Source organism: Alteromonas lipotrueiana, assembly GCF_019249245.1.
Taxonomy (GTDB): Bacteria; Pseudomonadota; Gammaproteobacteria; order Enterobacterales; family Alteromonadaceae; genus Alteromonas; species Alteromonas lipotrueiana.
Genome location: NZ_JAESDK010000016.1, coordinates 57,672 through 108,148 on the forward strand (window position 1 = coordinate 57,672; position 50,477 = coordinate 108,148).

The window sequence follows — 50,477 nt, forward strand, 5'->3', positions numbered from 1 at the left end:
GTATACCCGCTACCTGCGCCGCGGAAAGCGGCTGGCTAAGAAGCCGCTCCAGACCCGCTTTGCCACCTTTGCGTTCACAGGCGCGCCGGTAAATTACCTCAAAAGACTCTACGCTCATGCCGCTTTAATGCCACTGTGACGTAATAGCGCTTCGACATTCGGCTCGCGTCCACGAAACGCCACAAACAAGTCCATTGGTTCGCGACTGCCGCCCATCTCCAGAATATTATGTAAAAAGGCCTTGCCGGTATCGCGGTTAAAAATACCGTCCTCTTCAAATTTACTAAAAGCATCTGCCGAGAGCACTTCAGCCCATTTGTAGCTGTAATACCCTGCTGCATAGCCACCCGCAAAGATATGCCCAAAGCTATTTTGAAAACGATTAAACTCAGGCGGCACAATAACTGCGACTTTCTGGCGTACTTTGTCCAGTTCAGCCTGCACATCAACCTGCTCACCTTCTTGCTGATGTAAATTGAAGTCAAACAAACTGAACTCTAGCTGACGAACCATCTGCATTGCCGACTGAAAGTCTCTGGCAGCAAGCATCCGATCCAGTAATTCTTCAGGCAGCGGATCGCCGGTTTCATAATGCCCGGAAATGAAATTAAGCGCTTCTTCTTCCCAACACCAGTTTTCTAAAAATTGACTCGGCAGCTCTACCGCGTCCCACGGCACGCCATTAACTCCTGACACCCCGGCCACGGTCATTTTGGTGAGCATATGATGCAGCCCGTGTCCGAACTCATGAAATAAAGTGACGACTTCGTCATGAGTAAACAGCGCAGGGGTATCGCCAACCGGTCCGTTGAAGTTACAGGTCAGATAAGCCACCGGCAACTGCATCTCACCGTCTTTTTGTTCGCGACGCACCCGGCATTCGTCCATCCAGGCACCGCCTCGTTTATTAGCCCGGGCGTACAGATCAAGATAGAAACTGCCGCGCAATGCATCGGCGTTATCGGTGATCGTAAAATAGCGCACATCATCGTGCCAGGTATCAATACCCGGCTGCTCGATAATTTTCAAACCATACAACCGCTGAACCGTTTCAAACAAGCCGTGCAATACTCGTTCTTCAGGAAAATACGGACGCAGCATTTCATCTGAAATCGTGTATTTCTCCTGCTTTAGCTTTTCGCTGTAATACGGTACATCCCAGGCTTCTAGTGCCTCGACCTGGTGCTGCTGCGCAGCATATTGTTTTACTTCGTCTAAATCGGCCTGAGCCTGAGGCAAAGAACGCGTCGCCAAATCCTCTAAAAAGCCTGTGACCTGTTCGGTAGAGCTGGCCATTTTGGTGGCTAATGAGCTTTCAGCATAATTATTAAAGCCCAACATTTTGGCAGACTCGGTGCGCAGGGCTAAAATTTCTTGAATAATAGCGGTGTTGTCCCACTTGCCTGCATTAGGCCCCTGATCTGAAGCCCGGGTTGCAAACGCCCGGTACATTTGTTCGCGTAGCGCGCGGTTATCGGCATACAACATTACCGGCAAATACGAAGGGATATCCAGGGTAAACAACCAGCCATCCAATTCTTTTTGCTTCGCGGCTTGCGCTGCCGCTGCCAGTGCTGATTCAGGCATACCCGCCAGCTCATCCTGGTCGGTAACATGTTTGGTCCACCCCATTGTGGCGTCCATAACATTGTTGCTGAACGTAGAGGATAACTCTGACAACCGGGCACTTATCTGCGCATAGCGTTTTTTTTGTTCCGCTGGCAACGCTACCCCTGACAACGTAAAGTCGCGAATGGTGTTATCAATGTATTTTTGACGTTGTTCATCCAGATTTTCAAATTCATCGCTTTTGCGCAAACGGGTATAGGCATCAAACAAGCCTTCGTGCTGGCCAACCCAGGTGCCGTACTCAGAAAGCAGCGGCAAGCAGCTATCGTGAGCTTCACGCAGTTCATCGCTGCTGACCACTGAATTCATATGTGACACTGGGGACCACATTTTGCTTAACCGATCATCCGCCTCTTCTACACGCAATACCACGTTTGCATAACTGTCGTCTTTAGAGCTGACAACCTCATCAATCGTTTTTTTACAATTGGCAATAGCCTGTTCAATTGCGGGTTTTATCTGTTCAGGGGTTATTTGAGAAAAAACAGGTAATCCGTCAACTTTTTCAATGGCTGGTTGTGTCATTAGACTCTCACTTTTTGTTCGTAGATATGACAAGAATGTAGGGCTGCCCAGTCACAAAAACAAGGCGTAACTTGCAAACCGGGTAGAATGAGTGTCTGGCTAAGCTTGTCTGCATCTTCAAAGACCCAATATCAAAGCTGCTGCGTAACCACCCGATAATGTGTATTAATTATTGTTCGTACAGATATTTTGAGTACTGTATCTAATCGTGCCAGACTATTTGTTTGACCCACCCTGAGTAAAACAGGAATCTCATGAAAGAATTTGATTATATTTGTATTGGCGGCGGTAGCGGAGGGATTGCGTCGGCAAACCGCGCTGCAAAACATGGCCAAAAAGTAGCCATGATTGAAGGCAACCTGGTTGGTGGCACTTGTGTGAATGTAGGGTGCGTCCCTAAAAAAGCCATGTGGTTTGGGGCTAATGTTGCCGAAGCTATTAATCGATATTCGGAAGATTACGGTTTTGACGTTACGTTAAACAAATTTAACTGGCCGGTGATGGTCGCTAACCGCCGTGCATACATTCAACGTATTCATGCTTCGTACGACAAAGTACTGGCTGCTAACGATATTACCTTAGTTCAGGGTTATGCGAAGTTTGTTGATGACAATACTATTGAGGTAAACGGTGAGCAGTACCGGGCACCACACATCACCGTAGCCGTAGGCGGTCATCCTCGGTTACCAGATATCCCTGGCGCTGAACATGGTATTGATTCAGATGGTTTCTTTGACCTGGAGCAACAACCCGAACGCGCTGTAGTCGTTGGCGCTGGTTATATTGCGGTAGAACTTGCCGGGGTTTTACACAGCCTTGGTACAAAAACCGACTTGGTCATACGTCACGATGCGCCTTTGCGTCACTTCGATCCTATTATCCATGAAACATTGGTAGAGGTCATTGAAAACGAAGGTCCAAAACTGCATAAACAATCCGGAGTTCAAAAAGTTGAAAAGCTGGATAATGGCGAGCTGGAAATTAAACTCATCAGCGGTGAAACGATTGTTACCGATTGCCTGATATGGGCTATCGGACGTGTACCCAGCACCGACAAACTGGCGTTGGAGAATACTTCAGTAGCGCTGGATGACCGTGGCTATATTGATGTAGATAAATATCAGAATACCCGTGCTGAAGGCATTTATGCCATTGGTGATATTACCGGCCAGGTTGAATTGACTCCGGTGGCAATTAAAGCTGGGCGATTACTAAGCGAACGCTTATTTAACGGTCAAAAAGACGCGCATTTGGATTATAACCTCATTCCTACGGTGGTCTTTTCGCACCCTGCTATTGGGACTATCGGACTGACCGAAGCCGAGGCGCGCGAGCAGTACCAGGAAGATGTAAAGGTCTATACCACGGCTTTTTCGGCCATGTTCACCGCTGTTACCCGTCACCGTCAGCCCACTAAAATGAAGCTGGTCTGTGTGGGTGAAGAAGAAAAGGTGGTTGGTCTGCATGGTATTGGGCATGGCATGGACGAAATTCTTCAGGGCTTCGCCGTGGCGATGAAAATGGGCGCCACAAAAGCCGACTTTGATGCTTGTGTGGCCATTCACCCCACCAGCGCTGAAGAGTTTGTCACCATGACGTAAGTGGGTATGCCTGTCGCTATTCATCAAGGGGTGGCGACAGGTTGGTATCTCAGCTTTACACTCCCCCCTGGCTTTGTCTTTTGCATTACGCACAGATAGCAGATAAGTTATTAGTTTTGACAATAATAACATACAGGGTTAACACACATGACCATGCCTTTTCGCCGCACTCTGCTGGCTTCTGCTTTAGGCTTATTAATAAGTGGAGCCGCTCAGGCGGCTTCTGATTCTGACCAACCTGCCTGGGACGTAACCGATCCTCCCTTCGATTTAAACGAAGTCACTATTTCTACCAATCAGACCACCTGGTCGAGCCTTTCGGTATCTCCCGATGGCAAGTACATGGTGTTTGATATGTTAGGCGATATATATCAGGTGCCTTTAGCTGGCGGCAAAGCCAAAGCTCTGACCGCAGATTTTGCCTGGAATATTGAACCGGCTATCTCACCTGATGGCAGCAAAATTGCGTTTATCTCTGATCGCGGTGGTATATCAAATGTTTGGGTGATGGATGCCAATGGCGGCAATTTGCGTCAGGTTTCTCAGGAAAAAAGCAATTTGGTGCACTCGCCCAAGTGGAGCCCGGACGGTCAGTATCTGGTCGCAACCAAGGGCATTATGTCTAGCCGCAGTATTCCTGCTGGTGAGATCTGGATGTATCACGTAGACGGCGGTGACGGTCTGCAGATAAAAGCGCGGGTTAACGGCGATGCTGACCAGCAAAATATTGCCGACCCGGTATTTTCTCACGACGGCAACTATCTCTATTACACCGAAAACACCGTGCCAGGCGCACAATTTGAATACAACCGCGATCCGTTGAAAGGTATTTTTGCCATCACTCGTTTTGACCGCGAAACTGGTGAAGAGACGCGGTTTATCAGTGGTACCGGGGGCGCAGTGGTTCCCACACCCTCGCCTGACGGCAAATACATTGCGTTTATTCGTCGGGTAAAAAGCAATACAGGTTTGTTTTTAAAAGACCTGACTACCGGCGAAGAAAAACCACTGACATTAGATTTAGAACGCGATATGCAAGAAGGGTTTGGCTCTGAAGGGTACTACGCTTACTTTGACTGGCTGCCTGACTCAAGTGCGTTAGTCTACTGGACCGGCGGTACCTTTCACAAAATTGATGTGGCCAGTCAGAAAATCCAGGATATTGAAATTACCGTCAATGCGACTAAGAAATATGCCGATGCGCTTCGTTATAAGGTAGAGGTAGCGCCCGACCAATTTGATGTAAAAATGATTCGTTGGTCGCAACAGTCACCCGATGGTAAAACCATGCTGTTTCAGGCATTAGGTAAACTGTATATCAAAGACAAAAAAACCGGCAAGGCGACGCGTTTAACCAGCCAAAACGAGCATGATGAGTATTATCCGCGTTATTCTAACGACGGCAAAAAAATTGTTTATACCACCTGGGATGATCAGAACCTGGGCGAGGTTCGCATTGTTGATGCCGATGGCAGCAATAGTAAGGTAATTACAAAGACGCCGGGGCATTTCATAGAGCCTGCCTTTTCTGGTGATGACAAACTGGTGGTTTACCGTAAATTCTCGGGCGGCTACTTGTTAGATCCTAAGTATTCGCTTGAACCTGGGCTGTATATTGCCGATCTTGAGTCTGACACGCATACCAAAATTACTGCCTCAGGCCATAATGCGCATTTCGCCGGTGATAATAACCGTGTGTACTTTACTGAATCGGTTGGCGGAACCCCCTACCCTGAAACCCAGTTAAGCAGTGTTAATTTATCAGGCAATGACAAGCGCGTTCATTTATACGGGGCTGATAAAATCAGTGAATACCGGCTCTCCCCTGATAAAAAATGGGTAGCCTTTGTACATCAGTTCAAAACCTATATCGCGCCATACATTGATAACGGCAAAAAGGTAACATTAGGTCCTGATATGACCTCGTTACCGGTGACTCAGTTGTCGAACCGGGCGGGCGAATATTTTACCTGGCAGCCAGACAGCAGTGCGATAGGCTGGTTTCATGGGCCGTATTACTATGAACAAAACATTAATCAGGCTTTACAAGCTAAAGAAGACAAAGCTGCAGAGTTAGCCGAAAACTCAGTCACCAATTTATCGTTTAAAGCCGAAACAGACAAACCTTCAGGGCTCAAAGCGTTGGTGGGCGGTAAAGTGGTGACTATGCGTAACGCTGATAACGGTGAAGAAGTCATTGAAGACGGTGTGATTATTATCAAAGATAACCGCATTGTTGAGGTGGGTAAGCGCGACCAGGTGAGCATTCCAGATGATGCAATGCGGGTCGATACTACCGGCAAAACAATTGTTCCGGGGTTTGTTGATGCGCACGCCCATGGTTCACAGGGACGAAATGAAATTATCCCGCAACAAAACTGGAGTCAGTATTCAAATGTTGCCTTTGGGGTAACCACCATTCACGATCCGTCTAACGACACCACCGAAGTATTCGCTGCAGCCGAACTACAGCGTAGTGGCGATATCGTCGCCCCCCGTATTTACTCTACCGGGGCCATATTATACGGCGCCGAAGCTCTGGGTTATAAAGCTATTATCAATAACTATGATGATGCTTACTTTCATGTACAAAGGTTAAAAGAAGCCGGTGCAATTTCGGTCAAGAGCTACAACCAGCCAGCCCGAAGTCAGCGTCAGCAAGTGTTGTGGGCCGCCAGTAAGCAGGAAATGATGGTTGTACCTGAAGGCGGAGGTAAGCTACAGCAAAACCTGTCAATGTTGGTAGATGGTCATACCGGGCTAGAGCATAGTTTACCCATTGAGCGCGGGTACAGTGATGTAACCCAGCTATGGAAAGCCACCGAGTTTGGCTACACACCTACCTTTGTGGTGTCTTATGGCGGCATGATGGGTGAAGAGTATATGTACGATCGTACCGAGGTGTGGAAGAATCCACGTTTGCTACGTTATACTCCCTCGTTTTTACTCGACTCACGGGCCATTCGTCGGCCAACGGCCCCTGACAGCGAATACAACCATCAGGCCGTGGCCCAGTACGCGAAAACCCTGCGTGATAATGGGGTAAGTGTGCATATTGGTGCCCATGGCCAGCGTGAAGGTCTGGCGGCACATTGGGAGATGTGGTTGATGGAGCAAGGCGGTTTTACGCCCTTTGAGGCACTGCGTGCCGCCACCATTGATGGTGCCCGTCATTTGGGGATGGCTGGCGACATCGGTAGCATTGAAAAGGGCAAACTGGCTGATATGGTAGTAATTGACGGCGATGTACTAAGTGACCTCAAGCGTAGTGAGTATGTCGAATATACCGTGCTGAACGGGCGCATTTTTGAAGCTGCAACGATGAACGAGCTGGGTAAAAATACCACTCGCCAACCGTTTTTCTTTGAAAATGACAATAAAACCTTTATGCCTGAATCAACCAGCCAGGCGCTTGAACAAAAAACACATAAATATCACTGGCAACATAAGTAAAACCTTCGCGGCAGTTAACCCTTAACTGCCGCTTTCTTTATTCAAGTCATAACATCATCAATATTTTTATCATTGCCTTTCTCATTTGGCTCAGGCTGTGGTTCTCTGGTTCACATTTTTGATACCGGGCGCCCCTGGCTCTTCGTACACCCTCTTTAACCCTAACCATTAATTTTCGGCCATTCTTATCATTATTCGGACATCGTCAAGCTTTATGCGGGCTTTAGAGCAGTTAGTCCTGCCTATAAAAGCAGCTCCCTACCGCTTTGAGTAATCTTTTTATCGTCAGTTAACACCAATGACACAGTCAGGGAACGCTACTTTTCACGTCACGGATTGATTCGCTGTATGAAAAGGTAGCCGGTTTGCAAATAGCACAGTTGGGCAGGCAGGTATCACGGAGAATAAGATGCCATGGAGACCAAACTGTCATAGGGAATATGACGCTGTGCTGTTTGACAAATCTGCCTGAGGCAACATTTGGCTTTCACGGATTTTGAGAATAATAATGAGAAACGGATTGTTCAGACCCCAGGCTTTGGCTGCACAGGGCCCAAGATTACATGGCAGTGTATTCATACAACCCTCAATTAAACTCGGCCTTATTGCTACAGCAATAGTGGTGTGGAGCGCCACGGCGGTTATCTACCTGAGTAATGCGCAGTACAGCCGACAAGCTACCGTAAGAGGTTGGCTAGAGCCCCCGACCGGCATTATCAAAGTTTATCCTGACCAATCTGGCAGCACCATTAAAGCGGTACTGGTAAAAGAAGGCCAGCAAGTTAGTCGCGGCGATGTACTGGTAGCAATGTCTCTGCATCATAGTTTATCCGATGGCCGGGTCGCCCAGCAGTCACTAGAGTTTGAATATCAACAGCAATTGCGTGAACTCACTCAGCAAATAGCGCAGACAAAAGCTCTCTTCGAGCGTAATAAAAAGAGTATTCAACAAAATATTACCGCGTTAACGGCTGATGAACAGCGCATGCTACAGCTATGTAGATTAGCCCAAACGCAACTTAGTTTAGCCGAGGCTCAGTACTTAAGACTCGAGCCACTAAAAGGTACTCATATTGCCGCGCGCGAAGTTGATACCGCCTATGCCCGGCAGCTTTCCGCGCAACAGGCCCAGGGCGACAAACAACAAGCTTTGGCAGCCATCACCTATTCGATAACGCAACAGCAACAGGCCTTGCAAACTCTACCTTTAGAGCAAAAAAACGCGCTATCGGCACTAAACCAGCGCCGCAGCGAAATTCGCCAACAGCTGGTCACCTTACAGTCACAATCACAGCGGGTGCTGCGCGCCAGTCGCTCCGGTGTGGTTAGCAACGTCATGGCAACGGTTGGACACTCACCGTCTCCAGACAAACCTTTATTAACCCTGGAACCGCTTGACCAGCATGTTCGGGCGCGATTTGCGATTCCGGTTAGTGCTGCCGGGTTTGTGCAGCAAGGTCAGCAATTGGCCATACGTTACGATGCTTATCCGTATCAAAAGTTTGGCTTACACCAAGCGGTAATAACGACGCTATCAAGCGCCGCTATGTTGCCCGGCGATATTGAAGCGGGAGCAGCGCCCCTTCAGGAGCCGGTTTATATGGCCGAAGCCACCCTGGATGAACAGCAGCTCAACGCCTACGGAAGCTCGGTCGCGCTAAAGTCGGGAATGACTTTCACTGCCGATATATCCCTGGGCGAACGCAGTTTGCTTGAATGGCTATTAGAACCTTTGTTGTCTTTATCCGGCAGGGTCACAGCATGAACGCTTTATTAACCCTGCCCTTACAAGCTCGTTGGTCGGCCAAGTGCAAAGTACCGCAAATTTTTCAGGCAGAGATGGCCGAATGCGGACTAGCCTGTTTGTGCATGGTGAGCCAGCACTTTGGCAATACCATAGATCTGGCGGTGCTACGTCAGCGCTTTGGAGCATCGGGCCGCGGGTTAACGTTAAAAGATTTAATGGCCGTCGCTGCGCAGATCAATTTAAGTGCGCGAGCTTTAAAAATTGAGCCCGAGCAGCTCAAAGAGCTAAGTTTACCGGCCATATTACACTGGGATATGCAGCATTTTGTAGTTTTGACCCAGGTAACCCGACTCGGCATTTACATTAACGACCCAGCAACCGGACAGCGTTTTTTAACGTACGCACAAGCCGACTCGCATCTTACCGGAGTAGCTTTAGAGCTGAATTACGCTGGAACTTATCAGGCTCCTGAGACGGCCCCACGCTTGACCTTGAGCCATTTTTGGCAACGTGCCAGTGGGCTTAAGCGTAGCCTCTCTATTTTGTTTACCTTATCAGTACTGTTACAGCTGTTCGCTTTAGCAAGCCCTTACTACATGCAAACAGTGGTGGACGATGTTCTTTTGCGCCACTCCGATCATTTGCTAACCATACTGGCGTTGGGTTTCGGTTTGTTACTGCTAATTGAAAGCGCCACCACCGGTGTACGGAAGTGGCTGATATTGTCGCTGTCCAGTCGCTTGCAAGGCCAGATGTCGGCCAATCTTTTTCACCACTTACTGCACCTGCCTGCCGACTTTTTTAGCCGTCGTCATCTGGGCGATGTTGTATCGCGCTTTGGTTGTCTGGCCCATGTGCGTGAACAACTTACCACCGGCCTGGTTACTGCGCTGCTGGATGGATTAATGACCCTGGTGATGCTGATAGTTATGTGGCTTTACTCGCCCACTTTAACGGTGGTTGTCGTAATTAGTGTGGGTTTGTATATCGTGCTGCGCTGGTTAACGTTTGGACGAATCAAAAATATCAGTGCCGAGCGCTTGCATCATAGTGCGACCGAACAAGGTCACTTTTTAGAAACGATTCGTTCAATACAGGCGGTTAAACAATTCAACTATCAGGCCCTTCGTCACAATCAGTGGCAAAATCTTTTGGTTAAGGTGATCAATACAGATATTCGACTGGGCAAAACCGACATTATACTTTCTGGTGCTAATCAGGTGATTTTCGGGATGCAAAACCTCCTCGTTATCTACCTTGGCGCTCAGGCGGTCATGGGCAATGTTTTTACAGTAGGAATGCTTTACGCTTTTATTAGCTACAAAACCCAATTTACCAGTGCCTGCGATAATTTAATTACTCAGCTCATTCAGCTAAAACTACTTCGCGTACATCTGGACCGTCTTTCAGATCTGGTTTTCAGCCAGCCCGAAACACTTAATTACGACAACACCAGCTCGCCACATACCCCCGCGGCCCTGTGTGTGACCCAATTGACCTATCGCTTTAGCGCCTTAAGTGCGCCGTTGTTCCAAAATATTAATATGACCATTGCTGCCGGGCAAACCATTGCCATTATTGGCCCTAGCGGAGCCGGCAAAAGCACCTTTCTAAAGTGTCTTATGGGCTTGGTAAAGCCCGATGAAGGCACTGTTCATTACGCAGGACAAGCGGTGCATAGCAGCGTGAGCTTTCGAAAAGTGAGCGCCGCGGTGTTACAAGACGATACCTGCTTAAATGGAACACTTCTGGACAACATTACCGGTTTTGATGATAGCCCAGATATGGCCCGTCTTCGCCAGGCTGCGCATATGGCCTGCCTGGATCAAGAAATTGAACGCATGCCGATGCAATATCAAACCCTGGTGGGCGATATGGGCAGCGCGCTTAGTGGTGGCCAGTTACAAAGGTTGTTTTTGGCCCGTGCCCTGTATCGCCAGCCCGCAATATTATTTCTGGATGAAGCAAGCAGCCATCTGGATTTAGCCAATGAAGCCCGTATTAATCAACATCTCAAAGCCATGTCTATAACCCGAATTATCGTTGCTCACCGGCCGCAAACTATTGCTCTGGCTGATGCAATTTTTATCCTGGAAAACGGTAGCCTGACCCAAGTGGCCAATACTGAGCAGGATGTATTTGTGCCCTTAACCCCGTCTCAAGGAGAGACACATGACTAGCATCACCAACACCTGTAGTTACCACATTCGTTTATCAAGCCTGTCAAAACGCGAACACCAGGTCGCATTAAAAATACTTGAAGGATTATCTAATAAAAGTATTGCGGCGCATTTGTTTATTAGCGAACGAACAGTGAAATTTCACTGCGCTAATATTTACCGAAAATTGGAAATTCGTAATCGGTCAGCCTTAATGGCCAGTTATTTCCGTTATTTGTATCAGCCTAAAGAAACCACGGTAGCGAATGGCTGATACATATCCCTATGGCTGTGAATACCGCAGCCAACCTCTAAAAATCAAGGAAAGATCATGAATAAAAACCATCAAAATTGTTCCAACACTACATCAAACAATCAGCTTGCGCCTGCTTTACTGGTTCAGGTAGCCGGCGCCGGTACCCAGGCTTTAGGTGATGAAGGGACGCCTTTTGTTACTGTGAAGCCCCGGCCCGAGTTTACTCAGGCTTTGGGTGAAGATGGAGGCAACCTGCCCGACCCTGTGTTTTGGTAATATCAGGATAAACGGCGTTGCAAGACGTCGTTTTTTATCAACTTCCGGACGCAATAATTTATGCTTCATACTGTATTAATTTTAGGCGCAATAAAAACCTCTGAAGTTCAGCATTTGATGTCACACCTGAGCCAGCATACCCATCGCATACTGTTATTAGATACCCGGTGCTTTGGCAGCGATAATTTTATCAGCTGGGACCCGGTAACAGCACAAGGGTATCTGCACATTCATAATGAAGATATTGCATTTAGTCAGATTCACAGCGTATTTTGGGATCACCTTTATCCGTTCACAAGCAATAATGGTGACACTACGGCTTCATCACAAAAGCACAATGATAAATACAGCTTGTTAGAAGTGCTGTTGCTACAGCCTCATATTCGATGGTTCAACAGTGTAGCAGTTATACGCTCACACAAATGTAAGCCTTGGCAGTTAGCGGCTGCAGCGCAATGTGAGTTATTGATCCCAGAAACCTGTATTGGTAATCATCCAGACCAACTACGCCTGTTTTTGCACAAACACACTCAGGTAGCAGTTAAGCCGGTACATGGCGGCCGATTTACTTATCGTCTGAACCACAACGATCAACATGCTATAGATGCGCTTTGTGACGGCTATGATGAACCCAAAACTCTTCAGCAATATATAGGCGGCACTAATATACGTAGCTATTTTATTGATAACTACTGCTTTAGCGGCGAGTTACAGTCAGCTTATGTCGATTTTCGCGAAGACTTATACACCCGCTATCTACCTCACATGCTTCCTGACCAACAGGCGCAGCGAGCACGTAATCTTATGCAAAAGCTTGGTATGCGCTGGGGCGCCATCGACTGGCGACTTGATGAGTACGGCCGCTATTATTTTTTAGAAATAAACCCGGCGCCGCGATTTGAGTACTTTGAGGCAATGAGCCAGTTGCCTATTGCCGCCACTCTTTCCAGACGACTATGTTCAATGGCATAAAAAAGCCGCTGTAGGTTCAGCGGCTTCAGGTCATATCAGCTTAGTCTTTATTATAAAATAAAACGACTAAGATCTTCGTTGTCTACCAGGGTATCCAGGTGCTCATTGACGTAGTCGGCATCAATGGTGTACGACTCGCCGCTTTTTTCTGACGCCTCGTAAGAGATATCTTCCATTAAACGCTCCAATACCGTGTGCAGACGGCGGGCGCCGATGTTTTCTATGCGCTCATTAACCTGCCAGGCTGCTTCGGCAATTCGCTGAATTCCTGACTCGACAAAGTTGATGGTAACGCCTTCAGTTTTCATCAATGCGCAGTATTGTTCACACAACGATGCATTGGGTTCGGTTAAAATACGTTTAAAGTCTTCAACCTTCAGTGCAGACAATTCAACACGTATCGGTAGACGCCCCTGCAACTCAGGGATAAGGTCAGAGGGCTTGCTCATTTGAAACGCACCCGAGGCGATAAACAACATGTGGTCAGTGCGCACCATACCGTGCTTAGTGGATACCGTAGAACCTTCTACCAATGGCAGCAGGTCTCGTTGTACCCCTTCACGCGACACATCGCCTGAATTATTACCTTCGCGCTTACAAATTTTGTCAATTTCATCAACAAATACAATACCGTGCTGTTCGACTGACTCAATTGCTTTTTCTTTTAAGTCTTCCTGATTTACCAGCCGGGCCGCTTCTTCCTCAATTAAGGCTTTAAACGCATCCTTAATTTTCATTTTTTTCTTTTTGGTAGTTTGCGACCCCGACAAATTCTGGAACATACCCTGCAGCTGGTTGGTCATCTCTTCCATGCCAGGGGGCGCCATAATTTCAACACCCATTTGCGACTGCGCTAAATCAATCTCAATTTCTTTATCGTCAAGCTCGCCCTGACGCAGTTTTTTACGAAAGTTCTGACGTGTACCGCGGTCTTCAACATCTTCCTTTTTGCCCCACTTGTCTTCTGGTGGTGGCAGTAATACATCTAAAATACGATCTTCAGCGGCTTCTTCAGCGCGGTACCGTACTTTGGTCATTTCCTGCTCTTTGGTCATCTTCACCGCAATGTCGACCAGATCGCGAATAATAGTTTCGACTTCTTTGCCTACATAACCCACCTCAGTGAACTTAGTGGCTTCAACCTTAATAAACGGCGCATTGGCCAGTTTTGCAAGCCGACGGGCAATTTCAGTTTTACCCACACCGGTAGGTCCAATCATCAGAATATTTTTGGGGGTTACTTCCTGACGTAGTTCATCAGGTAATTGCATACGGCGCCAGCGGTTACGCAAAGCAATAGAGACTGCACGCTTCGCATCTTTTTGGCCAATAATATGGTTGTCCAGCTCGTGGACAATTTCTCTGGGAGTCATCTCAGACATGAATAAACCTTTTTTAAAAAGCCGGTCTGTTTACACAAACCAGCATTGAATATGTGTAAGTAGCGAACCTAGTAATCGAGAACTTCAACAGCCTGATTGTGGTTGGTGAAAACGCATATATCACCGGCTATCGTCAGGCTTTTTTCAGCAATTTCTTTCGCGCTAAGCTCACTGTTTCCTAGCAGCGCGGTAGCCGCCGACTGGGCGTAGGGGCCGCCTGAACCTATGGCAATCAGATCTTGTTCTGGTTGCACCACATCCCCATTGCCGGTAATGATAAGCGAGGCGGTTTCATCTGCTACCGCAAGCAGCGCTTCAAGGCGACGCAAGGCACGGTCGGTGCGCCAGTCTTTAGCAAGCTCGACCGCAGCTCGGGTAAGATGCCCCTGATGCGTTTCTAATTTAGATTCAAACCGTTCGAACAAGGTAAACGCATCGGCAGTACCACCAGCAAAACCAGCCAGTACTTTGTCGTTGTAAAGCCGACGAACTTTTCGAGCATTTCCTTTCATCACCGTATTGCCCAAAGAAACCTGACCATCACCAGCCATTACTACCTGATTATTTCGTCTTACTGATACGATTGTTGTCACTGTTATCCCCGTTGGTTGGGCGAGTTTGCCGTGTTTCAGGCAACGCAATTTAACTAGATGATAACTAAGTGGGGGATGGCCTATAAATTTCAAGGCTTAGGTAAGGCATTGCCTGCTTAATAGGCGGTCAGATGACTATTGAACAGGCAATGTTAAGCGAATCTATACCGACCAGGTCAATATGATGCACGTGGTAATATTGATTTTGCGGAGCGTGTGCTTAGCACGTTCCGCATCGCGTTTGGTTTGCAGTGGCCCTAAGATAACCCGAAACCAGTTACCATTACTGCCGCTGCTGTCGCGTATTTGGGCTTCAAGTCCCTGAAACGCAATTTTGGCTTTCATTTCTTCTGCCTGGGGGCGAGTTCTGAAAGAGCCGCACTGGAGCAGGTATAATTTGTCTGACTTTTCTTGCCGGGCTACTTCTACCTCGACCTCGTAGCCCGGAAGCGATTTAATATACTCCCACTCTTCTTCAGGCATCTCCGGTAATTCGTCTTCTTGTTTTACCGCAGAGGGGGCAGAAACCGGCCCGTCCACTTGCTCTTCGGCACTGTCTTTAATCGACCATAAAAACCAGATAAAACCCAGCACCAGAAAAAACACAACTCCGGCGGCCAGCCGGCCGGCCCGTGGTGTTTTTGGCCCTTTCGTTTGCGGGCGACGACTGGGTTTCTTATTATTTTTTTTATTGGGGCCCTGGGAACCACGACCGCGAGAAACATAATCACGTTGAGCCATAAACCGGCACTCATATCCCTTGGTTAATGCAACAACGGGTTGCTGCGCACGAAAACATAAGTGTAACCCAAAACCGCAACTAATTGCTGCCTGTAAATTAGACGTTTGGCTAAACTCTACAAATAAAGCGGCTTAACGTTAACTAAAATCGGTGGGATCGACATCGCACGACCAGCGGACTTTAGATGCGTCGGGCAGCGCACTTAAGTGCGGTAACGCCAGCCTCAGGTGTTCGTGCAATTGCTGACGCCGGGCAGATTGCAGCACTAGCATAAACCGAAACCGGCCCTGGCGCTTTTCGATAAGCCCGGGCATAGGTCCGATCAATTCCAGCGTGTCGGTGGCTAGAGCAGATTGAGCCTGACTTAAAAAACGCCAGGCCAGCGCTGCGTCGATGGCCTCAGCCCGAATGACCACTTGTGCGCTGTAGGGTGGAAGCTGGGCCATTTTACGTTCAAGTAAGGCATGGCGAGCAAAGTGCGCATAGCCGTTGTTCACCAAATCCTGAAGCAGTGGATGGCCCGGGTTATGAGTTTGCAGCCACATCTCCCCAGGCTTGCTGGCCCGCCCGGCACGTCCAGCCAGTTGGGTAACCAATTGTGCTAATTTTTCCGGCGCTCTGAAATCAGCGCTAAATAAGGCGCCATCACAATCAAGTACCACCACCAGCGTAACATGGGGAAAGTGATGTCCTTTGGATAAAATTTGGGTGCCAATAAGCAGCTGATACTGCTGATGATTGATTTTATTCAATATGGTTTGCAGTTTATCTTTTCCACGTACCGAATCGCTGTCTATGCGAACCTGAGCAGCATCAGGAAATAGCTGGCTAAGCCCCTGTTCAAGTTGTTCGGTACCTACACCGGCGGTTACCAGGTCTTTCGCACCACAGCTTTGACACGTATGAGGCATGGGCCGGGTGCTGGCGCAATGGTGGCACTGTAAGCGCTGATGTAATCGGTGCACGGTGTAGGGCCGCTCACAGCGCTGACACGTCTCGGTATAACCACAATGGTGACATAGTAGTGCTGGCGCATAACCACGCCGGTTAACAAACACCAGCACCTGATTGCCTTTACTTAGATGTTGACGCATCAGGGCCAGCGTGCCTTCGGCCAGTCCAAAACGCATAGGCTGGTCCCGAACATCAAGTAAATGCTGCATTGTCGCGGCTGCACCGGCAGCGCGCTGGGTCAGCTGCAGGTGCTGATAACGTTTGCCAAGCGCATTGTTCAGTGTTTCGAGCGAGGGCGTGGCGCTGCCCAATACCAGCGGTATATTTTCTTTGCGGGCGCGCATTACGGCTAAATCACGCGCATGATATCGCAACCCATCCTGCTGTTTAAATGACTCATCATGTTCTTCATCTACAATCAACATGCCCGGATATTTCAGCGGGGTGAAGATGGCAGAACGAGTGCCAATAATAATACCCAGCTCGCCTTCACGAGCCTGCTGCCAGATAGCCACTCTTGTGGTATCGGTAATTTGCGAATGCAGCACCGCCACTTCAATACCAAAGCGTTGTTCAAAGCGGCTTACTGTTTGCGGCGTCAGACCAATTTCGGGCACCAAAATTAAGACCTGACGTCCTGCGCTCAATGTGGTTTCAATGGCTTGCAGATAAACTTCGGTCTTTCCGCTGCCGGTCACCCCTTCCAGCAAAAATGGGGCAAATTGCCCCGCCCGTTGATTTATAGCGGCAATAGCCACCGCCTGTTCGGCATCAGGGCGAGGCTTTTCGCTTATTTGCATCGAATTGAGCCAGGCCTGGGGGTTTGACGATTGAATTTGAGTGAAAGGTTCAATCAGGCCTCGCTCTTCCAGCGCCTTTAAAATAGCCGCCGAAAACCTGCTCTTCAGGTGGCTGGCAGTTTCAGGTGCATTTTGCAATTGTTCTAAACATAACTTTTGTCGCGGTGCCCGGGCTAATTCGTCAGTGCTAAACTGCGCCCCTTTTGCGCTCACCTGATACCACGCTTGTGTACTTCGCTGCGCCGACTCGCCCTTACGCAGCTTTACCGGTAAGGCAGTGTGCAGTACTTCGCCCGGTGCATGGTGATAGTATTGCCACAGCCAGCGACACAGACTAAGCGAGACCTCGTTTAAAACCGGTTCAGAGTCTAAAACTTTGCTAATGGCTTTCAGACGCGCCGTGTCTGTCACCGTACTATGTTGGCCAACGACCACTCCCACCAAGTGGCGTTTACCAAATGGCACACTTACACGCACGCCAGCCGGCAGGCTCGTGTCGAAAGTGTAGGTAAATATCTGGCGCAACGGCACCGGTACAGCAACATCAATATAAACGGTGGTCATAAAATCCGCGACGCCTGCAGAAAACTTCGGAGGTGATTTTTTAAACGCCTTTTTACAGGCAGCTACTTGATTAGTACTGCGTCATACATTAATATGCGCGGCTCTTTACAGCAAGGCCCAACCATGGCTTTGTTATTATTTAAGTAACGTATGGTGTTTAACTTCGGGTTAAATAGCGATACGGCCTTATTTTTGAGGTAACCCATGAAACAAGATATCCATCCAAAATACGCTGAAATTACTGCAAACTGTTCTTGTGGTAATGAAATCAAAGTTCGTTCTACCGTAGGTAAGGATCTGAACCTGGACGTTTGTTCAAATTGTCACCCTTTCTATACTGGTAAGCAACGTAACGTTGACACCGGTGGTCGTGTTGACCGCTTCAAGAAACGTTTTGGTGCATTGGGCAAAAAGTAAGCCCTGTTCACAAATTCTAAAAAAGCGCCTTTTGGCGCTTTTTTTATGTTCTTTTTTCCCCACTACCTTGCTCTCCCCGGGCTTTATAAGAGTTTGATTGGCTGAATCAGGTTCGCAATTTACCTTCGCTTGTTTAGGGTTCGCATTGCCCCTACATACAAGCAGCATAAATGATAAAAATAGTAATTATGCTGGCATGGTAATAGCTTTATCCTTCGCTATCTTTTAGATTAAAAACAGGTGTGACATCAGATATGTTCGGTCTGTGCGGCTGTGCTACAGTAGCAAAAACAACAAATAACGTCTTATAACCGCGCCACGATGGTCTTTGTTAGACTGTCGGCGGTAGAACCCTACAGCAGAGACAAAAAAGGACATTGACCTATGTCAGATTTCAGACAAAGAGCGCTTGATTACCATGCTAAACCCACCCCGGGAAAAATACGGGTTGAACTGTCAAAACCCGCTGAAACGGTGGACGACCTGGCTTTAGCATACAGTCCGGGTGTGGCTGAACCCGTACGTGAAATTGCAAATGATCCTGAAGAGGCTTACCGATATACGGGTAAAGGCAATATGGTGGCGGTTATCAGTAACGGTACTGCTATTTTGGGTCTTGGTAATCTGGGACCTTTGGCCTCTAAACCGGTTATGGAAGGTAAAGCGTTACTGTTTAAACGATTCGCCGGGCTCGATGCAATTGATATTGAGGTTAAGCACCGCACTACCGAAGAGTTTATCAATACTGTGGCGAATATTGCTGATACCTTCGGAGGCATCAACTTAGAAGACATTAAAGCGCCAGAGTGTTTTGAAATTGAACAAGAGCTACAAAAGCGCTGTAAAATACCGGTTTTTCATGATGACCAGCATGGCACCGCTATTGTAACCGCCGCGGGCATGCTTAACGCGTTAGAAATTCAGAACAAGAATATTGAAGAGGCCAAAATTGTATGTCTGGGGGCTGGCGCTGCAGCCGTCGCGTGTATGGAGCTTCTGATAAAATGTGGTGCCCAGCGCGAACGCATTTATATGCTTGACCGCAAAGGTGTTATTCATACTCGACGGGACGATTTAACCGAGCATAAACAGTTATTTGCTAATAATACCGACAAACGAACCCTTGAAGATGTGATGGAAGGTGCCGATATTTTTGTGGGCGTCTCTGGTCCCGACTTATTACCGCCTGAAGCGCTAAAACTAATGGCACCCAATCCAGTCGTATTTGCCTGTTCTAACCCTGATCCCGAAATAAAACCAGAACTGGCGCGCGAGGTACGTGATGACCTTATTATGGCCACCGGTCGTTCTGACTACCCTAATCAGGTAAACAATGTGTTGTGCTTCCCGTTTATTTTCAGAGGTGCCCTGGATGTTCGTGCCAGTGCAATTAATGATGAAATGAAGGTCGCTGCGGTCGAAGCTATTCGCAGCATTACTAAAGAAGACGTACCGCCAGAAGTACTCAAAGCCAGTAACTCTGAATCATTAACCTTTGGTAAAGACTATATTATTCCTAAACCAATGGACCCGCGCTTATGTTCCAGAATCGCTACTGCAGTAGCTAAAGCCGCCATTGAATCTGGTGTAGCAAGGCTTGACTCGCTGCCGTCTCATTACAACGATGACTGATGTTTCTAAAAGGTTGTAATTAATAAAAACTGGGCCCAGTGGGCCCAGAGCCATAATTTATCAGGCGTCGTTTTCTATTGACGGATCGATACCCATTGCTTCCATAATGCCCCTTGCTTCGGCCGGTACCCGATTCGGGTTGTCCTTTCGAAGATCATCATCATTAGGCAAAGGCTGGCCGGTAAAGGCATGTAAAAACGCCTCACATAACAGTTCTGAATTAGTGGCGTGCCGAAGATTATTAATTTGTCGCCGGGTACGCTCGTCGGTCAACTCTTTAAGCACATTGATTGGTATTGAAACCGTAACCTTTTTTACCTGTTCGCTCTTTTTACCGTGTTCTGCGTAGGGGTGAATATACTTTCCGTTCCATTTTGCCATTAGAAGCTCTCAGACTACTCGTTATTATAATTTCAGGGTAAATTCTAAACATTGTACAGAAAAGGTCAATTGAGCAGTGTAAACCGCTTGACGTCTAGACATATATTAATTATTTTAGACGTCTAAACGTCCGAAAAGAGTGTTTCATGGTTTCTTATGCACAAGGGATAGACGCCCTTAATCAGTCTTTGTCAGAATTGCGCGATATTAATGTTTCGTTCGAATTTTTTCCGCCAAAGTCACAAAAGATGGAACAAACCCTATGGCAATCGGTAGAACGTTTAGCACCACTAAAGCCGTCCTATATGTCGGTAACCTATGGGGCCAACAGTGGTGAGCGCGATCGCACTCACGAGGTAGTCAAGCGTATTCACCAACAAACCGGCATCGAAGCAGCCCCGCATTTGACCTGTGTGGATGCCAGTCGTGATGAGTTAAAACAAATTGCCCGCGATTATTGGGATTCGGGTATTCGCCGTATTGTGGCCTTGCGCGGTGATTTACCGCCAGGCACCAACAAAACCGAAATGTATGCTTCGCAACTTGTGACTTTATTGAAAGAAGTCGCCGACTTTGAAGTATCGGTAGCAGCGTACCCTGAAAAGCATCCGGAAGCCGCTAACCCGCAATCAGATTTGCTTAACCTTAAGCGCAAGGCAGAAGCAGGCGCAAGTGAAGCAATTACCCAGTTTTTCTTTGATACCAGCACCTTTTTGCGCTTTCGCGACCGCGCCGCGGCCACCGGTATCGACCTTGATATTGTGCCGGGGATCTTGCCGGTTACAAACTATCAGACCTTATTAAAGTTTGCCGACTTTACCAATGTGCATGTGCCCGGATGGATGCATAAAATGTTTGACGGACTGGCAGAAGACGACCAGACCACCCGTAATCTGCTGGGTGCCAATATTGCGATGGAACAGGTTAAAGTGCTTGCTAAGGAAGGGGTGAAACATTTTCACTTCTACACACTAAACCGTAGTGAGCTGAGCTACGCTATTTGCCATATGCTGGGGCTACGGTAAACCCGGGCTTTTCTGTTTTGGGGCGTATAAAAACTGTAAGCCTGCCACAACTCACGCTACACTGAGGCCAGATTAACGGCATCAGGAGCAATAAGTGGGCAGGTATTCTTCCAGCGAACTACGGCGTATAGCTTTCGGACACGGTAAAGATTTTGCCAAAATTTTTATAGCCCGTTGCAAAGCCGACAGCATCACCATATCGGCCGGCCACTTAACGTATGTCACCTTACTGTCGCTGGTGCCTTTTATCATGGTAACGTTCACCGTGATGAGTGCTTTTCCGGCCTTTAAGTCGGTACGCAGTAAGCTTGAACAGTTTGTATTTTCTAATTTTGTACCTACCGCCAGCGATGTGGTGTATCAGTACATGAGCGATTTTGTGAACAATGCATCTGAGATGGGTGCAGTGGGCATATTGTCGCTATTAGTAGTGGCGCTGTTGCTTATCTCTAACGTCGATAAAACCCTCAACCGAATTTGGAAAACCCCCAGCGATCGCCCCATTATATATACGTTTGCTATTTACTGGATGGTAATTACATTAGGACCCATGCTCATTGGCACCAGTGTAGTGGTCAGCTCGTATTTAACCGGTATCGCCGCATTTGCCGAAGAATACACTCCCGGGCTGGGTACCTTTATGCTCAAACTGGTACCAAGTATTGCGACCCTTCTGACATTTGTTATTTTGTATATGCTGGTGCCTAACCGCCAGGTGAAAGCGCGCTATGCGGTGCCTGGTGCTATTGTGGCGACATTGTGTTTTGAAATTACCAAAAAGGGATTTGCTTTTTATGTCACAAATTTCGCAGCGTATCAGGTAATTTACGGAGCTTTAGCAGTGTTGCCAATATTGTTTTTGTGGGTGTATGTATCGTGGGTGGTGGTCTTACTTGGCGCTGAGTTTACCTGCAGCCTTACTGATACCCTAGAATCGAAAAAAGCCGCACAGGAACCACGCGATTTGCCCCTGGACTAACAGGGGCAATGGTCGTAACAATTATTTCATCGATTTGATAAAAGCATCAGACTCAGCAATAGCTGAATTCATGTCTGCGATTAACGAACTAATGTCACCTTTCATTTGTGAAATTTCGCCTTGTAGGGCGCCAATCGCACTGGCATTCAGGTTATGCTTTAAATACAGAACATTGTCTTCCAAAGCCTGCAGTACCGGGTCCATTTTAGACTCGGCGCGACGCATGGCTTTTAACATACTGTCATAACGACGACGGGTTTCACGCAATTTATTTTCGCTTTCACGACGCAATGATGCACTTTGATACTGATCAAGTTCATCTTCCCATTCGTCAAACAAGTCGTCTGCAACACTTTGTACTTTGCTGATACGTGAAGACACTTCCTCGGCCGCAGAGCGGCTAGACTGGTATTCATCATTAAGATCGTTGTAAACATCTTCAAGTTCACCACCATCAAAATTAATAAGCGCGGTAAACTCTTCTAATGCAGAACTAAACTGCTCCTGAGCGTCTTCCTGCGACTCTTTGGCATTCTCTACCCTGTCTACCATAATATCGCGCTTTTCAACGCCTAGCTTTTCCCAGGCCGAATAATACGCTGACTGACAACCTGACAATACCAGCGTTGAAGATATCGCAGCACCAAGCAGTAATGATTTAAATGTCATGAGGTTAATTTCCTCCTTTGTAAGTAGCCGCATCAATAATGGACCACAGATGAAAAATAGCGCCTACCAGCCACATAAAGAATAATATAACCGTGGCTGCCATGGCATAACTGGCACTAACGACCAGAAAAAATATAATGGCTTTAAATACCCTGCCCTGAACCAAATGGCCCAACCCGGGGATAAAAAAATTGCACAGGGCAGCGATAACATTTCCGCCTGAACCTTGTCCGGACATAGTGACTTCCTCGAATATTTTGTGAAAATGTGTTTTAGTAGTTTCAAAGTACTATAAAACTGTGCCATCCCGATTCACTGGGTGTGACAAAACAGAATAACAATAAGCTAAACCAAAAATCACGGTTAAACAACGCGCTGAAATAAAATGAAACGACTTTATCCTGACATAGGATGTTACGCGAGCGGTTATCTTCACACTCAAGATGACATCAAACTGTATTATGAGCTAAGCGGCAACCCCGAAGGTATTCCGGTGTTGTATTTACACGGCGGTCCGGGGGCTGGATTGTCGCCCAATTACCGGCGTTTTTTTGATGCCAACCGGTATCGGATTATTGGCTTTGAACAACGTGGCTGCGGACGCTCTGTCCCCTTTGGTTGTACCAAGCAAAATACGACAGCCGATACACTCAGCGATATAAACGCTTTACGCCAACATCTCAAGGTTGATAAGTGGGTTCTGTTTGGTGGCTCCTGGGGCGCTACGTTAGCTTTGCTGGCTGCTATTGACGCACCAGAAACGGTCTCCGGTCTGATTCTGCGAGGCGTTTTTTTAGCTCGTCAGGAAGATCGCGACTGGTTTTTAGGTCCTGAAGGCGGCGGCGCGCAGTTGTTTCCTGAACATTATGAAATTTTTGTGGATGGTATTGCCCCTCCACTAACGCCCGCACGTATTTGCCAATGGTATCAACGCAGCTTTGAGTGTAGCGACGAAACCCTTCGTCTTGAAGCGCTTAAACGATGGTATATATGGGAAGAGCGGTTATCCAGAATGTCTTTACCGCCGGGTACGGGTGATGTGACCACACATTACCCGCTCTCTCTGGTCACCTGTTTAGCAAAGCTGGAATGTCATTACTTGCTAAATAACTGTTTTCTACCTGAAAACTACATTCTTGATAACCTTCACAAAATAGGCGACTTACCTGGCACCATCATTCATGGCCGCTATGATGTTATTTGCCGGACCCGCGGTGCATGGGAATTACACAAATCTTGGAAAAACAGCGATTTGCATGTTGTCGCTGACGCCGGTCACACCACCAGCGAAGCGGGTGTTGCATTACGTTTGTGTCAGGCAACCAGGGATATGTCCCGCTATCTTGGAGCAATAGGATGATTGCATTAATACAACGTGTAACCAAAGCCAGTGTTGAGGCCAACGCCCAAACCGTGGGAAGCATAGACGCAGGTATGCTGGTATTACTCGGGGTTGAAAAAAACGACGGCGCTGCGCAGGTTGATAAACTGGTTAAAAAATTAGGCAACTACCGTATGTTCAATGACGAACACGGTAAAATGAATCTAAATGTGCAACAGGTCAATGGGCAGATTTTGTTGGTTTCTCAGTTTACGTTGGTGGCTGATACTCAAAAAGGCAATCGTCCGGGCTTTTCACGCGGGGCCAGCCCCGAGCATGGAAAAGCAATTTACCAGCAAATCATCGATGCCCTTACCCACAGTAATCTTCGCTTTGCCACTGGCGAGTTTGGCGCCGACATGCAGGTTTCGTTAGTCAACGATGGTCCGGTCACTTTTCAGTTTACTCTTTAAAGCCCATTCATTAAAACGCTTGTAGACATGAAACCCTTAGGGTTAAATGGGGCTGAATAATAAAAATAACCGGGGTTGATGTGTTTAAAGTCGTGACACCAAAATCAGAAGAGCAATTAGAGGCGTACTTTACTTTTCGCTGGACCTACCTGCGACAGCCCTGGAATTTCCCCCCTGGTTCAGAAAAAGACGAATACGAGCAGGTCGCCGCTCACCGAATGCTGGTGAATAGTGCCGGTGACATTGTTGCCTGCGGTCGTATTCATATGAATACCGCAGAAGAAGCACAAATTCGTCATATTGCGGTGCATGGCGACTACCACCGGCGTGGTTTAGGCCAAATGATTCTGGGTGCACTGGAAAATGTAGCGCGTGACTTAGGAGCTATTCGCGCGGTAACCAATAGCCGCGAAACCTCTATTGAGTTTTTTTCTGCCTGTGGATTTGTGGTAGAACGAGAAGCCCCCAACGAGCTGGGGATGTTAAGACGCCAGCAAATGGTGAAAAAACTTACCGATTTTAACTCATTGGTGCTTCACCCTGAATGGTGCAAAGAATTACAAAGTACCTGGACAGACACTATTCCTATTACCGAACATATGGGCATTAAATTACGCCAGTACACCGGTAAAACTCTTGAAACCAAAGCATCACTGAATAAGAATATCAATGTTCATGGCACCATGTTCGCCGGCAGCATTTTTTCTCTTGCGACATTAACCGGCTGGGGCCTTATTTTTTTGCAGCTCAAAGAGCGAAAACTGCAAGGTGACATTGTTCTTGGTGACGGCAACATTCATTACCACAAGCCCGTGACGATGAAACCCAGAGCCATTTGCAATATTGAATCGTTACAAGGAAAGTTCAGTTTGGTAGAAAGCGATAAAAAGAGCCGTTTTACTCTGCAGGTGAATATTTTAGACGACCAAACACCGGTAGCCGAATTCAAGGGTGTGTATTGGGTCTTGCCTATTCGAGATTCGTCTTCAAAAGGTAATGGCTGACCCATAAGAATAAAGCCTGCGTTTTAATGCAGGCCCAATAGCTACACGGCCACGCTTTTGAGATTAAGTTGATGGGGCGTGGTTGCAGAGGCGAATCGCGGTATCAGCCATTAAGAGCCGGGCTAATAGCCAGAAAAACTTAGCTACAAAAAAAGCGCCTACAGGCGCTTTTTGAAAGATGCTTGCTGTACCAGGGTTAGACTACCATGGCATTTTGAAGCTTCTTCATTGCATTCTTTTCAATCTGACGAACCCGCTCAGCGGACACTTGATATTTGTCTGCTAAGTCTTGCAGAGTTATCTTATTGTCGGCAAGCCAGCGAGTTTCGATGATATCCTGACTGCGCTCGTCCAGAGTTTTAATCGCTGAATGTAAACGCCGATTCGCATTAGAATCCCAGTCCTGATTAATCACATCGGTTTCCACATCCGTGGTTTTGTCTTCCAAAAACTGTACCGGTGCAAAACTGCCGTTTTCATCATCATCCGCGCTTAAATCAAACGCCTGATCCTGACTACTCATACGTGCTTCCATTTGCAGTACCTCTTTGGTGCTGACACCCAGCTCCTCTGCAACTTTCTGCACTTCTGCATGCGTAAACCAACCTAAACGCTTTTTAGCTTTACGTAAATTGAAGAACAACTTGCGCTGAGCTTTGGTTGTAGCCACTTTAACAATACGCCAGTTTTTCAGAACGAACTCGTGTATTTCAGCTTTAATCCAGTGGACTGCAAACGAAACCAACCGAACGCCGACCGAGGGGTCGAAGCGCTTAACCGCTTTCATCAAGCCAATATTACCCTCTTGGATAAGATCAGCCTGTGGTAAACCATAACCCGAGTAGGATTTAGCGATATGCACAACAAAGCGTAGATGAGACATAACCAGCTTACGCGCTGACTCTAAATCTTCATCTTCACGAAGTTTCAACGCCAAAGAACGTTCCTCTTCTGCTGTCAGCATATCTATTGAACTGACCGCCTGAACGTAGCCTTCGATGCTACCATTGTGAGGAACAGAAAGTGCCATTGATTGCATTGTCTTGCTCATAATCACCTCAGTTAGTTAAGCACACCATTGTACCAACTCCAATGCCAATTTGCGAACCTGACATTCGCCGTATTGCAATGTAGGGGCTTCTTTTCAAATTAACAAGAAACAAGACCCAAAAATTATTAAAAAAGTTCCTAAAAATGATAATAATCTTCTTTGTTAGTGCAATAACGTGTAGATCGAAACGATAATAGTGGCAATGGTTGCCCGATACTTTTCAACTTCATTTATCTCAGGCCAGATACAGATCTACGATCTTACGTGCTACCTGAATAACACGCAAACCCTGTGCCATGACTTGAAAACACCCAGGGTCACTCTGCTTAAGAGTAGATATATTCCTATTTCACCATTGAAACTGTAAACCTAAGCACCTATTTATATTACTTAAAATCCGATTATACGGCGTGTATTAACCCGAGTGCTGTACTGCGACGTTATAAATTACCTTACCGTGCAAAACCATTCTTTAGCTATTTATTCACGTGTAATGTGTACATTTAATAAGCCATTATCGTCATAGTGGTAAAAAACGGCCCCATCCATTCAACCAATGTCAGGTATTGGTATCGGCTATCAGTTGGGTTAGCGTTACTTTATAAATTCTGATTAACCGAAATTTTTATCAAAAATTGAATATTACCCAACCCCAGGCATGTTTGTAGCATTGAGTACTCACAGACATACCTTTTATCCTTATAAAATAAAAACCTGCATTAACAAACATCGTGATTTTTACCGCTAACCTACACGCTACACCTAAGTTTGATTAAATTTACTAATAAGGTCTGTCGGTTAGTTATTACGCTGGATTGCTAGGGGACGGTAAGGTACAGTGCCTCATTGTTGTAACAATATATGTTCGCTGCATTTTTAATCGCGAATTAGCGTAGGATGAAAATTGGAATGTTTGCCTTTATAGCCCGCCAGCCTATTCTGGACTGCCAAAAGGATGTGTTTGCCTACGAACTATTGTTTCGTGATGGTAAGGGTGGGTGCTTTCCAGATACGCCTTCTCCTAACGCTGTCACCATCGCTCAACGATTCAACCCTTTGGGTCTTGATGATATCAGTGCCCAAAAGAAATCGTTTATTAACTTTAGTTCTGAAACGCTGATTAGCCGCTTCCCGACCAGCCTGGACCCCAGTACTGTAGTTGTAGAGTTATCAGAAAGCCCTGGCCGGGGGTCGGGACTTATTGAAGCGTGTGCGCATATAAAGCAACTGGGGTACCAGATTGCCCTGGACGATCCCATGATGTTGAGCAGCCAAAGTGATATTTTGCCCCTGCTTGATATTGTAAAAGTGGATGTCGGTAAAATCAGAGCCGAACATATCACTCAGCGATTGCCTCGTTTCACTGATGCCAATGTCAAACTTATTGCCGAAAATGTAGAAACTCACGATGCCTTTACGCAATGTCTTGAGCTAGGTTTTGATTTATTTCAGGGTTACTTCTTTGCGCAACCCGAAGCCAGAATTTCCCGGCAACTGCCTGCTTCTAAAATGAACCTGATTGACCTGATGGGTGAAAGCTCAGCAGAAGATTTTAACATAAATCGTATCAATCAAATTATTGAGCGGGACCCGGCTTTAAGTTACCTGTTACTGCGCTTTATCAACAATCCTATCATCAACAAGCGTCACGAAATCTCTTCACTTAGACATGCGTTAAATTATATGGGTGAAGTAGAGATTAAGAAGTTTATTGCGTTGTTGTCGTTAACCCATTTGGGTGACGAGAAGCCGCTAGAGATTATTCACATGTCTCTGGTAAGAGCTAAGTTTTTTGATTTGCTGGCACAGCAGCGTAGGCAAAAAACCAACCCGCCAGTAGGGTTTTTGATTGGGTTGTTTTCGTTGTTGGACGCGCTGCTGGATCAGGACATGCCCGGTATTTTAAAACAGTTGCCTCTGGTAGATGAGGTAAACGATGCTTTATTAGGAAAATCGACCGAGTTTAATCACTACCTGATGCTGGTTCGGGCTTTTGAAAGTGCCTTGTGGCTAAATGTAATAAAGCAGTCGAAGGCATTGGATATTGACCAGAAACAACTGCATAGTCTTTACAATCAGGCCATTGTCTGGGGCAACAGTGTCAGAAGCACACTGTCCTCGTACTTCCCCGCTTCACGCGCTAAATAGCCGGCTCAAGCGTAAGCTCGCAGATACTCCACAGGGCCGGTAGCCTACAGCATTAATCTTCAACCGCACCGAAAAGTAAGCTTCAGCTGCCCTCGATATAAACCCTAGCGCGGCTCAATTTCACGCACATGGCGTTGTACTGAAATCAATGACCCTACCAGTCCCAATAGTATTGAAACCCCGAGCATGGTTAACAATGCTGTGCCGGTTAACCCAGTTATATTGAACTGCTTTTGATACAGGCTGGCAAAAGCCTGAATACTGCTGTCCATCCACCACAAAATAATGATCACCGCAAACCATGCGATTAGCCCGCCCAACAGACCATACCAAAAGCCGGTGTACAAAAAGGGCCGGTGGATAAACGCATCGGTCGCTCCCACCAGTTTCATTACCAGTATTTCGTCGCGTTTGCTTAAAATATTGAGCCTGATGGTATTGCCAATAATCAATACCACCGAGATAAACAACAACCCGCCGATAAGGGTGACCAGTTCCCGCGCTATATTAAGCACCGCATACAAGCGCTCTAGCCACTCTACATCAAGTTTGCCAACATCTACCTCGCGCTGAGATGTGAGTTTATCTAGCAGCGCTCTGGCAGCCTGCGGTGAAACATGCTTTTCGCCTGGGGTGACTAATACAACGTCGGGTAAAGGGTTGGCTTTCAGATACGCCATTGCGTCACCTAGCCCAGACAGTTGCTGAAATTCTTTTAACGCGTCATCTGCAGGAATAAACGTGACCTTATCAACTTCAGGCCAGGTTTTCACTCTGGTAATAAGCTGCTGCGCGCTTCCCGCATTGGTTTGCTGTTTCAAAAATAATGATATTTCTGACGCTTGTTCCCACCCGGCGCTGATTTTTTCGGTGTTTTTAACCAAAATATACAATGTGCTGGGCAGCGTGATACTTAAGCCTAATACTCCAATGGTCATCAATGATGCTGCTGGCTGACGCCACAATTCGCCTAAGCTTCCCAGGGCCTGGCGAATATGAGAAATCACCAGCATTGACAACATTTGCCAAAGCCCGACCCGCGTATCACTCGCCCCTTGCGGACGCCCCTTAAACAGCAAGCTCATCGTGCGTTCTCCTGCAAGTCATCTGACAACCCATCGGTGATCATACGGCCATCTTTTAGTGTCAGCGTGCGGTACTTCATACGAGCGATAAGACCCAAATCGTGCGTTGCAATCAGCACCGAGACCCCTGCTTGATTAAAATCTTCAAACAATCGGACAATTTCCATCGAAAGTTTAGGGTCAAGGTTACCGGTAGGCTCATCAGCAAGCAGCAGAGGAGGTTTGTTAACCACCGCCCGGGCTATGCCTACGCGTTGTTGCTCTCCGCCTGAAAGCATAATAGGAATGTCACGGGCTTTATCACGCAAACCCACCATGTCTAATGCAGCATGAACCCGGCGCGAGGTCTCTTTGTGGGTATAACCTTCGATTATCAGGGGAAGGGCTACATTATCAAATACCGTTTTGCCCATTAACAATTGGTGACTTTGGAAAATCATGCCGATATCGCGGCGAATATAGGCTATTTGGCGACGCTTGATAACATTCAGGTCATGGCCGTTTATCATCACCCGGCCTACCGTAGGGCGTTCCATAATACTAATGAGCTTAAGAAGCGTGCTTTTTCCTGCCCCGGAATGCCCGGTTAAAAACGCCATCTCGCCCGGCGCTATATGAAAATTAACTTTGCTGAGTGCCCGCTGCCCGCCAGGGTAGGTTTTACTGACCTGTTCGAATTTAATCATAATACTACCTGGTTACCCTTGCCCCTGGCTGACAGCCGGTTACTTACCGCGCCCTTCTGTTTCACTGAATAAGGCGTCAATAAATTCGTCACCATCAAAAGTGCGTAAGTCATCAATACTTTCACCCACCCCAATATAACGAATGGGAATGTTAAACTGGTCGGCGACTGAAAAAATAACCCCGCCTTTTGCAGTACCATCAAGTTTGGTTAACGCAATGCCCGATAAATTGACCGCCTGATTAAAAAGCTTAGCCTGACTGATAGCGTTTTGGCCGGTGCCGGCGTCGATGGTCAGCATGACCTCATGGGGGGCATCGGGATTGATTTTTTTCATTACCCGCACCACTTTTTTCAACTCTTCCATCAGATTGTCTTTATTTTGCAAACGTCCGGCCGTATCAGCAATAAGCACGTCCATTTTTCTTGATTTTGCAGACTCTAAAGCATCGTAAAGAACGGATGCGCTGTCAGAACCGGTAGGCTGAGAGATGACCGGAATACTGTTACGTTCTCCCCATACCTGAAGTTGCTCTACCGCAGCGGCCCGAAAGGTATCCCCTGCCGCCAGCATAACTTTTTTACCGTCTTGCTGAAATTGCTTGGCCATTTTACCAATAGTAGTGGTTTTACCCACACCGTTAACCCCTACCATCAATATAACAAAGGGACCGTTAGCCGAGTCATGTTGGTTCATTACATCAGACAATGGCTGCTCGACACCTTTTAGCATGCCGCGCATTTGCTCCTTTAATATATCAAGTAGCGCTTCTGCATCTTTAAGTTGCTTGCGTTTGGCCCGCGCGGTCAGGTTATTGATGATAGTAGAGGTGGTGTTCATGCCTACATCGGCCACCAGCAATTGGGTTTCTAAATCTTCGTAAAGCTCATCATCAATGGCTTTACCTTTAAACAGGCTTACGAATCCTGTTCCAAGATTTGTACGGGTGCGCGTCAGGCTTTCTTTAAGCCGGCCAAACAACGAGCGCTTTTGCGGCTTTTCGGCCGTCGGTGCCGGAACTGGCTCTGGCTCTGGCTCTGGCTCTGGCTCTGGCTCTGGCTCTGGCTCTGGCTCTGGCTCTGGCTCTGGCTCTGGCTTATCAGTATGAGAAGCACTTTCACTGGATGCAACCGTGGCGTCAGTTTTTTCTTCTGATTTTTCAATCACCTGCTCTAACGTTTCACTCACTTCTTCATGCGAACTGTCTAACTGATCGGCGACCACCTCTGAGGTGATTTCGTCAACCTGTGTAGTTTGTTCTGTGTCCTGTGCTGGTGAAGCGGTGTTTTGTTCAACAGGCTCTGGCTGTTTTTCTTCAGCTTTCTTGTTCTTACGGAACCACCCAAAAAGTTTCGACATTGTGCGGACAAACCCTTATTAATTCAGTATAAATTCGGCTAAACTGACCAGCTATTACCAGTCGTTATAATATCATTGTTAACCATTATGAAGCGAGCTTCTAAAGCCCCCTCTTCGGCCCGTAGTGGTCAGGTACGGGTCATAGCCGGCCAGTGGCGCGGCAGAAAACTCCCGGTCACTGACTTACAAGGCTTGCGCCCCACCACTGACCGTAATAAAGAAACCCTGTTTAACTGGCTGATGCCTTATGTCCAAACCGCCCGGTGTCTTGATGTTTTTGCAGGCTCTGGTGCATTAGGTATTGAGGCATTATCGCGCTATGCATCTAGCTGTGACTTTTTCGAAAAAGATCAGACTGCAGCGCGGCAACTCGCCAGCAATCTGCAATCTTTAAACGCCACCGGACAGGTTTTTAAAGGCGATGCTTTTAACTTTCTGAGCGCATGTACATCGACCTACGATATTATTTTTGTCGACCCACCGTTTCACCATAACCTGGTGCAACCCGCTCTAGATAGTATCGCACAGCACCATCTGTTAAAACCTAACGGACTAATCTATATTGAGCAAGAAGCAAATATGTCCTTTCCGGGGTTGCCCGAAGGTTTTCAGGTACTTAAACAAAAAACGTCGTCGCAGCTTACTTTCGCCCTTATAAAAGCCCAGGTAACTGACTAAATTTCTAAACCAATGTTTGAAATTCCAGCTTCAAGTGCCAGTGCTTTATAAGCATTCAGCGCTTCTGGTTTTCTCACCAAAGTTTGCAGCTCATTCAGCAATTCGTGTTGAGTGTCTACTTCAAACTGCATAAGTGGGTGCTGCTTTACGGTGTCATCATTGGCCTCTTCGGTAAGTAATAAAAAAGCTTCTACCGACCCCTGTGACAGTTTGCTTACCACTACCGCACCCTGTTCATCTTGCTTTAAAACCAGATTAACTAAAGCGCCTAAAGCGATGGCCGCGTCTATCGCCGGGTAAACGCCATAAAAATCATGATCCTGAATATCCGGTGTGGCTTCTTCAACGCGCTCTAAGTGCACTCCAAAGTTAATTTTACTGCGAGGTGTGCGCAGCCATTCCCAGATTAAATCCAGACATTTTCGATTTACTCCTTCGTCGTCAAAACCGCTGGTTTCACAAAATAACTGATAATTAGGCAGCATTCGTTCAACTAACGCCGCGCCAAAGGCAATGGCTTTCCAGTCGCTCAGTTCGCGAACACGAGCAAATGTATTGAGTTTTGATTGCATTATTCAAAAATTTCCGAAGTGTGAGAAAAATAAAGTGCTATGCCATCTAAAAACATCTGAATCGCAATCATGACCAGGATCATTCCCATAAGGCGTTCCATTGCAATCAGCCCGCGCTCGCCTAACAAGCGATGAAAGCTACTTGAGAATAGCAAAATAAGGGCGGTAATAAACCAGGAGACGCCCAGCGCCATTGACCAGTCTACCATTCGGTCTGGATTTTGATTAGACAGTAATATTAACGCAGCTAACGTAGAGGGGCCGGCAATTAAAGGAATAGCCAGCGGCACCAAAAAAGGCTCTTCGCCAACGGCCAGTCCTAACGGATTTCCCGACTGCGGAAAAATCATTTTTACCGCAATTAAGAATAGTATGATTCCACCGGCAATACTGACGCTTTCCTGGCGAACATTTAAAAAATCGAGTACTGCTTGTCCGCTAAACAAAAATACAAACAAAATAACCAGGGCTAACAGCAATTCACGGATCAGGATAATACGTCGACGTTTAGGCTCAATAGACTTAAGTACAGACATAAAAATGGGCAGGTTACCTAACGGATCCATGATAAGAAAAAGCATAACGGCTGCCGACCAGGTATCCATAAACGCATGTCCTCTGTCTTAGGTAAAATATACCGGTGATTAATCTGGCACCTGTAATACGGCACCTTTGTTATTTTTTTGCTGAAAATCAAACAGGTAAATTGTCGCATTTACCTGGTGTTTTTACTATCACCAAAACAGCGATGGTCGAACATTGTAAAGCTGGATGCGCAATTAAGCGCCGTATTGTAAAGCGAAGCAAAGTGCGTACTAAAATATAAAACAGCCATACGATACTAGGGTTCATACTACCCATTTGATGACAATAGCAATTAAGCTCCGATAACCAAAGAGCATCAGTTTTACCCGCGACTGGGCGCGTGGGTTTACAAACAAAAAGACCCCCGATTACTGGAGGTCTTTAATGTTAAATTTATCGGGTCTCTCGCGTTACCCGTTATTGTTTATCAATATCCGTCTTTCATTATCAATAACTGTGCAGCATGTATCAATAATTGTGCAGCATGCGCGCAATAGAGCGGATACCTTTAGCGGTCGCACCCACCGGCAGCTCGGCACTGCCACGTCCCTGATAAGCCGCCGCTAAGTCAAGATGCACCCAACCTTTACCCTCAGGATTTACAAAACGTGCTAAAAAGCCGGCTGCATTTGAAGCACCACCGCCCCCGCCGCCTTTTTGGGCGACACTGTTCGCGGTGTCTGCAAAAGCACTTGGGCAGCGATTTTTGTGAAAGGGTTCAAGTGGCAGAGGCCAGAATTTTTCGTTTTCCTGAACAGCAGCATCCAGCATTTTCTGGCGTGCCTCATCATCCATTGTAAATACAGCATGATAATCTTTACCTAATGCGACCATCGCTGCGCCGGTCAAAGTAGCCGCATCAATAATTAACGGGGCTTCAAGCTCTTCAGCACGCAGTAAACCATCAGCCAGAACCAGACGGCCTTCTGCATCGGTATTTACTACCTCTACTGATACCCCATTTTTATAAGTGATAACATCGCCCAGCTTATAAGCATGGCCACTAATGAGGTTTTCTGCACAGCAAAGTAATAACGTGACACGTTTTTTAAGACCCGATGTTATGGCCAGCCCAAGAGCGCCCGTTACCGTGGCGGCGCCGCCCATATCGCATTTCATATCAAGCATTCCTTCACTTGACTTAATTGAGTAACCGCCGCTATCAAAGGTGATGCCCTTGCCTACCAATACCGCATCAACCGGTGCCTGGGGATCGCCTGTCGGGTTATAGTCTACTTCTAATAATACCGGTGGCCGTTCGCTCCCACGACCCACATTGTAAATACCTACCCAGCCCGCATCTTTAAGCGCTTCACCGGTGGTCATTGACACAGATACTTTGTCGCCACCGAGCTCTTTTAACCAGTCTGCGGCGCGTGATGCCAGATTTTCGGGGCTTAAATCTTCAGGGGTATCATTCACTAATTTGCGGGTAAAGCACATCGCCGCATAATGATTTTCAAGGTTTGATTTATCTTCAGACTCGGCCCAGTCTATTCGGCCCGGATTACGTGCCCGGGTGTAGCTCATAGCAAAGGTCCATTGCTGGTCAAACGACCAGTCGCCCTGAAGACGTACCTGTTTAATATTCAGGTTGTCCAGAGTTCTGGCTGCTACTGCGATAGAGCGCTGCTCGTCTGTTGAATCAGACAAATGAATGGTGGCGCCATTGTCGTTCATACTTAATGGTGCGTTCTCGCCCCACTGCTTAGCAGCAGGTTCATGTGATAAAGAGACATTAAAATCTGTCATAACAATTCCTTTTTTGGTTGTTACACTAGTCAAAATTTATTGCAACGTAATCTGATGGAATTTACTACGTCACTGCTTCGCGGAAAGCTTATTCGCCGTTATAAAAGGTTTCTTGCCGACATAGAACTGCCTGATGGCGAAACCGTTATTGCGCACTGTCCGAATACCGGCGCCATGACGGGGTGTGCCGAGCCCGGGTTTACCGTCTACTTAAGTGAGTCTGACAACCCTAAACGAAAATTACGCTACACCTGGGAGCTTGCCCAGGACTTCGACGGCAACTTTATTGGTATCAATACCCATATGGCTAATAAGTTGGTAGCAGAAGCACTAAATAACAAGACCCTGACCCAATTTAATCAGGTTGAGGCTGTAAAGCGGGAGGTTACGCCCCCCGGCAGTAAAAGTCGCTTTGACTTTCAGTTGTCTATGGCAAATGAGCTACACTATATGGAAGTTAAGTCGGTAACGCTTGCCCGCAACCGTATCGGATATTTTCCCGATGCAGTGACGGCGCGGGGCACCCGCCATTGCAAAGAACTGAGCGAACTTGTTCAGCAAGGTATTCCTGCTACCCTGGCATTTTGTGTTCAGCATACTGGCATTCATGAGGTAAGAATTGCACAGGATATTGATCCTCTCTATGCTCTCGCCGTAAAGGAAGCGCGACAACACGGGGTAAAGGTAGTGGCATTTGGCTGTTTGATAAATCAACAAAAACTGGAGATAAATCAAACCCTCCCAGTAAATTTGTAAAATATAGGTTGATTTTTTTGGGTATGTCGCCATATTTGCGCCTTGCTTTTACCTTTGCAACGTATTTGAAGGGTTGCAAACGTGGTGTTTTGGAACTGTGCCAAGGCATCAGTAGAAAAGGTTACTTTGATACTTCGATTGCCCAACGCCGGGATATTTGTTATAGATAATCGGTTTTTTGGTACATCGTGGGTGTCGTTGTGTAGGAGATGTGGCACATGCCAACAGGAAAAGAAACAAAATCGCTAGGACTTTTAGCATTAGCCGGGCTGCAGCCGTACCAGCCTAAGCCTGATGAAGAGTACATGAATGAACCGCAGACTGAACATTTTCGTCTGCTACTGAAAGCCTGGCGCGACCAGCTTCGTCAAGAAGTTGACCGCACGGTTACGCACATGAAGGACGAAGCTGCCAACTTTCCCGACCCGGTAGACAGAGCCGCTCAGGAAGAAGAATTCAGTTTAGAATTGCGCACACGCGACCGTGAGCGCAAGCTGATCAAAAAAATTGAAAAAACGCTAAAGCGTATCGAAGAAGATGATTTTGGTTTTTGTGATCAGTGCGGTATCGAAATTGGTATTCGCCGATTAGAAGCCCGACCTACTGCCGACTTATGTATCGATTGCAAAACGATGGCCGAAATCAAAGAAAAACAACTGCAAGGCTAACCTCCCCTGTAGTTCATGACGGCCATGGTGAATTTCACCGTGGCCGCCCTTTGTCAGGGGCACCCTGATGGATGTTATGCAAACAGTACCCGCTTCAACTTATACAGGCCGTTTCGCCCCTTCCCCTACTGGTCCGCTTCACTTTGGCTCTCTGGTTGCTGCTTTAGCCAGTTATTTAGATGCCCGTGTCCATTCAGGCCATTGGTTTGTCCGTATTGAAGATGTTGATCGTCAGCGCAGCATAAAAAATGCAGATAAGGCAATTTTAGACTGCTTACACGCTCATGGTTTGCAGTGGGACGAACCCGTACGTTATCAATCTGCGTGTGATGATTATTATCAGACGTTAATTAACACATTTTTTTCGCGCCAGCTTGCTTACTACTGTACCTGCACCCGCAAAATGATTCGTCAGCAAGGCGGGGGGTCTGCTTGTAACTGCCGGAATGCGAAACATGGGCCGGCCGGTGCTGCTGTGAGAATAAAACTTGATACGCCGGTTCTGTCTTTCAATGACCGTATACAAGGGCCACAACAGGCGGGCAGTGATTGTGCAACAGAAGATATGGTACTGCGCCGGCGGGACGGGCATTATGCCTATAATCTGGCGGTAGTGGCAGATGATATAAAACAGGGCGTCACGCACATTGTTCGTGGTAGCGATTTGTTACCCACCACTCTGGCGCATCTTAGCTTATATCAATTGTTAAATGCGCCCCCACCTACGTATGCACATATTCCGGTGGCTGCCACCGAGCCGGGCTACAAATTAAGCAAACAGAACAAAGCGACCGCAATTGACCCACATAATGCTAAACAAAACTTAGTTCAGGCACTAAAATTTTTACATCTTTACGTTCCTGATACGCTTCATGGTGCCAGTTGTGATAAAATACTAAATTGGGCAACCAAACACTTTAAATGTGAAACCCTGCCTAAAGTCAGCGAGATTATTGTTGATAAACAGCAGTCAGCCTTTTATAAAGATTAGTTAACTTCGGAGATATTATTATTATTACGCGCATGTTTGATACCGTTAAGCGGGTTTTTAGCAAATCAGACAGTAGTGAAGCCACAGTCGAGGGACATGTCATTCCCAGAGCTGAGCATGGCATTTCGCGAGAAAATATCTCTGATAATGCTTTAAAGGTACTTTACCGACTCAACAATGCGGGCTTTGAGGCCTACCTGGTTGGGGGGTGTGTACGCGATCTGATGCTGGGGTTGTTGCCTAAAGATTTTGACGTAGTTACCAATGCCACGCCTGAACAAATCAAAGGTTTGTTCAAAAATTGCAGACTTATCGGGCGCCGTTTTCGATTAGCGCATATTGTGTTTGGACGCGAAATTATTGAAGTTGCGACGTTTCGAGGGCATCACGATCCAGCCGCCGACAACGCAAACTCTTTAGGAAAGGCCAGTGAGCACGGCCAGCTACTGCGAGACAATGTCTTTGGTTCGATAGCAGAAGATGCCGAGAGACGCGACTTTACGTTTAATGCGATGTACTACAGCGTAGCCGACTTTAGCGTTACCGACTTTGCTAATGGCCGGCAGGCCATTGAGCAAAGACAGGTAGAGCTTATTGGCAACCCTGAGGTACGTTACCGCGAAGACCCGGTTCGAATGTTGCGCGCCGTTCGATTTGCGGTCAAGCTGAATATGAAGATTGCTCCGGGTACCGCTGATCCGCTTAAGCCTCTGGCTCATTTATTAGCAAATATCCCGCCGGCACGCTTGTTTGAAGAAACGCTTAAGCTGTTTTTATCTGGTCAGGGCAAAGACACCTTTGTTGCGCTGCATGACTACGGACTATTAGAGCCATTGTTTCCGCAACTTACCCCGCTACTGGCCGACCCGGTCAGTAAAGAAATGCAATTCGTACTCACCGTTCTGGCTAATACCGATGATAGGGTAAACAGTGGCATGCGGGTCACCCCGGCGTTTTTGTACGCTGCCTTTTTGTGGTATCCCCTTGAAGAACATGCTCAAAAGCTTCAGGCTGAAGCAGGACTGAGCCCGCACGATGCGTTTAATATTGCCGCGGGCGATATTTTGCATCGGCAAACCCAGCGCATTATGATTCCTAAGCGTTTTTCGACCGTAATACGCGATATCTGGATGCTTCAGCATCGCTTACCACGCCGGTTTGGACGCCGCGCTTATCAGATGCTCAGTCATCCTAAGTTTCGCGCCGCCTATGACTTTTTACAGGTCAGAGGTGAAACCGAAGGTGGAAAATTACTGGAGCTTACCGACTGGTGGACTCAGTTTCAGCACGGCGAGCCAGGCTTGCAAAAGAAAATGCTAACGTCTTTGCGACAAAAAGAAGGCAGTAGCAGTAAACCTAAACGCCGCCGGCGCCGAGCCGACCCGGCTAAAGGGTCCAGCGATGCACAATGAGCACGTCTATGTAGGTTTAGGCAGTAATCAGGGAGACTCCGCACAAACGCTTCATTGTGCGCTAACTGCTATGAACGCGTTGCCTGATACGCGGTTGCTTAAACAATCAAGCTTATATGCCAGCTCGCCGATGGGGCCTAAAGATCAGCCCGACTTTGTTAATGCGGTGGCCCTGCTTGAAACCACTATGCCGGCGTTGTCGTTTTTGCACCAGCTGCAAACCATTGAGTTAAATCACGGCCGCCAGCGCAAAGCCGAACGTTGGGGTCCGCGTACGCTGGATTTAGACATTTTGCTGTTTGGCAATCAACAGTTTGATAGCGCCGAGCTTACAGTGCCTCATAGCGGGTTATCTGAACGCGAATTTGTGCTGGTTCCTTTATTTGAAATCGCGCCGACAATGATCATGCCCGATGGCAAACCGCTGGCCGCCTGGGTGGCAAAATGCTCCCTTGAAGGTTTACGCCGTTTGCGCCCTTCCAATCAGCGCTAAAATCCGTATAGTTCGCCCTTTAACGCATTTATCAGGTGTGGTGAGTTATGAAAAAAATCACTATTTCAACATTACTGGCAAAAAAACAAAGAGGTGAAAAGATTACCTCTTTAACAGCCTACGATGCCAGCTTTGCCAAGGTGTTTGACGAAGCAGGTGTAGATGCCATGCTTGTGGGTGATTCTTTGGGCATGGTGCTACAAGGTCAGGACGATACCCTGAATGTCACCGTTGAGGATATTGCTTATCATACCCGGGCGGTGCGTAAGGGCACGGAACGCGCGTTTGTGTTGGCAGATATGCCCTTTATGTCTTATGCCACCCCCGAAAACGCTTATCAAAATGCGGCTGTGCTCATGGCTGCCGGTGCCAGTATGGTTAAACTGGAAGGTGGACAGTGGCTATGCTCTACCATTGAAGGTTTAGTTGAGCGCAGTGTTCCGGTATGTGCGCACATTGGTTTAACCCCTCAGTCGGTGCATGTATTAGGCGGCTTTAAAATTCAGGGCCGCGAAGCAAACAAAGCACAACAGCTGGTCAACGATGCCAAGGCACTTGAACAAGCGGGCGTCCAATTATTGGTATTGGAATGTGTTCCTAGCAGCCTGGGTCGTCAAATAGCTGGGCAACTCAGCATTCCGGTAATTGGTATTGGGGCAGGTAATGGCACCGATGGCCAAATTTTGGTGATGCACGATATGTTAGGCGTGAGTGCCAACTATATGCCTAAATTTTCAAAAAATTATCTCGCCGAAACCGGCAATCTGCATCGGGCGGTTGAGCAATACATAAAACAGGTAAAATCCGGAGAATTTCCTGGCCCGGAACACAGCTTTGAGTAAGTTCATGAACACAGTCGAATCCATCAACGAGTTACGTACTTTACGCAGGCAATGGCACCGTGAGGGTAAAACCGTGGGTTTCGTCCCCACTATGGGCAACTTACACGCGGGGCATTTAACTTTGATATCGGCCGCGCGTGAGCAATGCGATATCGTGGTCGCCTCAATCTTTGTGAACCCTCTGCAATTCGGTAAAAATGAAGATTTAGACACTTACCCCCGAACAATTGATGAAGACAAAGCTCAGCTAGACAGGCATCACACCGATGTGTTGTTTTTACCCTCGGTAGCCGAGATGTATCCTCGCGGCTTAGATGAACAAACTTTTGTTCAGGTGCCCGGTATTTCAGACATGATTTGTGGAAACAGTCGACCCGGGCATTTTCGGGGGGTAGCCACCGTGGTCAGTAAGTTGTTTAATATGGTTCAGCCTGATCGCGCATTTTTTGGGCAAAAAGATTATCAACAATTGCAGGTCATTCGGCTTATGGCGGCGGATTTATCGATTGATATCGATATTCAGGGTATTCCTACTCAACGCGCCGAAGATGGCCTGGCGCTAAGTTCACGAAATGGTTATTTAACCGAAGAGCAGCGTCAAATAGCGCCGAAACTTTATGCCTGCTTGCTGAATTTGAAAACAGACTTACAAAATGACCGCCAGCCTTTAAGCGTGCTTATCGAAAAATATACGGCGGTACTTGCCCAGGCCGGTTTTAAGCCCGACTATATAGAAATTCGTCATGCTGATACCCTTGAGCCTGTCGGCGATATGGATAATCAGCTGGTCGTTTTGGTCGCAGCCTTTTTAGGCAATGTGCGTCTTATTGATAACCTGACCGTCACCCGGCCCGAAGCATAGGTTGAGCGTTAACCACTGTGACTTAATATTTCACGTGCATTGTCGTCCAACTCTTTCCACAAACGCATTTTTCGGGCAATAATTGTCTGCTCTTCTAAAATATTCTTTAGATCTTGTTCGGTGGTGAGTGGGTTAGCCAGCACCACCCGAAACACAGTAATAGCCTGTCCGCCCAGCTCGGCACATTCAAGACGTGTTCTGGATACAAACGATTTACCCGCCTCGCGCTGAGCTTTTTGGACCGCCACCACCAACCGGTCTAAATTTTGGTTCAGCTGACGGCATTGTGCCGGGGTGGCGACATCAAAAGCATTCTGCACACTAGTAGGACAAACCCGGTAAGTTAACAGCGATAACGTGGGCGCGGTGGTCAGCATAAACATGTCGTGCCGCTGAATCATGGCAGCGAAGGTTTGTGCTTTTTCGATATTTTGATCAATGATAAGCTCATACCCACGCCGACCCAGAATATGCAATGTGGAATACACCATCATTGCCATACCGTTACGAGAGCCTTCTAATGTAGTGGCGCCCAAATCTTTTGAGCCTTCCCGCAGAATATACTGAGCATGGTGGCGCACCGAATTCGCGTCTTCAGGGTTACGAAATATGGCCATACCCGCGCCCATTGGAACATACATCTGTTTGTGGGCATCCATGGTTACCGAATCTGCACGATGGACGCCCTTTAACTTGGTCCGGTTGGTAGATGAGAACAACGTGGCGCCACCCCAGGCGGCATCCACATGAAACCAGCACCCCAACTCTTTGGCAACATCGGCAAGTTCGTCTAAAGGATCGACATGGCCGGTCTCTGTGGTGCCGCCAATACCTACAATCGCCAGAACTTTATTGCCCTGTTGTTGATATTCAAGGCCGGCTTTAAGCGCATCTTCAGGCCGCAGAGTTTGCGCCGGACAAGGAAGCGTTAAAAGTTGCTCACGGCCTAATCCTAATGCATCCACCGCTTTTGATAATGAATAATGGCCGCGCTTTGAACAAATAACCCCAAGGTTATTGATATCGTAATGACGATAGGCCGCCGCTAAACCGGCTTTTGCTACCCCGCTAAAACCGGGTTGAGGGCCCAGTAGTTTGTTGCGCGCAACCCATAATGCAGTAATATTAGCAATGGTTCCGCCTGAACAAAACGCGCCTAATGCATGGCGGGCACTGTGCAAATGTTTGGTATAAAAGGCTTCGGGTTCATCATAAATAAGATTATGCATCATTCCTAAAACCTGTCGTTCCAGGGGGGTAAACGCTTTGGACGTTTCTATTTTCACCAGGTTTTGGTTCAACCCCACCAACAACTTAGCCAGGGGCAGGTGAAAATAAGGCAGCGCTGATGTCATGTGGCCAATGAAGGTAGGCGAATAGGTGTTAACCGAGTGCGCAACCAGCTTTTCTAGCAGGGATTCGGCATGAGTTGAAACAAACTCGGGAGATTCGGGCACACTGGCCAGCGAAAAATCTTTCTCAATTTCTTCTAGCGAGGTCTTTTTTGTCACCACATGCTGTGACAAAAAATCCATAATATTGTCGGATAAGTGTTGTTCTATCTGCGCTAATTTTGAGTCTTTGTGCTCCGGTTTGGTAAATACCCGAAACAAGTGCTTAAGACTGACCTGAGCTTCACTCACTACTAAACACACCTCTAAACGCTAAAGACCTCAGGCACCCGCTGTGCTGCGCTGCAGGCAGTTAATATGACCGCAAGCCGGAACTGATTTGTCACTATTGCTAAGTTGTTAGCAAAATAATTACAAAGGAGCGAAACTTTACCCATAATACCGCACAGATACAAGATATGTGATGTATCGCACACAATTAATGGCGAATATACACGCGTATTGCGCCCGTTTTTTAACAAAATAAAAGGTTTGTTATATCTTACATTGGCTTTGGCGGTAGCTCTGCTATATTGAGGAGGTGATAAAAAGGAAATAAAACATGCCGATACGAGAAATCACCGACCCTTTTCGGCTGGAAGACATTGTCCCCTATTTTCAGCCTATTGTTGCTTTACGCACCGATCGGGTGTGGCGCTATGAATGTCTTGCCCGCCTGATACCCGAACCCGAGAAAGTCTATTTACCCAATGAGTTTTTGTATTTAGTTGAACGGCATAACTATGTACAGCAGCTGACTGAAACGATGTTTGCCCAGTGCTCTGCTTTTTTTGCCAATAAAAATCTTAACTGGAATATTAACCTGGATATGGCCGATGTGCATAATCCGGCGCTGATCACATTTTTCTCCCAGCACATAGACTCTTATTGCGACCCGACACGCATCTGCGTTGAAGTCAGTGCACAGTCTGCTATTCATGATCTATCCCAAATGAATGAGTTTATAAAAAAAGTCACGCCCCTTGGAATAAACGTATTTGTAGATAAAGTAGGTCGTGTACCGGGCAATATCAAAAGGCTGTTAGACTTGCCGATAAAGGGGATGAAGCTGGATGGAGGGTTGCTACGGCATTACCACACCACCTCAGCGGTTCAGGAGTATATTAGTTATGTGTGTGAGCAAGCCCGTGACCGCGATATTGCTGTGGTGGCCGAACAGGTTGAAGACTTAGAGATTCTGGAAATTGTTCACCAATTACCCATAGATTATGCCCAGGGCTTTGTGTTTAGCAGCCCTAAACCAACGCTCCCCGATTAACTTTCTTCCTCGGCGCGGCAGACCAGCTCCCAGCAGGTTTGGCCGCTGGCTAAATATTTGCGCTCAAAGGGAGTGAATGCTTCATTGTCACTTACTTGCTGAACATTGCCCGTTACCCCGTAATGTTTGGTCGCCTGAGCAAACTCGAGCAAATACACCAGCCAGTTACTGCGAACGGTTATATTGGGGGTCATAGCCATTAGATCAGCGAAGGCAGCACTGCCATGCCAGCGTTTTTGAACCTGCGACGGTTTTGGATAAGGATTAGGGTACAACAAATAATGCTGCTGTATACGCCACTGATGCTGGCGAATCAGTCTCCAAAAATCAATAACATCCGCGCGAAATACGGCGTAGTTTTCACTTTCACCTGCATAATGCGCATGTTTATCAAGCCGCGCCTGAGACTTATCCAGCCCAATAACTTTAGCCTGAGAATTAGCCGCGCCCAGCCGGGCAGTGCTTTCTCCGACACCGCAGCACGAGTCGATAATAATATCGCCACTCCAGTTGCCCAGCCATTGATTCGCCTGATCAAAAGCCGCCCGCGTATGTTCGCTCACCGGGCGTAAATTTTCAGCCTTTTGATACCGCTGTACCAACGCATCCAGTTTTTCATGAACAGTAGTTTGGGTGGTAGAAATACTGTTTACCTGATTGACAGATTCGCTCATTTAGCTACGTATCCCCTTACCGGTTTTAAGCAGATAATAAGCTATACCAAACAGTACAATGTTAAAGCCGACCAACAAGATTAATGAGGTAACAACGCCGTCTGCAGAATGACCTAAAAACCCATAACGGAATCCGTCAATCATATAAACAATAGGGTTGGCCATACTGATGGTTTTCCACAAATCAGGCAGTTTGTCCAGGTCATAAAATACGCCGCCAAGGTACGTGAGCGGGGTCAAAACAAAAGTAGGAACAATGCTGATATCGTCAAAGCTCTTAGCAAAAATTGCATTAATTAATCCAGCCAGCGAAAACAAAATAGCGGTAAGCAGTACCACAATGGCTATAGTGAAAATACTGAATATCTGCGTATCAACAAACAATAATGAAACCAGCGTTACAATAATGCCTATCAAAAGCGCCCTGGCTACGCCACCACCAACATACCCGGCAATAACCACACTGGTGGGCACCGGCGCGACCATCAGCTCTTCAATATTACGCTGAAATTTGGCACTGAAAAAAGAAGAACAAACATTTGAATAGGAGTTGGTAATGACCGACATCATAATGAGCCCGGGTACAATAAACTCCATGTAGGGCACACCGGCCATTTCACCAATTCTTTCACCGATAATATTACCAAAGATGACAAAATACAGGCTCATGGTGATAGCCGGAGGTACCAGTGTTTGCACCCAAATTCTTAAAAAGCGGGTACATTCTTTTATCCAGATAGTATTTAACGCTACCCAGTTATTTTGTTTATGCATTTGCAGCATCCTCTTGCCGGTTACGCCCCGATTCAACCAACCGAACAAAGAGCTCTTCTAAACGGTTCGCTTTGTTCCGCATACTTAATACCTGAAAGCCTTGCTCTGTTAACTGACTAAACACCGGGTTTAACCCTTCTTGTTTCTCAACATCAACCTCTAGCGTATGGTTGTCGACAAGACGATGTTCAAAACCAGTAAGCTCAGGTGTTTTATCTGAGTCAGCCAGATCCAGAATAAAGGTTTCAATATTCAGCTTCGACAGCAAGGCCCGCATCGTAGTGTGCTCAACAATAATCCCCTTATCAATAATGGCGATATTACGACACAGCATTTCGGCTTCTTCAAGATAATGGGTGGTAAGAATAATTGTTATGCCCTGCTCGTTAATCTCTTTTAGAAACGTCCACATCGACCGACGAATTTCAATGTCAACGCCCGCAGTAGGCTCGTCCAGAATCAGCAGCTTAGGTTCGTGCATTAATGCCCGGGCAATCATTAACCGGCGTTTCATGCCTCCTGAAAGCTCTCGGGCCCTTGCGTCGCGTTTTTCCCACAAATCAAGCTGCGTAAGGTACTTTTTAGCGCGATCTTTGGCTATTGCCCGCGGTACCCCGTAATAACCAGCCTGGTTCAGTACAATTTGTAAAACAGTTTCAAATTGATTGAAATTAAATTCTTGCGGTACCAACCCAATGCAGGCTTTGGCAGATTCTTTTTGCTGTTCCAGGTCATAGCCAAATACCGATACGTCTCCGGCACTTGGGTTTATCAGTGAACTGATGATACCTATCGTGGTAGATTTACCTGCCCCATTAGGGCCTAAAAGCGCAAAAAAATCGCCTTCGTTAACCTGGAGGTCTAAACCTTTAAGAGCCTGAACGCCTCCTTTATAGGTTTTCTGCAAACCAGAAATATCCAATGCTTTCATGCAATAGCCTGTTATTTGAGTGATACAGCACCGGTATGCCAAAATGCTTTTGTCATATTAATGCCTGATAAATAGAGCATTACGAATGGTACATGCAAAGTCTACAGTAAGTATGTTCAAAGTCTGTATTTTCAAGGTCTTGTTGGTAAGCACCCTGGGCGGAGTTTGAAAAGCGCGCGCCAATAGCTTTATATCTTATTCGGTGGCAGGGGTGGCTTACTGCAAAGGTAAGTCTTGTGTTTGACATCGAACCCACATTCTCCCTATATACTGGCTATACACCTGATGCGAACGCCGATTCTTTCATGGGTAATCACTTTCGCTAAGTAGATACAGCCCTGAATTCTAAACCGCCGTTAAACCGCCTTAAAGCAGGGCTGGCATTTGTATTTTGCTCTCACTATGGTTTAGCCGGGTCAGCTTCATCATCGGGCTTTGCGTCATGTTTAGTTAGCATGCGTTCACGCCGACGTGCCATCATATGTGCAAATCTGCGCATACTTACTGTGGTATCTTTTTCATCAATAATGTCGACTCCAAGCAAATTTTCCAGCAGATCTTCAAGGGTAACAATCCCTTCTAGTCCGCCGTATTCATCAACCACTAACAGCATGTGTATACGTTTTTGCAAAAATTGATTCAAAATGCTGGGCAATGACATGCTCGAAAGTACTGTTACCATAGCCATGCTCAATTCTTTGAGTGTTCGCTGCCCTTCTCCTTTGGCTTGTGCTACCAGTAAATCTGAACGCAGAACAAACCCGGAAATGCTTTCTGAGTCGTCTTCTTCATAAACCGGAATACGTGAGTATTCTATTTTCTCATGGCGATGAAAAAACTCTTCCACGGTCGTATTTTCGCAAATTGAAAACATCGCTGTTCGGTGAGTCATTGCATCTTTAACTTTCAGCTCATGCATACCCAGTAAGCTTTGCATTAATGCAGCTTCTTGCTGAGCTAACTGGCCTTCTTGCCCGGAAAGCTCGGTCATAGCATGCAGTTCGCTGCGGCTAAGACCCCGTAGCGGACTTTCTTCTTTAAAGCTTCGGGTCAGCATTTCAGACATTTTGACGAACGGATACAACAGTATTGTCAGATATTTTAAAAAGTATGCTGTGGCTGGTGCTAGCGCACGCCAAAAGGTAGCGCCCAGCGTTTTAGGAATGATTTCAGAAAACACTAAAATAAGTAGGGTAAGCACCGCAGAAATAACCCCCAGATACGCTTGCCCAAAGACTAGTCCGGCCTGGGCCCCGGCGCCTGCGGCGCCCATAGTGTGCGCTATGGTATTAAGGGTAAGGATGGCCGACAGAGGCCTGTTGATATCCTCAGTCTGTTTGCGTAGCAGTTTACCGGCGGGTGGCTTTTCTTTTTCAAGCACCGAAATATAAGCCGAAGAAACACTAAGAATTACCGCTTCTGCAATACTGCATAAAAAGGAAAAACCTAACGCGATAAACACATAGACAAATAATAAAAACATGCACCCTTGGTCCGCAACCATTTAAATCAGCATCTATTATGAAGATGCCTGAGTCAGTTACAAGGGTAATTAGTTAATATCTAAATTTGTCGGAAAAAACCGGTTACTTCAGTCCCGGACAGCCCTGAAGTAACCGGTAAATCGTTGCCACTCACTATTATGTTGTTTGAGACTTTTTGAAACGGGAAATGACTGACCATGCTTCAAGCATAACCAACACGCTGACTATCAGAACCACTGCGTCTAAGAAAACCAGTAAATAGTTTTCCGCCAGATAATATTCTTTTAGTTTTATCAGGCCAGCAAAAAAGGCCATAACCAATACAAATGTCATTGGTATCAGAGTAAATTTCGCCGGGCGCCCCATTTTTATTAGCATTACCGAGATAACCAGTAACGTTAAGCTGGCTAATATCTGGTTCGTAGAGCCGAATAAAGGCCAGATTATCATACCGCCACTGCCTGAGGCACCGCCGGCACCAAAGGCAAGTAATAAACAGGTCCCCACCGCTACAAGGGTAGCAACTACGCCATTTTTCAATATTTTCAGGTTATAAATGTCGCCCCACTCCTGAATAATATAGCGCTGTAAGCGAACCCCAGAGTCCATAGTTGTACCGGCAAATAACACCACCATTACCGCTAAAATAGTAGAGGCAAAATCCACAGGCAGTCCCCACCCGGTAGCAATCAGGTTAGCACCGCCAGTAATAAATGCACCAACGCTTCCGGCCCCAAGGTGACTGTAAACTTCATGCCACTCTTCAGGTGAAGCCGCCATCATAACGCCCGATACTGCAACAATGGTAATCAGTGCTAATGTGCCTTCGCCTACCGCACCCAAGTACCCAACAAAACGAGCATCGGTTTCTTTATTTAGCTGCTTTGAGCTGGTACCCGATGCAACAATTCCGTGAAAACCAGAGACCGCACCGCAGGCAATAGTAACAAACAATAATGGGATCATACTTGGCGTGTCTGCCACGGTTTGGGTATTAAAAGCAGGCGCGGTAATATCGGGCATGGCGACAAACACCGCCCCGTACAATAACAGTAAGCCCACAATAAGCTGCATGCCATTGATAAAGTCGCGAGGTTGCAACAACATCCATACGGGTAATAAAGAGGCAATGGCGGCATAAATAAACAGGATGATAATCCAGTTCGCTGTGTCAGCCAGTCCAAACATGGTTTCAGGCAACGAAATTGGAATATAAGTACCTGCATAAACAGAGGCATACAGTACGATAATCCCGACCACACACATGGGTATCAACGAGAAATTTCTTTTAAGTAGCTGGCCAATGATTAAGGCCACCACAATCGCTGTCCAGGCGGGAAACACTGCAGTGGGTTGCGACACAAACGAATTAGCAATAACCACCCCAAATACTGCGTTTACCATAAGCAGTACCAAAAATATAACAATCATAAATAACGAACGAGTACGTTTACCGATAACTGACTCGGACAGCGCACCCATCGATTTTCCTTTGTGGCGACTACTGGCCCACAGTGCCCCCATGTCGTGGACGCCTGCAAACAAAATAGTACCAAACACCACCCATAGCACGGCGGGCACCCAGCCCCAGTAAACGGCAATAGCGGGACCCACTATGGGCGCAGCCCCTGCGACCGATGTAAAGTGATGTCCCCACAAAACTACTTTGTTAGTTGGTACAAAATCTTTACCATCATTGAGTTCGTGCGCGGGGGTCAGAAAATTTTCATCAAGCTTAAAAATGCGGGTGGCAATGAATTTTGAGTAGACAAACCACCCAATTATCATACCGATGATTCCCAGCAAAACGATTAGAATTGATTGCATAGAGTAATCCTGGTCACATGACACATGTTGTTATAGTTTATAATTGACCGGCACCACAATAACGAATATCGAGGGTGTTTCGCTAATAGTGAATCAGCTGACCCACCTTTTGTGTTACCTGACTGAACGCTGCATTATAGCCAGCAGATACTGCCAGCGTCGTTACTAGTAAGACTAAAGTCTACCGTAATACAGCGCCTGATAAAAAGATACGCCTTATTTATCGCCGTCATTCAACCGGCTAGCTATCTTTATACCGAAGTTTGCGTTTTGGGCATACATAAGATGTGTATTGGGGTGGATGTTTTGAGACATGTGTACCTAAAGTAAGGGGCGGCTAGGCGTAGGACTGTTGTAGTTTGGGGTCGGGGCCTAAAAGTTTTGGGGGCGAACTTCTGAATGCTCAATAAAGGCGAAAGTTGTAAGCAGGAGCGACGTTTTAATACAAGTTGATTAAGCAGCGGGGAGTTAAATCTTCATATTACAGGCAATAAAAAAGGCCGCTTACGCGACCTTTTTTGGATACCTAATGGTGTTTCAGATTAGTCCATAATCTTAGAAACAACACCAGCACCTACAGTACGACCACCTTCACGGATTGCAAAGCGCAGACCTTCGTCCAT

At 46.9% G+C, this 50,477-nt stretch carries 47 protein-coding genes (1 of these 47 only partly in view); 24 read left to right on the top strand and 23 right to left on the bottom strand.

Annotated elements, in window-relative coordinates; genetic code table 11:
• Both JK130_RS11610 and prlC read right to left on the bottom strand, forming a co-directional pair.
• Positions 1 to 118 carry the 5' end (the start) of a DNA-3-methyladenine glycosylase I gene (locus JK130_RS11610; protein ID WP_218354491.1) on the bottom strand. 575 nt of this gene lie to the left of the window's left edge, so the window shows 118 of its 693 coding nt (coding positions 1-118); the start codon lies at positions 116 to 118; the stop codon falls past the left edge of the window.
• On the bottom strand, positions 115 to 2,154 hold the full coding sequence (gene prlC, locus JK130_RS11615) for an oligopeptidase A (protein ID WP_218354492.1): 2,040 nt from the start codon (positions 2,152 to 2,154) through the stop codon (positions 115 to 117). The genes JK130_RS11610 and prlC overlap by 4 nt, the downstream gene beginning before the upstream one ends.
• Positions 2,155 to 2,408: 254 nt before the next feature.
• Between prlC and gorA the strand changes: the two genes are divergently transcribed.
• The 7 genes from gorA to JK130_RS11650 all read left to right on the top strand — a co-directional run bounded on the left by gorA (position 2,409) and on the right by JK130_RS11650 (position 12,618).
• Positions 2,409 to 3,755: a glutathione-disulfide reductase gene (gene gorA / locus JK130_RS11620; RefSeq protein ID WP_218354493.1), complete on the top strand. Its 1,347-nt coding sequence runs from the start codon at positions 2,409 to 2,411 to the stop codon at positions 3,753 to 3,755.
• A 153-nt stretch (positions 3,756 to 3,908) separates the two neighbouring features.
• A complete protein-coding gene (locus JK130_RS11625; protein WP_218354535.1) occupies positions 3,909 to 7,208 on the top strand; it encodes an amidohydrolase family protein in 3,300 nt (1,099 codons plus the stop codon).
• A gap of 508 nt (positions 7,209 to 7,716) precedes the next feature.
• Positions 7,717 to 8,973 carry an HlyD family secretion protein gene (locus tag JK130_RS11630; RefSeq protein WP_218354494.1) on the top strand — a complete coding sequence of 419 codons (1,257 nt, stop codon included), beginning with the start codon at positions 7,717 to 7,719 and terminating at the stop codon, positions 8,971 to 8,973.
• Positions 8,970 to 11,135, top strand: a complete 2,166-nt coding sequence (locus JK130_RS11635; RefSeq protein WP_218354495.1) for a peptidase domain-containing ABC transporter — start codon at positions 8,970 to 8,972, stop codon at positions 11,133 to 11,135. Before JK130_RS11630 ends, JK130_RS11635 begins: the two co-directional genes overlap by 4 nt.
• Positions 11,128 to 11,388 carry a helix-turn-helix domain-containing protein gene (locus JK130_RS11640; protein WP_218354496.1) on the top strand — a complete coding sequence of 87 codons (261 nt, stop codon included), beginning with the start codon at positions 11,128 to 11,130 and terminating at the stop codon, positions 11,386 to 11,388. The genes JK130_RS11635 and JK130_RS11640 overlap by 8 nt, the downstream gene beginning before the upstream one ends.
• A 57-nt stretch (positions 11,389 to 11,445) precedes the next feature.
• Positions 11,446 to 11,646 (top strand): hypothetical protein, encoded by a 201-nt coding sequence (locus tag JK130_RS11645; protein ID WP_218354497.1) that lies wholly within the window; start codon positions 11,446 to 11,448, stop codon positions 11,644 to 11,646.
• Positions 11,647 to 11,706: 60 nt separating this feature from the next.
• The gene (locus JK130_RS11650; RefSeq protein WP_218354498.1) at positions 11,707 to 12,618 is read left to right on the top strand and encodes an ATP-grasp domain-containing protein; all 912 of its coding nucleotides are present in this window, start codon (positions 11,707 to 11,709) and stop codon (positions 12,616 to 12,618) included.
• A gap of 50 nt (positions 12,619 to 12,668) precedes the next feature.
• Here the strand turns inward: JK130_RS11650 and hslU are convergent, their stop codons facing one another.
• The 4 genes from hslU to priA form a co-directional block, all read right to left on the bottom strand.
• Positions 12,669 to 14,000 (bottom strand): ATP-dependent protease ATPase subunit HslU, encoded by a 1,332-nt coding sequence (gene hslU, locus JK130_RS11655; protein ID WP_218354499.1) that lies wholly within the window; start codon positions 13,998 to 14,000, stop codon positions 12,669 to 12,671.
• A 68-nt stretch (positions 14,001 to 14,068) separates the two neighbouring features.
• On the bottom strand, positions 14,069 to 14,593 hold the full coding sequence (hslV, locus tag JK130_RS11660; RefSeq protein WP_218354500.1) for an ATP-dependent protease subunit HslV: 525 nt from the start codon (positions 14,591 to 14,593) through the stop codon (positions 14,069 to 14,071).
• A 162-nt stretch (positions 14,594 to 14,755) separates the two neighbouring features.
• Positions 14,756 to 15,334 carry an SPOR domain-containing protein gene (locus tag JK130_RS11665; RefSeq protein WP_218354501.1) on the bottom strand — a complete coding sequence of 193 codons (579 nt, stop codon included), beginning with the start codon at positions 15,332 to 15,334 and terminating at the stop codon, positions 14,756 to 14,758.
• Positions 15,335 to 15,472: 138 nt separating this feature from the next.
• Positions 15,473 to 17,653 carry a primosomal protein N' gene (gene priA / locus JK130_RS11670; protein WP_218354502.1) on the bottom strand — a complete coding sequence of 727 codons (2,181 nt, stop codon included), beginning with the start codon at positions 17,651 to 17,653 and terminating at the stop codon, positions 15,473 to 15,475.
• Positions 17,654 to 17,857: 204 nt separating this feature from the next.
• On the opposite strand from priA, the gene rpmE reads away from it, so the two are divergent.
• Together rpmE and JK130_RS11680 are read left to right on the top strand one after the other, a co-directional pair.
• Positions 17,858 to 18,070, top strand: a complete 213-nt coding sequence (gene rpmE / locus JK130_RS11675; protein ID WP_218354503.1) for a 50S ribosomal protein L31 — start codon at positions 17,858 to 17,860, stop codon at positions 18,068 to 18,070.
• Between the two features lie 384 nt (positions 18,071 to 18,454).
• A complete protein-coding gene (locus tag JK130_RS11680; RefSeq protein ID WP_218354504.1) occupies positions 18,455 to 19,702 on the top strand; it encodes a malic enzyme-like NAD(P)-binding protein in 1,248 nt (415 codons plus the stop codon).
• 60 nt (positions 19,703 to 19,762) lie between these two features.
• Here JK130_RS11680 and metJ read toward each other — a convergent pair whose 3' ends face one another.
• Positions 19,763 to 20,083, bottom strand: coding sequence for a met regulon transcriptional regulator MetJ (gene metJ / locus JK130_RS11685; RefSeq protein WP_218354505.1), 321 nt, complete (start codon positions 20,081 to 20,083; stop codon positions 19,763 to 19,765).
• A gap of 146 nt (positions 20,084 to 20,229) precedes the next feature.
• On the opposite strand from metJ, the gene metF reads away from it, so the two are divergent.
• Both metF and JK130_RS11695 read left to right on the top strand, forming a co-directional pair.
• A complete protein-coding gene (gene metF, locus JK130_RS11690; protein ID WP_218354506.1) occupies positions 20,230 to 21,108 on the top strand; it encodes a methylenetetrahydrofolate reductase in 879 nt (292 codons plus the stop codon).
• Between the two features lie 94 nt (positions 21,109 to 21,202).
• The gene (locus JK130_RS11695) at positions 21,203 to 22,087 is read left to right on the top strand and encodes a virulence factor BrkB family protein (protein WP_218354507.1); all 885 of its coding nucleotides are present in this window, start codon (positions 21,203 to 21,205) and stop codon (positions 22,085 to 22,087) included.
• 21 nt (positions 22,088 to 22,108) lie between these two features.
• On the opposite strand, the gene JK130_RS11700 is transcribed toward JK130_RS11695, so the two are convergent.
• Together JK130_RS11700 and JK130_RS11705 are read right to left on the bottom strand one after the other, a co-directional pair.
• Positions 22,109 to 22,756: a DUF2959 domain-containing protein gene (locus JK130_RS11700; RefSeq protein WP_218354508.1), complete on the bottom strand. Its 648-nt coding sequence runs from the start codon at positions 22,754 to 22,756 to the stop codon at positions 22,109 to 22,111.
• A gap of 4 nt (positions 22,757 to 22,760) precedes the next feature.
• Positions 22,761 to 22,994 (bottom strand): DUF6677 family protein, encoded by a 234-nt coding sequence (locus tag JK130_RS11705; protein WP_218354509.1) that lies wholly within the window; start codon positions 22,992 to 22,994, stop codon positions 22,761 to 22,763.
• A 147-nt stretch (positions 22,995 to 23,141) separates the two neighbouring features.
• On the opposite strand from JK130_RS11705, the gene pip reads away from it, so the two are divergent.
• The 3 genes from pip to JK130_RS11720 all read left to right on the top strand — a co-directional run bounded on the left by pip (position 23,142) and on the right by JK130_RS11720 (position 25,554).
• Positions 23,142 to 24,116 carry a prolyl aminopeptidase gene (pip, locus tag JK130_RS11710; protein ID WP_218354510.1) on the top strand — a complete coding sequence of 325 codons (975 nt, stop codon included), beginning with the start codon at positions 23,142 to 23,144 and terminating at the stop codon, positions 24,114 to 24,116.
• A complete protein-coding gene (gene dtd / locus JK130_RS11715; protein ID WP_218354511.1) occupies positions 24,113 to 24,550 on the top strand; it encodes a D-aminoacyl-tRNA deacylase in 438 nt (145 codons plus the stop codon). The genes pip and dtd overlap by 4 nt, the downstream gene beginning before the upstream one ends.
• 80 nt (positions 24,551 to 24,630) lie before the next feature.
• A complete protein-coding gene (locus tag JK130_RS11720; protein ID WP_218354512.1) occupies positions 24,631 to 25,554 on the top strand; it encodes a bifunctional GNAT family N-acetyltransferase/hotdog fold thioesterase in 924 nt (307 codons plus the stop codon).
• Between the two features lie 196 nt (positions 25,555 to 25,750).
• Here the strand turns inward: JK130_RS11720 and rpoH are convergent, their stop codons facing one another.
• Entirely contained in the window at positions 25,751 to 26,605 is an 855-nt protein-coding gene (rpoH, locus tag JK130_RS11725) for an RNA polymerase sigma factor RpoH (protein ID WP_218354513.1), read from the bottom strand.
• A 909-nt stretch (positions 26,606 to 27,514) separates the two neighbouring features.
• On the opposite strand from rpoH, the gene JK130_RS11730 reads away from it, so the two are divergent.
• Positions 27,515 to 28,753 (top strand): EAL and HDOD domain-containing protein, encoded by a 1,239-nt coding sequence (locus tag JK130_RS11730; RefSeq protein WP_218354514.1) that lies wholly within the window; start codon positions 27,515 to 27,517, stop codon positions 28,751 to 28,753.
• 104 nt (positions 28,754 to 28,857) lie between these two features.
• Here the strand turns inward: JK130_RS11730 and ftsX are convergent, their stop codons facing one another.
• The 3 genes from ftsX to ftsY are packed head-to-tail and all read right to left on the bottom strand — an operon-like array spanning position 28,858 to position 31,883.
• Entirely contained in the window at positions 28,858 to 29,838 is a 981-nt protein-coding gene (gene ftsX, locus JK130_RS11735; RefSeq protein ID WP_218354515.1) for a permease-like cell division protein FtsX, read from the bottom strand.
• Complete coding sequence (ftsE, locus tag JK130_RS11740) at positions 29,835 to 30,524, bottom strand: cell division ATP-binding protein FtsE (protein WP_218354516.1); 690 nt, start codon at positions 30,522 to 30,524, stop codon at positions 29,835 to 29,837. The genes ftsX and ftsE overlap by 4 nt, the downstream gene beginning before the upstream one ends.
• Before the next feature lie 39 nt (positions 30,525 to 30,563).
• Positions 30,564 to 31,883, bottom strand: coding sequence for a signal recognition particle-docking protein FtsY (gene ftsY, locus JK130_RS11745; RefSeq protein WP_218354517.1), 1,320 nt, complete (start codon positions 31,881 to 31,883; stop codon positions 30,564 to 30,566).
• 87 nt (positions 31,884 to 31,970) lie between these two features.
• On the opposite strand from ftsY, the gene rsmD reads away from it, so the two are divergent.
• Positions 31,971 to 32,561 (top strand): 16S rRNA (guanine(966)-N(2))-methyltransferase RsmD, encoded by a 591-nt coding sequence (gene rsmD / locus JK130_RS11750; RefSeq protein WP_218354518.1) that lies wholly within the window; start codon positions 31,971 to 31,973, stop codon positions 32,559 to 32,561.
• Here the strand turns inward: rsmD and JK130_RS11755 are convergent.
• From JK130_RS11755 to pepB, 3 genes are all read right to left on the bottom strand, one after another.
• The gene (locus JK130_RS11755) at positions 32,558 to 33,136 is read right to left on the bottom strand and encodes a YjaG family protein (RefSeq protein WP_218354536.1); all 579 of its coding nucleotides are present in this window, start codon (positions 33,134 to 33,136) and stop codon (positions 32,558 to 32,560) included. The genes rsmD and JK130_RS11755 overlap by 4 nt on opposite strands.
• Entirely contained in the window at positions 33,133 to 33,738 is a 606-nt protein-coding gene (locus JK130_RS11760) for a YhgN family NAAT transporter (RefSeq protein ID WP_218354519.1), read from the bottom strand. Before JK130_RS11760 ends, JK130_RS11755 begins: the two co-directional genes overlap by 4 nt.
• 448 nt (positions 33,739 to 34,186) lie before the next feature.
• Complete coding sequence (gene pepB, locus JK130_RS11765; protein WP_218354520.1) at positions 34,187 to 35,470, bottom strand: aminopeptidase PepB; 1,284 nt, start codon at positions 35,468 to 35,470, stop codon at positions 34,187 to 34,189.
• A 54-nt stretch (positions 35,471 to 35,524) separates the two neighbouring features.
• Here pepB and sfsA point away from each other — a divergent pair, with 54 nt between their 5' ends.
• The 7 genes from sfsA (at position 35,525) to panC (ending at position 41,494) form a co-directional block, all read left to right on the top strand.
• Positions 35,525 to 36,226, top strand: coding sequence for a DNA/RNA nuclease SfsA (gene sfsA / locus JK130_RS11770; protein ID WP_218354521.1), 702 nt, complete (start codon positions 35,525 to 35,527; stop codon positions 36,224 to 36,226).
• 218 nt (positions 36,227 to 36,444) lie between these two features.
• The gene (gene dksA / locus JK130_RS11775; protein ID WP_218354522.1) at positions 36,445 to 36,894 is read left to right on the top strand and encodes an RNA polymerase-binding protein DksA; all 450 of its coding nucleotides are present in this window, start codon (positions 36,445 to 36,447) and stop codon (positions 36,892 to 36,894) included.
• Between the two features lie 67 nt (positions 36,895 to 36,961).
• Positions 36,962 to 37,885 (top strand): tRNA glutamyl-Q(34) synthetase GluQRS, encoded by a 924-nt coding sequence (gene gluQRS, locus JK130_RS11780; RefSeq protein WP_246587782.1) that lies wholly within the window; start codon positions 36,962 to 36,964, stop codon positions 37,883 to 37,885.
• Between the two features lie 101 nt (positions 37,886 to 37,986).
• On the top strand, positions 37,987 to 39,297 hold the full coding sequence (gene pcnB, locus JK130_RS11785) for a polynucleotide adenylyltransferase PcnB (protein ID WP_218354538.1): 1,311 nt from the start codon (positions 37,987 to 37,989) through the stop codon (positions 39,295 to 39,297).
• Positions 39,287 to 39,790, top strand: coding sequence for a 2-amino-4-hydroxy-6-hydroxymethyldihydropteridine diphosphokinase (gene folK / locus JK130_RS11790; RefSeq protein WP_218354523.1), 504 nt, complete (start codon positions 39,287 to 39,289; stop codon positions 39,788 to 39,790). Before pcnB ends, folK begins: the two co-directional genes overlap by 11 nt.
• 47 nt (positions 39,791 to 39,837) lie before the next feature.
• Positions 39,838 to 40,632 carry a 3-methyl-2-oxobutanoate hydroxymethyltransferase gene (gene panB, locus JK130_RS11795; RefSeq protein ID WP_218354524.1) on the top strand — a complete coding sequence of 265 codons (795 nt, stop codon included), beginning with the start codon at positions 39,838 to 39,840 and terminating at the stop codon, positions 40,630 to 40,632.
• 4 nt (positions 40,633 to 40,636) lie between these two features.
• On the top strand, positions 40,637 to 41,494 hold the full coding sequence (panC, locus tag JK130_RS11800; RefSeq protein ID WP_218354525.1) for a pantoate--beta-alanine ligase: 858 nt from the start codon (positions 40,637 to 40,639) through the stop codon (positions 41,492 to 41,494).
• Positions 41,495 to 41,502: 8 nt separating this feature from the next.
• Here panC and panP read toward each other — a convergent pair whose 3' ends face one another.
• Positions 41,503 to 43,137 carry a pyridoxal-dependent aspartate 1-decarboxylase PanP gene (panP, locus tag JK130_RS11805; protein WP_218354526.1) on the bottom strand — a complete coding sequence of 545 codons (1,635 nt, stop codon included), beginning with the start codon at positions 43,135 to 43,137 and terminating at the stop codon, positions 41,503 to 41,505.
• Positions 43,138 to 43,447: 310 nt separating this feature from the next.
• On the opposite strand from panP, the gene JK130_RS11810 reads away from it, so the two are divergent.
• Positions 43,448 to 44,164, top strand: a complete 717-nt coding sequence (locus tag JK130_RS11810) for an EAL domain-containing protein (RefSeq protein WP_218354527.1) — start codon at positions 43,448 to 43,450, stop codon at positions 44,162 to 44,164.
• Here JK130_RS11810 and trmB read toward each other — a convergent pair.
• From trmB to JK130_RS11840, 6 genes are all read right to left on the bottom strand, one after another.
• A complete protein-coding gene (gene trmB / locus JK130_RS11815; RefSeq protein WP_218354528.1) occupies positions 44,161 to 44,838 on the bottom strand; it encodes a tRNA (guanine(46)-N(7))-methyltransferase TrmB in 678 nt (225 codons plus the stop codon). The two genes, JK130_RS11810 and trmB, sit on opposite strands and share 4 nt — an antisense overlap.
• Positions 44,839 to 45,612, bottom strand: a complete 774-nt coding sequence (locus JK130_RS11820) for an ABC transporter permease (protein WP_218354529.1) — start codon at positions 45,610 to 45,612, stop codon at positions 44,839 to 44,841.
• A complete protein-coding gene (locus tag JK130_RS11825; protein WP_218354530.1) occupies positions 45,605 to 46,543 on the bottom strand; it encodes an ABC transporter ATP-binding protein in 939 nt (312 codons plus the stop codon). The genes JK130_RS11820 and JK130_RS11825 overlap by 8 nt, the downstream gene beginning before the upstream one ends.
• Positions 46,544 to 46,943: 400 nt before the next feature.
• Positions 46,944 to 48,026 (bottom strand): CNNM domain-containing protein, encoded by a 1,083-nt coding sequence (locus JK130_RS11830; RefSeq protein ID WP_218354531.1) that lies wholly within the window; start codon positions 48,024 to 48,026, stop codon positions 46,944 to 46,946.
• A gap of 157 nt (positions 48,027 to 48,183) precedes the next feature.
• The gene (locus JK130_RS11835; RefSeq protein WP_218354532.1) at positions 48,184 to 49,854 is read right to left on the bottom strand and encodes a carbon starvation CstA family protein; all 1,671 of its coding nucleotides are present in this window, start codon (positions 49,852 to 49,854) and stop codon (positions 48,184 to 48,186) included.
• Positions 49,855 to 50,396: 542 nt separating this feature from the next.
• The coding region (locus tag JK130_RS11840) for an EF-Tu C-terminal domain-related protein (RefSeq protein ID WP_218354539.1) at positions 50,397 to 50,477 on the bottom strand (81 nt) is incomplete at its 5' end.

Bases quoted from the DNA above. Each gene is read 5' to 3' on its own strand.
- prlC (WP_218354492.1), bottom strand. From the start codon at position 2,154: ATGACACAACCAGCCATTGAAAAAGTTGACGGATTACCTGTTTTTTCT.
- gorA (WP_218354493.1), top strand. From the start codon at position 2,409: ATGAAAGAATTTGATTATATTTGTATTGGCGGCGGTAGCGGAGGGATT.
- JK130_RS11625 (WP_218354535.1), top strand. From the start codon at position 3,909: ATGCCTTTTCGCCGCACTCTGCTGGCTTCTGCTTTAGGCTTATTAATA.
- JK130_RS11630 (WP_218354494.1), top strand. From the start codon at position 7,717: ATGAGAAACGGATTGTTCAGACCCCAGGCTTTGGCTGCACAGGGCCCA.
- JK130_RS11635 (WP_218354495.1), top strand. From the start codon at position 8,970: ATGAACGCTTTATTAACCCTGCCCTTACAAGCTCGTTGGTCGGCCAAG.
- JK130_RS11640 (WP_218354496.1), top strand. From the start codon at position 11,128: ATGACTAGCATCACCAACACCTGTAGTTACCACATTCGTTTATCAAGC.
- JK130_RS11645 (WP_218354497.1), top strand. From the start codon at position 11,446: ATGAATAAAAACCATCAAAATTGTTCCAACACTACATCAAACAATCAG.
- JK130_RS11650 (WP_218354498.1), top strand. From the start codon at position 11,707: ATGCTTCATACTGTATTAATTTTAGGCGCAATAAAAACCTCTGAAGTT.
- hslU (WP_218354499.1), bottom strand. From the start codon at position 14,000: ATGTCTGAGATGACTCCCAGAGAAATTGTCCACGAGCTGGACAACCAT.
- JK130_RS11665 (WP_218354501.1), bottom strand. From the start codon at position 15,334: ATGGCTCAACGTGATTATGTTTCTCGCGGTCGTGGTTCCCAGGGCCCC.
- priA (WP_218354502.1), bottom strand. From the start codon at position 17,653: ATGACCACCGTTTATATTGATGTTGCTGTACCGGTGCCGTTGCGCCAG.
- rpmE (WP_218354503.1), top strand. From the start codon at position 17,858: ATGAAACAAGATATCCATCCAAAATACGCTGAAATTACTGCAAACTGT.
- JK130_RS11680 (WP_218354504.1), top strand. From the start codon at position 18,455: ATGTCAGATTTCAGACAAAGAGCGCTTGATTACCATGCTAAACCCACC.
- metJ (WP_218354505.1), bottom strand. From the start codon at position 20,083: ATGGCAAAATGGAACGGAAAGTATATTCACCCCTACGCAGAACACGGT.
- metF (WP_218354506.1), top strand. From the start codon at position 20,230: ATGGTTTCTTATGCACAAGGGATAGACGCCCTTAATCAGTCTTTGTCA.
- JK130_RS11700 (WP_218354508.1), bottom strand. From the start codon at position 22,756: ATGACATTTAAATCATTACTGCTTGGTGCTGCGATATCTTCAACGCTG.
- JK130_RS11705 (WP_218354509.1), bottom strand. From the start codon at position 22,994: ATGTCCGGACAAGGTTCAGGCGGAAATGTTATCGCTGCCCTGTGCAAT.
- pip (WP_218354510.1), top strand. From the start codon at position 23,142: ATGAAACGACTTTATCCTGACATAGGATGTTACGCGAGCGGTTATCTT.
- dtd (WP_218354511.1), top strand. From the start codon at position 24,113: ATGATTGCATTAATACAACGTGTAACCAAAGCCAGTGTTGAGGCCAAC.
- rpoH (WP_218354513.1), bottom strand. From the start codon at position 26,605: ATGAGCAAGACAATGCAATCAATGGCACTTTCTGTTCCTCACAATGGT.
- JK130_RS11730 (WP_218354514.1), top strand. From the start codon at position 27,515: ATGTTTGCCTTTATAGCCCGCCAGCCTATTCTGGACTGCCAAAAGGAT.
- ftsX (WP_218354515.1), bottom strand. From the start codon at position 29,838: ATGAGCTTGCTGTTTAAGGGGCGTCCGCAAGGGGCGAGTGATACGCGG.
- ftsE (WP_218354516.1), bottom strand. From the start codon at position 30,524: ATGATTAAATTCGAACAGGTCAGTAAAACCTACCCTGGCGGGCAGCGG.
- ftsY (WP_218354517.1), bottom strand. From the start codon at position 31,883: ATGTCGAAACTTTTTGGGTGGTTCCGTAAGAACAAGAAAGCTGAAGAA.
- rsmD (WP_218354518.1), top strand. From the start codon at position 31,971: ATGAAGCGAGCTTCTAAAGCCCCCTCTTCGGCCCGTAGTGGTCAGGTA.
- JK130_RS11760 (WP_218354519.1), bottom strand. From the start codon at position 33,738: ATGGATACCTGGTCGGCAGCCGTTATGCTTTTTCTTATCATGGATCCG.
- pepB (WP_218354520.1), bottom strand. From the start codon at position 35,470: ATGACAGATTTTAATGTCTCTTTATCACATGAACCTGCTGCTAAGCAG.
- sfsA (WP_218354521.1), top strand. From the start codon at position 35,525: ATGGAATTTACTACGTCACTGCTTCGCGGAAAGCTTATTCGCCGTTAT.
- dksA (WP_218354522.1), top strand. From the start codon at position 36,445: ATGCCAACAGGAAAAGAAACAAAATCGCTAGGACTTTTAGCATTAGCC.
- gluQRS (WP_246587782.1), top strand. From the start codon at position 36,962: ATGGATGTTATGCAAACAGTACCCGCTTCAACTTATACAGGCCGTTTC.
- folK (WP_218354523.1), top strand. From the start codon at position 39,287: ATGCACAATGAGCACGTCTATGTAGGTTTAGGCAGTAATCAGGGAGAC.
- panB (WP_218354524.1), top strand. From the start codon at position 39,838: ATGAAAAAAATCACTATTTCAACATTACTGGCAAAAAAACAAAGAGGT.
- panC (WP_218354525.1), top strand. From the start codon at position 40,637: ATGAACACAGTCGAATCCATCAACGAGTTACGTACTTTACGCAGGCAA.
- JK130_RS11810 (WP_218354527.1), top strand. From the start codon at position 43,448: ATGCCGATACGAGAAATCACCGACCCTTTTCGGCTGGAAGACATTGTC.
- trmB (WP_218354528.1), bottom strand. From the start codon at position 44,838: ATGAGCGAATCTGTCAATCAGGTAAACAGTATTTCTACCACCCAAACT.
- JK130_RS11820 (WP_218354529.1), bottom strand. From the start codon at position 45,612: ATGCATAAACAAAATAACTGGGTAGCGTTAAATACTATCTGGATAAAA.
- JK130_RS11825 (WP_218354530.1), bottom strand. From the start codon at position 46,543: ATGAAAGCATTGGATATTTCTGGTTTGCAGAAAACCTATAAAGGAGGC.
- JK130_RS11830 (WP_218354531.1), bottom strand. From the start codon at position 48,026: ATGTTTTTATTATTTGTCTATGTGTTTATCGCGTTAGGTTTTTCCTTT.
- JK130_RS11835 (WP_218354532.1), bottom strand. From the start codon at position 49,854: ATGCAATCAATTCTAATCGTTTTGCTGGGAATCATCGGTATGATAATT.